This is a genomic window from Clostridium sp. AM58-1XD (assembly GCF_003464085.1).
Taxonomy (GTDB): domain Bacteria; phylum Bacillota; class Clostridia; order Lachnospirales; family Lachnospiraceae; genus Lachnoclostridium_A.
Window position 1 is genome coordinate 1 of the sequence record NZ_QSDR01000010.1, and the last position, 57671, is coordinate 57671.

Annotated in this window: 56 protein-coding genes and 6 pseudogenes (1 of these 62 running past the window's edge); 4 read left to right on the forward strand and 58 right to left on the reverse strand. The window is 47.6% G+C overall.

The features are described from left to right. Nucleotides 1–175 precede the first annotated feature (175 nt). From hisIE to DXA13_RS07745, 19 genes and pseudogenes are all read right to left on the reverse strand, one after another. On the reverse strand, nt 176–1483 hold the full coding sequence (gene hisIE / locus DXA13_RS07665; RefSeq protein WP_118243094.1) for a bifunctional phosphoribosyl-AMP cyclohydrolase/phosphoribosyl-ATP diphosphatase HisIE: 1308 nt from the start codon (nt 1481–1483) through the stop codon (nt 176–178). A gap of 38 nt (nt 1484–1521) precedes the next feature. Beyond that, nucleotides 1522–2247 (reverse strand): 1-(5-phosphoribosyl)-5-[(5-phosphoribosylamino)methylideneamino]imidazole-4-carboxamide isomerase, encoded by a 726-nt coding sequence (hisA, locus tag DXA13_RS07670; RefSeq protein ID WP_118243096.1) that lies wholly within the window; start codon nt 2245–2247, stop codon nt 1522–1524. A gap of 67 nt (nt 2248–2314) precedes the next feature. Continuing rightward, on the reverse strand, nt 2315–2596 hold the full coding sequence (locus DXA13_RS07675; protein WP_118243098.1) for a hypothetical protein: 282 nt from the start codon (nt 2594–2596) through the stop codon (nt 2315–2317). Further along, a pseudogene (hisB, locus tag DXA13_RS07680) lies at nt 2597–3186 on the reverse strand (imidazoleglycerol-phosphate dehydratase HisB). It abuts the gene before it with no gap. A gap of 57 nt (nt 3187–3243) precedes the next feature. After that, nucleotides 3244–4542 (reverse strand): histidinol dehydrogenase, encoded by a 1299-nt coding sequence (gene hisD / locus DXA13_RS07685; protein ID WP_118243100.1) that lies wholly within the window; start codon nt 4540–4542, stop codon nt 3244–3246. Continuing rightward, nucleotides 4539–5192: an ATP phosphoribosyltransferase gene (gene hisG / locus DXA13_RS07690; RefSeq protein WP_118243103.1), complete on the reverse strand. Its 654-nt coding sequence runs from the start codon at nt 5190–5192 to the stop codon at nt 4539–4541. The genes hisD and hisG overlap by 4 nt, the downstream gene beginning before the upstream one ends. A 47-nt stretch (nt 5193–5239) precedes the next feature. Beyond that, a complete protein-coding gene (hisZ, locus tag DXA13_RS07695) occupies nt 5240–6502 on the reverse strand; it encodes an ATP phosphoribosyltransferase regulatory subunit (protein WP_118243105.1) in 1263 nt (420 codons plus the stop codon). Nucleotides 6503–6612: 110 nt separating this feature from the next. Beyond that, nucleotides 6613–7146: a Holliday junction resolvase RecU gene (locus DXA13_RS07700; protein WP_118243107.1), complete on the reverse strand. Its 534-nt coding sequence runs from the start codon at nt 7144–7146 to the stop codon at nt 6613–6615. A 1-nt stretch (nt 7147) separates the two neighbouring features. After that, nucleotides 7148–7840 (reverse strand): RNA pseudouridine synthase, encoded by a 693-nt coding sequence (locus DXA13_RS07705; protein ID WP_347559758.1) that lies wholly within the window; start codon nt 7838–7840, stop codon nt 7148–7150. Continuing rightward, on the reverse strand, nt 7789–8142 hold the full coding sequence (locus tag DXA13_RS22915; RefSeq protein ID WP_347559759.1) for a hypothetical protein: 354 nt from the start codon (nt 8140–8142) through the stop codon (nt 7789–7791). The genes DXA13_RS07705 and DXA13_RS22915 overlap by 52 nt, the downstream gene beginning before the upstream one ends. A 21-nt stretch (nt 8143–8163) precedes the next feature. Then, complete coding sequence (locus tag DXA13_RS07710; protein ID WP_118243109.1) at nt 8164–8739, reverse strand: O-linked GlcNAc transferase-like protein; 576 nt, start codon at nt 8737–8739, stop codon at nt 8164–8166. A gap of 59 nt (nt 8740–8798) precedes the next feature. Further along, a complete protein-coding gene (locus tag DXA13_RS07715; protein WP_347559760.1) occupies nt 8799–9563 on the reverse strand; it encodes an SDR family NAD(P)-dependent oxidoreductase in 765 nt (254 codons plus the stop codon). A gap of 23 nt (nt 9564–9586) precedes the next feature. Then, nucleotides 9587–11551, reverse strand: coding sequence for a YgiQ family radical SAM protein (locus DXA13_RS07720; RefSeq protein ID WP_347559761.1), 1965 nt, complete (start codon nt 11549–11551; stop codon nt 9587–9589). Nucleotides 11552–11604: 53 nt separating this feature from the next. Beyond that, nucleotides 11605–12267: an HAD family phosphatase gene (locus DXA13_RS07725; RefSeq protein ID WP_118243111.1), complete on the reverse strand. Its 663-nt coding sequence runs from the start codon at nt 12265–12267 to the stop codon at nt 11605–11607. Further along, the gene (locus DXA13_RS07730; protein WP_118243113.1) at nt 12261–13007 is read right to left on the reverse strand and encodes a pseudouridine synthase; all 747 of its coding nucleotides are present in this window, start codon (nt 13005–13007) and stop codon (nt 12261–12263) included. The genes DXA13_RS07725 and DXA13_RS07730 overlap by 7 nt, the downstream gene beginning before the upstream one ends. Before the next feature lie 10 nt (nt 13008–13017). Beyond that, a complete protein-coding gene (locus tag DXA13_RS22920; RefSeq protein ID WP_347559762.1) occupies nt 13018–13239 on the reverse strand; it encodes a hypothetical protein in 222 nt (73 codons plus the stop codon). Between the two features lie 62 nt (nt 13240–13301). Further along, nucleotides 13302–13949, reverse strand: coding sequence for a hypothetical protein (locus DXA13_RS22925; protein WP_347559763.1), 648 nt, complete (start codon nt 13947–13949; stop codon nt 13302–13304). Further along, on the reverse strand, nt 13946–14383 hold the full coding sequence (locus DXA13_RS22930; protein ID WP_118243115.1) for a hypothetical protein: 438 nt from the start codon (nt 14381–14383) through the stop codon (nt 13946–13948). The genes DXA13_RS22925 and DXA13_RS22930 overlap by 4 nt, the downstream gene beginning before the upstream one ends. 159 nt (nt 14384–14542) lie before the next feature. Further along, the gene (locus tag DXA13_RS07745) at nt 14543–15346 is read right to left on the reverse strand and encodes a M23 family metallopeptidase (protein ID WP_118243117.1); all 804 of its coding nucleotides are present in this window, start codon (nt 15344–15346) and stop codon (nt 14543–14545) included. Nucleotides 15347–15397: 51 nt separating this feature from the next. On the opposite strand from DXA13_RS07745, the gene DXA13_RS07750 reads away from it, so the two are divergent. Further along, entirely contained in the window at nt 15398–16375 is a 978-nt protein-coding gene (locus tag DXA13_RS07750) for a nucleoside recognition protein (RefSeq protein WP_118243120.1), read from the forward strand. Here the strand turns inward: DXA13_RS07750 and DXA13_RS07755 are convergent. The 3 genes from DXA13_RS07755 to DXA13_RS22935 all read right to left on the reverse strand — a co-directional run bounded on the left by DXA13_RS07755 (nt 16326) and on the right by DXA13_RS22935 (nt 17743). Continuing rightward, nucleotides 16326–16946 (reverse strand): vacuolar family H+-ATPase subunit H, encoded by a 621-nt coding sequence (locus tag DXA13_RS07755; protein WP_118243122.1) that lies wholly within the window; start codon nt 16944–16946, stop codon nt 16326–16328. The genes DXA13_RS07750 and DXA13_RS07755 overlap by 50 nt on opposite strands. A gap of 228 nt (nt 16947–17174) precedes the next feature. Continuing rightward, complete coding sequence (locus DXA13_RS07760; RefSeq protein WP_347559774.1) at nt 17175–17618, reverse strand: RsmD family RNA methyltransferase; 444 nt, start codon at nt 17616–17618, stop codon at nt 17175–17177. Further along, a complete protein-coding gene (locus tag DXA13_RS22935) occupies nt 17573–17743 on the reverse strand; it encodes an RsmD family RNA methyltransferase (RefSeq protein ID WP_347559764.1) in 171 nt (56 codons plus the stop codon). Before DXA13_RS22935 ends, DXA13_RS07760 begins: the two co-directional genes overlap by 46 nt. A gap of 278 nt (nt 17744–18021) precedes the next feature. On the opposite strand from DXA13_RS22935, the gene DXA13_RS07765 reads away from it, so the two are divergent. After that, entirely contained in the window at nt 18022–18507 is a 486-nt protein-coding gene (locus DXA13_RS07765) for a GNAT family N-acetyltransferase (RefSeq protein WP_118243124.1), read from the forward strand. Between the two features lie 104 nt (nt 18508–18611). On the opposite strand, the gene DXA13_RS07770 is transcribed toward DXA13_RS07765, so the two are convergent. The 4 genes and pseudogenes from DXA13_RS07770 to DXA13_RS07785 form a co-directional block, all read right to left on the reverse strand. Further along, the gene (locus tag DXA13_RS07770) at nt 18612–18818 is read right to left on the reverse strand and encodes an alpha/beta-type small acid-soluble spore protein (RefSeq protein ID WP_118243293.1); all 207 of its coding nucleotides are present in this window, start codon (nt 18816–18818) and stop codon (nt 18612–18614) included. 141 nt (nt 18819–18959) lie between these two features. Continuing rightward, a pseudogene (gene recG, locus DXA13_RS07775) lies at nt 18960–21013 on the reverse strand (ATP-dependent DNA helicase RecG). Between the two features lie 134 nt (nt 21014–21147). Further along, a pseudogene (locus DXA13_RS07780) lies at nt 21148–22820 on the reverse strand (DAK2 domain-containing protein). A 14-nt stretch (nt 22821–22834) separates the two neighbouring features. Then, nucleotides 22835–23191, reverse strand: coding sequence for an Asp23/Gls24 family envelope stress response protein (locus DXA13_RS07785; RefSeq protein ID WP_118243126.1), 357 nt, complete (start codon nt 23189–23191; stop codon nt 22835–22837). Between the two features lie 201 nt (nt 23192–23392). Between DXA13_RS07785 and rpmB the strand changes: the two genes are divergently transcribed. Further along, a complete protein-coding gene (rpmB, locus tag DXA13_RS07790) occupies nt 23393–23578 on the forward strand; it encodes a 50S ribosomal protein L28 (protein WP_101875345.1) in 186 nt (61 codons plus the stop codon). Nucleotides 23579–23709: 131 nt separating this feature from the next. Here the strand turns inward: rpmB and DXA13_RS20965 are convergent, their stop codons facing one another. The 10 genes from DXA13_RS20965 to DXA13_RS07835 all read right to left on the reverse strand — a co-directional run bounded on the left by DXA13_RS20965 (nt 23710) and on the right by DXA13_RS07835 (nt 30824). After that, entirely contained in the window at nt 23710–23850 is a 141-nt protein-coding gene (locus DXA13_RS20965; RefSeq protein ID WP_181995568.1) for a hypothetical protein, read from the reverse strand. Between the two features lie 81 nt (nt 23851–23931). After that, nucleotides 23932–24348, reverse strand: a complete 417-nt coding sequence (locus DXA13_RS07795; RefSeq protein ID WP_118243128.1) for a GerW family sporulation protein — start codon at nt 24346–24348, stop codon at nt 23932–23934. 56 nt (nt 24349–24404) lie between these two features. Then, the gene (locus DXA13_RS07800) at nt 24405–25424 is read right to left on the reverse strand and encodes a DUF2953 domain-containing protein (RefSeq protein ID WP_118243130.1); all 1020 of its coding nucleotides are present in this window, start codon (nt 25422–25424) and stop codon (nt 24405–24407) included. Between the two features lie 18 nt (nt 25425–25442). After that, nucleotides 25443–25766, reverse strand: coding sequence for a hypothetical protein (locus tag DXA13_RS07805; RefSeq protein ID WP_118243132.1), 324 nt, complete (start codon nt 25764–25766; stop codon nt 25443–25445). Nucleotides 25767–25786: 20 nt separating this feature from the next. Further along, the gene (locus DXA13_RS07810; protein ID WP_118243134.1) at nt 25787–27037 is read right to left on the reverse strand and encodes a competence/damage-inducible protein A; all 1251 of its coding nucleotides are present in this window, start codon (nt 27035–27037) and stop codon (nt 25787–25789) included. A 2-nt stretch (nt 27038–27039) separates the two neighbouring features. After that, nucleotides 27040–27582, reverse strand: a complete 543-nt coding sequence (gene pgsA / locus DXA13_RS07815) for a CDP-diacylglycerol--glycerol-3-phosphate 3-phosphatidyltransferase (protein WP_118243137.1) — start codon at nt 27580–27582, stop codon at nt 27040–27042. Further along, a complete protein-coding gene (rimO, locus tag DXA13_RS07820) occupies nt 27566–28906 on the reverse strand; it encodes a 30S ribosomal protein S12 methylthiotransferase RimO (RefSeq protein ID WP_118243140.1) in 1341 nt (446 codons plus the stop codon). Before rimO ends, pgsA begins: the two co-directional genes overlap by 17 nt. A 111-nt stretch (nt 28907–29017) precedes the next feature. Continuing rightward, nucleotides 29018–29269: a DNA-directed RNA polymerase subunit omega gene (gene rpoZ / locus DXA13_RS07825; RefSeq protein ID WP_118243142.1), complete on the reverse strand. Its 252-nt coding sequence runs from the start codon at nt 29267–29269 to the stop codon at nt 29018–29020. A 27-nt stretch (nt 29270–29296) separates the two neighbouring features. Continuing rightward, entirely contained in the window at nt 29297–29917 is a 621-nt protein-coding gene (gene gmk, locus DXA13_RS07830) for a guanylate kinase (protein ID WP_118243144.1), read from the reverse strand. Between the two features lie 28 nt (nt 29918–29945). Beyond that, nucleotides 29946–30824 (reverse strand): YicC/YloC family endoribonuclease, encoded by an 879-nt coding sequence (locus DXA13_RS07835; RefSeq protein WP_118243147.1) that lies wholly within the window; start codon nt 30822–30824, stop codon nt 29946–29948. 213 nt (nt 30825–31037) lie between these two features. Between DXA13_RS07835 and DXA13_RS07840 the strand changes: the two genes are divergently transcribed. Continuing rightward, nucleotides 31038–32777: an NFACT RNA binding domain-containing protein gene (locus DXA13_RS07840; RefSeq protein WP_118243149.1), complete on the forward strand. Its 1740-nt coding sequence runs from the start codon at nt 31038–31040 to the stop codon at nt 32775–32777. A gap of 70 nt (nt 32778–32847) precedes the next feature. Here the strand turns inward: DXA13_RS07840 and DXA13_RS07845 are convergent, their stop codons facing one another. The 22 genes and pseudogenes from DXA13_RS07845 to DXA13_RS07945 all read right to left on the reverse strand — a co-directional run. Continuing rightward, complete coding sequence (locus DXA13_RS07845; protein ID WP_118243151.1) at nt 32848–33357, reverse strand: hypothetical protein; 510 nt, start codon at nt 33355–33357, stop codon at nt 32848–32850. A 297-nt stretch (nt 33358–33654) separates the two neighbouring features. Continuing rightward, nucleotides 33655–34020, reverse strand: coding sequence for a VOC family protein (locus DXA13_RS07850; protein ID WP_118243154.1), 366 nt, complete (start codon nt 34018–34020; stop codon nt 33655–33657). 59 nt (nt 34021–34079) lie between these two features. Further along, complete coding sequence (locus tag DXA13_RS07855) at nt 34080–34769, reverse strand: aspartate/glutamate racemase family protein (RefSeq protein ID WP_118243156.1); 690 nt, start codon at nt 34767–34769, stop codon at nt 34080–34082. Between the two features lie 169 nt (nt 34770–34938). Next, entirely contained in the window at nt 34939–36783 is a 1845-nt protein-coding gene (locus tag DXA13_RS07860; protein ID WP_147348004.1) for a hypothetical protein, read from the reverse strand. A 14-nt stretch (nt 36784–36797) separates the two neighbouring features. Beyond that, nucleotides 36798–38077: pseudogene (gene serS, locus DXA13_RS07865) on the reverse strand (serine--tRNA ligase). Between the two features lie 171 nt (nt 38078–38248). Further along, nucleotides 38249–38842, reverse strand: a complete 594-nt coding sequence (locus DXA13_RS07870; RefSeq protein WP_118243160.1) for an ECF transporter S component — start codon at nt 38840–38842, stop codon at nt 38249–38251. Between the two features lie 95 nt (nt 38843–38937). Beyond that, entirely contained in the window at nt 38938–39588 is a 651-nt protein-coding gene (locus DXA13_RS07875; RefSeq protein WP_118243162.1) for a thiamine diphosphokinase, read from the reverse strand. Next, a complete protein-coding gene (gene rpe, locus DXA13_RS07880) occupies nt 39585–40247 on the reverse strand; it encodes a ribulose-phosphate 3-epimerase (RefSeq protein WP_118243164.1) in 663 nt (220 codons plus the stop codon). Before rpe ends, DXA13_RS07875 begins: the two co-directional genes overlap by 4 nt. A gap of 2 nt (nt 40248–40249) precedes the next feature. After that, nucleotides 40250–41128 carry a ribosome small subunit-dependent GTPase A gene (gene rsgA, locus DXA13_RS07885; RefSeq protein WP_118243166.1) on the reverse strand — a complete coding sequence of 293 codons (879 nt, stop codon included), beginning with the start codon at nt 41126–41128 and terminating at the stop codon, nt 40250–40252. A gap of 5 nt (nt 41129–41133) precedes the next feature. Then, nucleotides 41134–43377 carry a Stk1 family PASTA domain-containing Ser/Thr kinase gene (pknB, locus tag DXA13_RS07890; RefSeq protein WP_118243169.1) on the reverse strand — a complete coding sequence of 748 codons (2244 nt, stop codon included), beginning with the start codon at nt 43375–43377 and terminating at the stop codon, nt 41134–41136. Further along, nucleotides 43371–44117: a Stp1/IreP family PP2C-type Ser/Thr phosphatase gene (locus DXA13_RS07895; RefSeq protein ID WP_118243171.1), complete on the reverse strand. Its 747-nt coding sequence runs from the start codon at nt 44115–44117 to the stop codon at nt 43371–43373. Before DXA13_RS07895 ends, pknB begins: the two co-directional genes overlap by 7 nt. Before the next feature lie 4 nt (nt 44118–44121). Next, nucleotides 44122–45180, reverse strand: a complete 1059-nt coding sequence (gene rlmN, locus DXA13_RS07900) for a 23S rRNA (adenine(2503)-C(2))-methyltransferase RlmN (RefSeq protein WP_118243174.1) — start codon at nt 45178–45180, stop codon at nt 44122–44124. Between the two features lies 1 nt (nt 45181). After that, nucleotides 45182–45718, reverse strand: a complete 537-nt coding sequence (locus DXA13_RS22940) for a hypothetical protein (RefSeq protein ID WP_347559765.1) — start codon at nt 45716–45718, stop codon at nt 45182–45184. After that, nucleotides 45688–46599: a transcription antitermination factor NusB gene (locus DXA13_RS22945; RefSeq protein ID WP_347559766.1), complete on the reverse strand. Its 912-nt coding sequence runs from the start codon at nt 46597–46599 to the stop codon at nt 45688–45690. The genes DXA13_RS22940 and DXA13_RS22945 overlap by 31 nt, the downstream gene beginning before the upstream one ends. Nucleotides 46600–46614: 15 nt before the next feature. Continuing rightward, nucleotides 46615–47352, reverse strand: coding sequence for a zinc metallopeptidase (locus tag DXA13_RS07910; RefSeq protein ID WP_243009022.1), 738 nt, complete (start codon nt 47350–47352; stop codon nt 46615–46617). Then, a pseudogene (gene fmt / locus DXA13_RS07915) lies at nt 47353–48293 on the reverse strand (methionyl-tRNA formyltransferase). A 1-nt stretch (nt 48294) separates the two neighbouring features. Further along, nucleotides 48295–48775: pseudogene (gene def / locus DXA13_RS07920) on the reverse strand (peptide deformylase). 104 nt (nt 48776–48879) lie between these two features. Next, nucleotides 48880–51120, reverse strand: a complete 2241-nt coding sequence (priA, locus tag DXA13_RS07925; RefSeq protein ID WP_118243176.1) for a primosomal protein N' — start codon at nt 51118–51120, stop codon at nt 48880–48882. Next, nucleotides 51121–52560 carry a UDP-N-acetylmuramoyl-tripeptide--D-alanyl-D-alanine ligase gene (gene murF / locus DXA13_RS07930; RefSeq protein ID WP_118243179.1) on the reverse strand — a complete coding sequence of 480 codons (1440 nt, stop codon included), beginning with the start codon at nt 52558–52560 and terminating at the stop codon, nt 51121–51123. Nucleotides 52561–52582: 22 nt separating this feature from the next. Continuing rightward, nucleotides 52583–54043 carry a UDP-N-acetylmuramoyl-L-alanyl-D-glutamate--2,6-diaminopimelate ligase gene (locus tag DXA13_RS07935; protein WP_118243181.1) on the reverse strand — a complete coding sequence of 487 codons (1461 nt, stop codon included), beginning with the start codon at nt 54041–54043 and terminating at the stop codon, nt 52583–52585. Nucleotides 54044–54219: 176 nt separating this feature from the next. Further along, nucleotides 54220–55890 (reverse strand): formate--tetrahydrofolate ligase, encoded by a 1671-nt coding sequence (locus DXA13_RS07940; protein WP_118243184.1) that lies wholly within the window; start codon nt 55888–55890, stop codon nt 54220–54222. Between the two features lie 71 nt (nt 55891–55961). Continuing rightward, nucleotides 55962–57671, reverse strand: the 3' portion of a protein-coding gene (locus DXA13_RS07945) for a DNA translocase FtsK (protein WP_118243186.1). 1230 nt of this gene lie beyond the right edge of the window; only the last 1710 of its 2940 coding nucleotides appear in the window; its start codon lies beyond the right edge, outside the window — the gene reads right to left on this strand; it ends in the stop codon at nt 55962–55964.

Here is a 57671-nt window from a genome sequence, read left to right on the forward strand (position 1 = left end):
AATGACCGCTTTGCGGTCATTATACCATACCGGCTGCGCCGATATGGCGCTTCCGGCAGAATTTAGCGCGCGGATTTCTGCGGTGTTACGCAGAAACCGATATGCGCAGGTATAATGCCCGCTTTGCGGTCATTATACCATATCCCTCTTTTTCTTTAAAGGCTTTCTGATTAAATCAACGATTTGCCAGTTCTTCGGTGATATCTTCCCATCGAAGTCCTTTTTCTGCCATCAGAACCATCATATGATAGAGGAAGTCTGACATTTCATACTTCACTTCTTCCGAATTCGGATTCTTGGCCGCAATGATGATCTCCGAAGCTTCTTCTCCTACTTTTTTCAGTATTTTATCGATCCCTTTATCAAAAAGATAGTTCGTATAGGACCCTTCTTTGGGATGAATTTTTCTGTCCTGTATAATTGCATATACCTCTTCAAATACCTTCAGAGGATTCGTTTCTCTGTACTCTTTCTCTGCAAGTGTCTGGAAGAAGCAGGTACGGGATCCTGTATGGCAGGCTGCGCCGATCTGGTTTACTTTCGCAAGGATCGTATCATTGTCACAATCCAGTTTTAATGATTTTACATACTGAAAATGGCCGGAGGTTTCCCCCTTCAGCCACAGCTGACGGCGGCTCCTGCTGTAATATGTCATCCGGCCTGTTTTCAGCGTCTGTTCATATGCTTCTTTATTCATGTAAGCCATCATCAGCACCTCTGATGACTTATAATCCTGTACGATGACAGGAATAAGGCCGTCTGAATTCAGCTTAAACGCGCTCCATTCCACGGATGATTCAAAGATATCGACAGGAATTCCTCTGGCTTTCAGTTCCTGCTTTGTATTCATGCAGTTGCCTTCCTTTTCTTCCGGAACAGACAGCAGAACGCCTGATACGGACGGAATCTTCAAATAGGATGTGAGCGCTCCAGGTTTGTCTTCATCACAGAAAACAATCAGCGGATGGCTGGAATCAGCCAGCCTCTGCAGATCCTCAGCTACAGGTTCATCTCCCAGTTCGTCCGTGTCAAGAATCATCACGGATGCCCCCAGCTGACCATATTCCTCTATATTGGAGAGATATTTCATCTCCGGAAGATAGGCATAGATTTTTTCGCTGCCGAAACGGTCTGCCGCTTCCTTCATCAAATCCACATTTTCGTCGATGCTGACATCGAGGAACGCCGCTCTGGCTCCGGCATAAAGATATTTTTTCACATCTTCCAGCCGTTTTACGCGGCCGCCTGCGATCAGCGGACTGTCCACATTCCGTGCGATTTCTTTCATAATGCCGATTGTGTTTTCATGGTCTTCCTCTGTCTCAGATGCATCATAAATAAAAATCTCATCTGCACCATTGTCACTGTAATATCTGCAAAGAGTCAGAATATCATCACTGTAATATACCTGACCTTCGTCGTAAATTATGGCCTGCCCTTCTTTGCAGGAAAATCCCGGAATTAATTTTTTGTAATTATCCATATTCGTCTCTCCTGTTCCGCCCAAGATATCTCTGTCTCTTATTTCAGCTTTTCAAAAAGACGGACAGCCTCCCGCAGGTCAATCCGCTTTTCATACAGGGCCTTACCAATTATGGCTCCTCTGATTCCAGCCAGAGATAAGGCGCTTAAGTCCTCCATGGAGGATACACCGCCGGATGCGATAATGTCAAGTCCCGTTTTTTCTGTCAGCATTCTTGTCGCTTCCACATTTGGTCCTGTCAGCATCCCATCTCTTGATATATCCGTGTAAACGATGTGTTCCACGCCGAAGTCTTTCATTTTCAGGCAGAGATCAACCGCAGAAATGGTACTGATTTTTTCCCATCCTTCAATTGCGACCATTCCGTTTCTGGCATCGACTCCGGCCACAATTCTGTCCGGACCGAACTCTTCTGTCAGCTCTTTCATAAATTCCGGCCGTTCAACCGCCCTGGTTCCGATAATCACGCGGAAAACACCTAATTCAAGCATATTTTTCACCGCATCTCTGGTACGGATTCCACCTCCGATTTCCACCGGAAGTCCCGTACTCTCCACGATCCCTCTGATTACTTCCTCATTGACTGAACGGCCGGCCAGTGCGCCGTCCAGATCTACCAGATGAAGAAAAGAAGCTCCCTGCTCCTTCCACAGGTTTGCCATATCGGACGGATTGTCGGAATAAACCGTTACATTATCAAATAATCCCTGGGTAAGCCTGACGCATTTCCCGTTTTTAATATCTATTGCCGGATATAACTGCATTCGTACATCTCTCCTGTTCTTTTTTTCTGTATGTCTGGCCTGTGTCTGGCCTGTCTCATGACTTTTCCTATGACGGTCCGCTCTCGTTTTTAATTAAAAATCTGGCTTTTTCTGCATCACTTCTTTTTACGGTAACTTCGTATCGCTTCGCCCTGCCAAGATCCAGACCGGCACTCCCCATTCCTCTCGTCGTACCCCTTCCCGGCCCCAGAAAACGGGCTGTAGGATCACTCACATCGTATTGATATGGAATATGGTTCTGCTCCAGGATTCTGCGGATGCGTTCCATCTCTTCAGCAGACTGACCTATGTAGACCGTATCACGGCCAATACCGAATAAACCGGCCATCTACAGTGCCCCCTTTGTAGAAAGTACATCTGTAATTCTGGAATCGTATTTCGTTGCCTCATCGAGGGCTTTGGAAAACGCCTTAAAAGCGCCTTCAATGATGTGATGGTTATTGCTGCCGTCCATCTGCTTTATGTGCAGGTTCATCGCGGCGCCGTATGATACGGCATAAAAGAATTCCCGGATCATTTCTGTCTCCAGATCCCCCACAAATTCCCGATCCAGCTTCAGATCGTATACGAGATAAGGACGGCCGCAGAGATCGAGGGCGCACAGGATCAGGCTTCATCCATAGGCAGAATTTTGGACCCGTAACGGACAATTCCCTTTTTATCGCCTGCAGCCTGCCGGATTGCTTCTCCAAGAACGATACCTGTATCCTCAATGGTATGATGGGTATCCACTTCCAGATCTCCCGTAACTTCAATTGTCAGATCAAACAGGCCGTGACGCGCAAAATTGTTCAGCATATGGTCAAAAAATCCTATTCCCGTCTGAATATCCGCCTTTCCGCTTCCGTCCAGGTTAAGGCGCAGCTGTATTTGAGTTTCTTTCGTATTTCGTACGATTTCGGCAATCCTCTCTGTCATAAAAACCTCCTGATTCTCAATCCGCATTCCATTTTTCGTTCTATGGGCATTTCCCGTTTATTCCTCGTTTTCAAAGCGGACCCGGATGGAATTAGCGTGAGCCGTCAGATGCTCCGCCTTGGCAAATGCAATAATATCCTTATGAGCCGCTTTCAGCGCTTCTCTGGAATAGTAGATCACACTCGATTTCTTTATAAAATCGTCTACTCCGAGAGGGGAAAAGAATTTCGCCGTTCCATTCGTCGGCAGCACATGATTCGGGCCTGCAAAATAATCGCCCAGGGGTTCGGAGCTGTATTCTCCGAGGAAAATCGCCCCCGCATTCTGAATTTTCGTCATGATTTCAAACGGGTTAGCGGTTAAAATTTCCAAATGCTCCGGCGCAATGGCGTTGACGGTTTCAATGGCGTCGTCCAGTTTGTCGGCCACGAGGATATATCCATAATTCTCCAATGATTTTTCCAGGATTTCTTTTCTGGACAGAGACTGTACAAATTTGTCTACTTCTTCAGAAACTTTTTCCGCCAGTTCCATGCTGGTTGTAACGAGAATCGCGGAGGCCAGTTCGTCGTGCTCTGCCTGTGATAAAAGGTCGGCCGCCACGTAACGCGGATTAGCCGTTTCATCAGCCAGTACGGTGACCTCGCTGGGCCCCGCGATACTGTCGATACTCACATGACCATACACTGCCTTTTTAGCCAGAGCCACGAAAATATTGCCCGGGCCTACGATCTTATTGACCCTTGGTATGGATTCTGTACCGAATGCCAGTGCCGCTACTGCCTGGGCGCCTCCGATGCGGTAAACTTCCGTAGCGCCTGCCAAATGGGCGGCCGTCAGGGTTACAGGATTGACTTTTCCGTCCCTACCGGGAGGCGTCACCATAACAATCCGCTTCACGCCGGCTGCTCTGGCCGGGATAATGTTCATCAGGACGGAAGACGGATACGCCGCTTTTCCCCCCGGCACATAGACGCCTACGCTTTCCAGGGCCGTAATCTTCTGTCCCAGAATCGTTCCGTCCGGCTTGGAATCGAACCAGCTTCTTCTGATCTGCATCTCATGGTATTCTTTGATGTTCGCCATGGATTTCTTCATGACTTCTATGAGGTCTGCATCCACTTCCTTCATGGCCTCTTCGATTTCAGCCTCTGTTACTCTTATGGTGGAAGCATCGATATGCGCCTTGTCGAATTGTTCTGTATACGCAAACAGCGCTTCGTCCTTTTTTTCTTTTACCTGATCTACGATTTCCTGTACGGTATCCGCATATGCCGAGTAATTATTGGGATCTCTCTTGAGCAGATCCGCTAAAATATTCTGTCTGGATGTTTCATCGAGTGTAACGATTCTCATAACTGCTGCTCCTTTCCGATTTCTGCTCTCAAATCATTCAAAAGCTTTGTAATCCGCTCATTTTCCCGCTTCATACTGACCTGGTTTACAACGATCCGCGCGGAGAGACCGCAGACCTCCTCCAGTACGGAGAGGCCGTTCTCCTTCAGCGTGGAGCCCGTCTCAACGATATCCACGATGACCTCAGAAAGGCCGACGATCGGGGCCAGCTCGATGGAACCGTTCAGCTTGATAATTTCTACTGTCTGATGCTTTTTATTATAAAAATAGTCCTTTGCTATATTCGGATACTTCGTCGCTACGCGGATCAGCTCGTGGTGCTTCAAAAGCTCCCTGGCAGATTCCGGACCGCAGACGCACATCCTGCACTTTCCATATCCCAGATCGACCACTTCATATAACTTTCGTCCCTCTTCCAGAATCGTATCCTTGCCTACGACGCCGATATCGGCTGCTCCATATTCCACATAAGTGGGAACATCCGTGGCTTTTGCCAGGAAAAAGCGAATTCCCAGCTCTTCATTTACAAAAATCAGTTTCCGGGAACTTTTATCCTTCATCTCATCACAGCGGATTCCTATTTTTTCAAAAAGCTCCATCGTTCTGTTGGCCAGCCGTCCCTTGGCAAGGGCAATCGTTAAATACCTCATCGTTTCAGTTCTCCTGTTCTATGTTCAATTCGTGACCGTCCGTACGGTTACATCATGTATTCGGCAAAAGGGATATCGTGAGATTTCCCGTCTCTAACGCCGATAAAATGGACAGTTTCACCCTTTTCATCCAGAAAAAGCAGGTTTCTTACCGGCCCTTCTGCAAGAGATTTCCTGTAAACCTCCGTTGCTTTAGACTCTTCCCTGCGGATCATCTGCACGGCCATCTGGTTCTCCCGCAGATGGCATGCAAGTCGGACGGCATTTTCCCAGGCGGATGGATCATAGAGAATTGCCGTGCTGACAGGAGAGGTTTCGATTTCGATCTTCTGTCTGGACAGAGCCTGCAGAAGGCGGTCCACCACGATGACAAAGCCGACTGCAGGACGGTCCTTTCCAAACTGCAGAAGCAGCTTATCGTAACGGCCGCCCGTCACGATATAGTCTCCCGTTCCATATGTATATGCCTTGAAAATAATTCCCGTATAGTATTTGTATTTGCTCAGCATACCAAGGTCATAGGACACGTATTCCGCCATTCCATATGCCTCCAGAATCGTCTGAACACGCTCCAGGCGTTCAATTGCCTTCAGCGCCCTTTTATTATCCGTCATGCTGCGAAGCCTGCTGATTTCGTTCAAAGGGCCGAACAGCTGCGGAAGCTTCAGGAAGACTTCCTTCATACTCTCTTTAACAGGTCGTTCACTGATCAGTTCCTCTACGCCAAAATAATTTTTATTCTCAATCAGTTCCCGAAGCTCTTCCTGCGTCTCCTCATCCATACCGGCTTCATCCGCCAGCCCCCGGAAAAATTCCACCTGTCCCAGTTCTACCTGAAACTCTTTCAGGCCGGCTGATTTTAAACAGGTAATTACCATGGCAATCATCTCAGCATCTGCCTCAGGGCTGTCCTCTCCGATCATTTCCGCGCCTGTATGGGTCGTCTCCTTCAGCCTTCCCTGATAGCTGGAGTTGTTGATAAACGTTCTGGCCAGGTAACAGAGCCTGAGCGGCGCTTCCGAATCCATAAAATATTTCACAACGCAGCGGGCAATTGCCGGCGTCACGTCGGGACGGAGTACCAGGGTGTTGTTGTCCCTGTCGAAGAATTTAAACATTTCCTGATTGGAAACGCTTCCGCGCTCCTTATTAAAAATATCGAAGAATTCGTATGTAGGCGTTTCTATATCTTCATAACCGTAGAGACGGAATACTTCATGAACTCCATCCTGAACAGCCAGTTTTTTCTGACATTCATCCCTGTAGATATCCCGGACTCCGTCCGGCGTGTGTAATAATTGATTGTCCATAACGATAATCCCTTTCTTTCCGGATCAGCTCATTCACTTTAATGTGGTAACGTGATAATTTGCTAATTTAATAAATAATGTGTCCATTATATGAGAAAATCAGAAAACTGTCAATCTCTTTCATCCAAATCTTTCTGTACCATCTCCAGATAGTGGATAAACATATCTTTCTTTGAAAAGATCCTCCAGGATTTATCCACTTCTTCATATGTAAAGCTCTTTCTGCCCCCGTCCACCATCCGGTTCCAGAACGCAAATATATGGGAAAAAGGAACGTAATAGATTTCATCCAGTGAGGTAAACGAAAGAATAATAAAGGAGATTCCTCCCTGTTCCTCAAACTCCTTCATAAATTCGATCTGATGAGGGTGAATGTTCTGAAGTGGAAATGTCTTTACGGCACATTCCTTTGCGTCAAAACAGACGGGAATTCCCTGTACCGCCCCAATATAATCTACGGTACTCTTTTTATCAAAATACGCCAGTGTAATGTGGCGGCTTTCCTTTGCGATCTCGATCGGCGTAATCGGAGTGGGGATTTTCTGAATTAAGGCCAGTTTCTTTTCCCGGTAGCTGTCGTTCGTATGGTTGATCAGTTCTTCCAGCGTAGATCCCCGCAGCCCCCTCGTATTCCAAGTTCCCATATTACTCTCCTGACCCGCCTTTCTGTTCGACCACAAGGCCCTCTCCTTTCAGAGCCCTTCTGAAGTCATCCGGAACAGGGGCTGTAAAGCATTTTCCGGACAGGCCTGAAAGCGGTTCCCGAAGTTCAGGAAGAACCATCTGCCACGAATGGAGAAGCTGAGAATTCAGACGGTATTTTTTCTTCCATTCCTCATTCATTCTCCTATCCCCATATTTTGGATCGCCCGCAATCGGGTGGCCGATGGAGGCCAGGTGCGCACGAATCTGATGAGACCGCCCTGTAATCAGAGCGACCTTCAGAAGCGTGCATGATTCGTTTCCATCGAGAGGAATGTATTCTGTCTCAATCGGAAGGCTGCCTTCCATTTCTTCACTGTATACGGATACCTGATTCGTCCGCTCATCCTTTATGAGAAATCCTGAAATTTTCTGCTGTTTCAAAATGCTTCCTTTAACAAGGCAGAGGTAGTACTTGTGAATGCTCCTGTTCTTGAATATCTCTCCCATAATCTGAAGTCCGGCCAGGGTCTTTCCGGCTGCCACAAGGCCGCTGGTATTTCGGTCCAGACGGTTGCAGACGGCCGGTTTAAAGCTGCGCAGTCCTTCTTTGCCGATCTGACCAGTTGAGAGGAGGTAATCCGTCACATATTCCACCAGAGACTCATCGGAATCCTTTGCTTTCTGAGACAGCATGCCGGATGGCTTATTGATAAAAAGAACGTGTTCATCTTCATAAATAATATCCAGTTTTTTCTTCTGTACCTTCTGAATCCGCACCTCTGAAAATTTGTCAATTGTTCTTCCGCAAGAAACAGTTTGACTTCATCGCCCTCTGCCAGCTTTTCTGAGCCGTCACACTTCTTACCGTTGAGAACGATATTCTTCTTGCGCATCATTTTATATAAAAAGCTTTTTCCGGCCAGGTTCAGATATTTGGAAAGCATCTTGTCCAGCCGCTGTCCAGCTTCATTTTTCGTAATTTTAATCGCACGCATCCTGCTATTCTCCTTCCGGCATCACATGGAGAGCTGCTTTAATAATTCGGCTGCATATTCCACGCTTCCGTCGTCATCATATTCGGAGGCCGGTTTCAGGCTTTCAAGCCTCTGAAAAAATATCTTTTCATCTTTGATTATTTTGCTGTCCGGGTCCAGACGGTGAGCAGTAAGCATCCCGTTAAGGTACTCCTCACCCTTTTTTGCATCGGCCCGTTCTGACGTACAGTAACAGTAAATACCGGTCGGATGGACAATAACAGCATCCATCGGCATCATCGCTTCTTTCGACGTAATAATCAGTTCATACAGGATCATAAAATGTTCTTCATATGCATGCACCCTGCTGTAAAACGCTTCCGGCGGCGTCTTGTATCTCCATGCCGCAAGAAGCGGAGACGCCACATTAGCTGTGGGCAGTACGGAAAGCACAGCCATGACCGTCAGTATATTCTTCACGGACGAATTGTCCGTAAATCCCCGGGCGCCCAGCTGGATCAGGATCATAACCGCTCCAAATGCTACCATACACAGCTGCATTTTCCTGTGGCTGGTCCGATACCCGTATTCTCCTTTATTTTTTCCGTGATTTTTCATCTTTTTGTCTCTCCATTTTCGTCTCTTCTGGTTCGTTCACTCTTCCCTTATATATTCACTCACATCATTCCCATAATCTTCAAAAGCATCCTGTGGGGTACGACTTTGCACAGGAGGAAAAACAGCTTCATCAGGATTCCGTATATGGATATGCTCTTTCCTACGCAGCTGTCCATCAGCGCTTTCCTAGCCACCTTTTTGGGATCTGCCATGGCAAGCTTTTTGTAAAGAGGAATCTTTCCGTTTGTTTCGGCTATGTCAAAGAACTCCGTCTTTACCGGTCCCGGGCATACTGCTGTAACACAGATTTTCCGATCCCTCAGCTCTTCATTCAAAGCCCGGCTGTAGCTCAGGACAAAGGCCTTTGTGGCAGCATAGACGGCAAATTTCGGCTGAGGCAAAAATGCCGCCGCAGACGCAAACTGAATGATTCTGCTGTGCTCTGACATATAGGGCAGCACGACATGGGTGACGGCAACGAGCGCTTCACAGTTCAGTGCAGCCATTCCCGTCTCTTCTTCCAGAGGCACTTCCCCAACCAGCCCGATCTTTCCATATCCGGCCGCATTAACAAGAAACTTAACGTCCGGTTTTTCTTCTGCCAGAGCCTGTTTCAGAATGGTTAAAGCCTGTTTATCTGTAATATCGATAGGAAACGTCCGGAGCACTGCCGGTACCTGTCCGTTCAGCTCATCCAGCCGTTCCTTCCGCCTGGCTATCACCCATATCTCCTCAACGGTACGGAAACGGTCAGCCAGCTGGAATATCATCTCTCTTCCCATTCCGGATGAAGCACCTGTAATGACTGCGATCTTTTTCATCATATTTCTGCCTCCTGCTCACTGTTCTATTTTTTTGCCTTCCTGTGTACGTTTCGGATCGTCTTTTTCCGGACCGTCTGTTTTCTGTCCGGTCTACTGCCCTCTGTTCTGCCGTCCCCGGTCCGGGCCATGGGTTTCCCTCCGACGCTCCGTTCTTTGGCCGCCTTGGTCACAGCCGCTTTGGCCGCTCCCCGCGGCCGTATCAGGCACCTGCCGTCAAAGCCGATTAAATCAGTTCTTCCCGCCTTTTTCAGCGCCTCTGCGACCAGCTCGTAGTTGTCTGGATTCCTGTACTGGATCAGCGCACGCTGCATGGCTTTTTCATGAGGATTAACTGGCACATACACCTGATCCATCGTCCTTGGATCCAGCCCTGTATAATACATACAGGTGGAGATTGTAGATGGGGTCGGATAGAAATCCTGCACCTGTTCCGGCATGTAGCCAAGATCACGCAGATATTCCGCCAGCTTCACAGCCTCCTTCAGGGTTGAACCTGGATGGGAGGACATGAGGTACGGAACGAGATACTGCTTCAGCCCCAATTTTTCATTCATTTTCTTATACTCTTTCACAAATTCCAGATAGACGGAATGCTCCGGTTTTCCCATGCTCCTTAATACGGGATCAGAGACGTGCTCTGGAGCTACTTTGAGCTGGCCGCTGACATGATAGGTACACAGTTCTTTTAAGAAATCCCGTTTTTTATCTGCCAGCAGATAGTCGAAACGGATTCCTGAACGGATAAATACCTTTTTCACCTTTGGAAGGCTGCGGAGCTTTCTGAGCAGCTGGATATAATCCGTATGATCTGCCTCTAAATTTCCACATGGCTTGGGGAACAGGCACTGTCGGTCCGGACATGCCCCTTTTGTCATCTGTTTTCTGCAGGCCGGAAACCGGAAGTTCGCCGTAGGGCCGCCTACGTCATGAATATATCCCTTGAAATCCCTTTCCTCTGTCAGCAGTTTTGCTTCCTCCAGAAGGGACTCATGGCTTCTGGCCTGGATAATTCTCCCCTGGTGAAAGGTCAAGGCGCAGAAACTGCAGGCGCCAAAGCACCCCCTGTTGCTGATCAGGCTGAACTTCACCTCGTCCACTGCCGGAATCCCTCCTTTTTTTTCATAGGAAGGATGATAATTTCTCATATAAGGCAGACTGTACACATCATCCATCTCCGCCGTTGTAAGCGGCCTGGACGGCGGATTCTGCACGACGTAAAGATGATCGCTTTCATAAGGTTCAACGAGGCGCCTGCCTGTAAACGGATCCGTATTGCAGTACTGCCTGTAAAAGCTCTTTGCATATTCCCGCTTATCGTCCCTCACTCGTCCGAAGTCGGGAAGAAGTTCGTAATCGTAAACCGTTTCTATGGTTTTCGTCCTGTAAACCGTTCCATCTATGAACGTAATATCCCGGACTGCCAGCCCTCCGTCCAGAGCATCTGCAATTTCTACAATCGAGCGCTCTCCCATGCCGTAGGAAATCAAATCCGCCTGGGAATCCAGAAGAAGCGAACGCTTCACTTTATTGGACCAGTAATCGTAATGTGCCAGCCTGCGAAGGCTGGCCTCTATTCCCCCCACAATAATCGGAACTTTTTTATAAACAGACCGGATCAGATTGCTGTATACGACGGCTGCATAATCAGGCCTGTGACCCATCTCGCCTCCCGGCGTATAAGAATCACGGCTCCGCCGCTTTTTTGATACCGTATAGTGATTGACCATGGAATCCATATTTCCTGCCGATACGAGAAAACCAAGCCTGGGTTCACCAAGAACCTGTATGCTTTCCGGATCTTTCCAATCCGGCTGCGGAATAATTCCCACCTTATAGCCGTGAGCTTCCAGAATGCGGCTTATAATCGCATGTCCAAACGACGGATGATCCACATATGCATCACCTGTAACATACACAAAATCGCATTGTTTCCAGCCACGTTTTTTCATATCTTCCATGGAAACCGGCAAATAGTCCCTGATTATCATATTTCCTCCTGTATACATTTCATACTGAACTCGTACAAGACCTGGCTAAGAGCTCATCGTATGCCCAACAACTCGTAGTAATCGTGAATGTAGTAATCGGACATCTTTATCTTTTCTTCCTTCATTGGAAGGGAAAACTCATCTTCTACGGCAAAAACGGTCATGCCTGCTTTTTTTCCTGCTTCAATTCCTGCAGGAACGTCTTCAAATACGGCGCAGCTTTCGGGATTGACTCCCAGGTCTCCCGCCACTTTCAGATATATGTCCGGAGCCGGCTTTCCGGCAGCCACTTCGCATGCTGTTGTCACCTGGCCGAAATATCCGGCTATTCCAAGAGAATCCAGGCAGGCGTCCACCATATCTCTGCCGTTGCTCGTAGCGATTCCCATAGCCATTTTGCGCTGCCCGGCCCACTTCAGAAATTCCAGGGCCCCAGGCTTTAACGTCACTTCGTGTTTATATTTATCCAATGACATTAGGGTCCAGTCCTGTTTAATCTTCTCAAGAGAGTCCGAAATCTGAAACCGTTCTTTAAAATAGATAGCCGTCTCCGTAAAACTCATCCCCTCAATGACCTTCTGAAGATCAGACGGGCAGGACAGCCCAAAGCGGCCCAGATACTCAATGTCGATTTCTTTCCACATCCACATGGAATCCACCAGCGTTCCGTCCAAATCAAAAATAACTGCTTTTTTATCCTTCAAAACATTTAACATATCTGCAACTGCTCCAATTCTTTCTCTGTCAATCTCCTGTATTCACCTGGTTTTAAGCCTTCATCCAGTTCAATCGGCCCCATGGAAAGGCGTTTCAGATAGATCACGCTGCAGCCCACGGCTTCAAACATCCTCTTGACCTGGTGAAACTTCCCCTCGTGAATCGTAAGACGGATTTCGCTGTAGTCCTCTTCGCTCTCTCCTGCCCTACATCCGATATTTATAATCTCTAAACCTGCAGGCTGCGTCTCTGTTCCATCCAGCAGCGTGATTCCCCTCTCAAACAGCTCTTGCGCATGGTCAGGCAGCCTGCCTTCCACTCTGGCATAGTAAACCTTATCTACATGCTTTTTCGGAGCCAGCAGACGGTGCGCAAGCCCCCCGTCGTTTGTAATCAGCAGAAGGCCTTCCGTATCAATGTCGAGGCGCCCTACGGGAAACAGGTCTTTTCTTATCTTCGTATCAATCAGATCCAAAACGGTAGCATGGAGATGATCTTCTGTTGCCGAAACGACACCCTGGGGTTTATTGAGCATATAGTATTCATATTCTGCATAACGGATTTCCTGTCCATCCACCACAACGTGGTCCGTACCGGGGATGATCTTTCTATCCGTCTTCTTTTCCGTTTCTCCGTTTACCAGGATCCGTCCCTTTCTGGCCGCCTCCTTCGCCTGGCTGCGGCTCAGTACGTTCATTTCTGTCAGAAATTTATCCAGTCTCATTCGATTGTCTGCCATATCTTCTCTCCTATTGCCATCGCCAGCCGGGATAGTATTTATTCTTCAAACTTCCGCCGGCGGACTTTCCCCATCCTAAAGGGAATCCCTCCACACAGATCAGGCACCAGCCCTTTTTTCTCTGTTCATCTTCCAAAAGGGAGATCGTCTCCCCCTTCAAATACCGGATCACTCTTTCGTCATCTCTTGCAAAGGAAATCATATGGGGAAACTCGCCTGTTTTCAATGCCATCGCCAGTGCCTGAGATGGCTCAAATCTGTTCTTTTTCAGTGTTCCAAGGAGCAGGCCTGTCCTCAGAAAACGCAGTTTATATAGTCTGGAAACTCAGACGGAAGCAGATAAACAGAATCGTTTATCACCCGGATATGGCCGTTCTCCATAAATGAAGCTTTAATTCCGCTTAAAAAATCAGCCGCTTCCTCCGGGAGCCTGTCGTTCTTATCATTTATATGCTTCCCATTTTTCGGCGCTTCTTTCCCATCACCGCCCCTTTTCCTGAGAAGAGCAATAAAATGGCCTTCTCCTCTGATTTTATGGGGAAACAGACGGATACAGCCATCCAGACCGATTCCATTTTCCGCGCCCTCCCATCTGGGCAGGCGGATCAGCTCCAGCTCCGGATGGCGTGCCAGAAGGCCGTTTATGACCGCTTCATCTTCTGCCACGGAAAAGGTACATGTAGAATAGAGCATATGGCCTCCCGGCCGCAGCATGGATACGGCCTCTTCCGCAATCTCTGCCTGTATGGGCGCATAATAAGAAGGTCCCTTCTCCATCCAATCCTTCACCATTCCATCGTCTTTACGGAACATTCCCTCCCCGGAACATGGGGCGTCTATTAAAATGGCATCAAAAAACTCCGGGAGCAGGGCTGCAAGTTTTTTTGGCGCTTCACTCGTCACGCAGATATTCGGAATGCCGAAAAGCTCCAGATTTTTCAAAAGGGCCTTTGCCCTTGAATTGCTGATATCATTAGAAAAAAGAGGCCTTCCCCTTTCAGCCGGGCCCCCAGCTCTGTACTCTTTCCTCCAGGGGCAGCACACAGGTCCAGCACCCTGTCTCCCGGCCGTACCGGAAGAAGAGCAGCAGGAGCCATGGCGCTCGGTTCCTGAAGGTAATAAAGTCCTGCGTAATAAAAAGGATTCCTGGACGGGCGGTCTTCCTCTTCGTAATAAAAGCCGTTATCAGTCCACGGAACGGCCGACATATGAAAAGGAAGCTGCTCTTCCAGAAATTCTGGTTCTGTTTTCCATGTATTCACACGCAGCCCAAAAATCCTGCCCGCCTCAAAGCTGGCTGCATATTCTTCATAATCCCCGCCTAAAAGCGCTTTCATTTCGTCTCTGAAAGACTGGGGAAGTTCTTCAAATTTCAATCTCTGTACTCCTTATCTCACTGACTTTCTCCGGCTGTACGCCCGCTTAAAAGCGTTCCATGGGTTTCCCTTCCGGCACTCAGTTACTCTAGTTTACCATATTTTCACCGGGTATGCCACAACAATGGTCAGCCTGACGGCATTTCGCAAATGAACAAGTCAGTAAAACGCTTTTAACCGTTTCTTTTCCATGTATTTCAGCACCCAGTAAGGATTGATTCCCATTTCCTCATAATGGTCCGTTTTCAGGTAGATTCCCAGGTGGAGGTGAACTGGAAAATTGCCTGTTGTTCCCTCTACGGTACTATATCCCGTATCTCCCATAAAGCCCAGAAGTTCGCCTGCCCGGACGTGGTCGCCTTCTTTCCATTCCCTGCTGTATCCGTACAGATGGGCGTAGTAAATGTATGCCCCGCCGGGAGCCCGGATGCCGATTCTCCAGCCGCCCTTTTCCAGCCATCCGACACGTTCTACCGTGCCGTCGCTCATGCTGACGACCGGATAATATCCGCGTTCCTTCTCCATCCCCATTATATCACAGCCCTCGTGTTTCCTTTCGCCGCCATATGTACGCTCATCTCCCCAGCTGTCTTCAAATGTAATATCCGGCGTTTCCGGATTTTCACTGGCCGGAATCGGAAAATATCTCAGGTCTGAAAATACCGTCTCATATGCCTTTTTCAGCTTCTGATACTCAACCGGCTTCCGCTTGATGAGGCTGTCGCTGTCATAGCTGCCGTCTTCCATTTCCAGCAGGTTGTAGTCATTTTCCACCATCAGGGACGTGAGCATATCGTAGTCAATAGTACCCCCTCCTGCAATCAGCTCTCCCAGCTTCATGGACCGGAATTCCTCGCTTTCCCATGTATATGCATCCAGCTGGTAATAGTCCGGGTTATTGGCCAGATAATCGACCATAGTGACCTGAAAAACCGCAAGAAGCAGGATCAAAACGAAAATCATATCCCCCTCATCCCCACATATATTGTATCAATAAACTATATTCTGGTGGATATGAAAAAATCCTTTTTCCCCTTCATTCCCATCGTTATTCTTCTCTTTCTTCTGGCCAGACCACAGCTTTCACTGGCTGGAGCCAGAAACGGACTGACTCTGTGGGCTGATGTGGTGCTTCCGACTCTTCTTCCATTTATGATCTGTTCCAGCACGATTGTTGCTCTGGGCGGCGTCCCGTATCTCGTCCGGCCATTCCGCTTTCTGCTGGACAAAGTCTTCCAATTCAGCGAGGCCGGCAGCTTTGTCTTTCTTTCAGGCCTTCTCTGCGGCTATCCGATGGGTGCAAAAACATGCAGCGAATTTCTGGAATACGGCATGATCTCCCCGGAAGAAAGCAAGTATCTGCTGGCCGTCAGCAATCATCCAAGTCCCATGTTCCTGCTGGGGTATGTGATGGCTGCCTGGAACCAGAACGGGCTGCCTCTCCTGCTTCTTTCTGTATATCTGCCGCTTATCCCTCTTTCTGCCGCTGCCAGAAAGTTTTATGGCTGCAGCCGCCAGAGCCGTCAACAGTCCGGATTTTCTTCCGAAAATATCTATGCCGGATTTTCCTTTGACAAAAGTATGATGAATTCCTTTGAAACCATGGTTAAAATCGGAGGCTACATCATGCTGTTTTCCATTGCTGCAGAATTTATCCGCGCCCTGTCCCCCTTTTCCCCACAGACCAATGCTGTCCTTCTGGGAATTACGGAAATCACCACGGGAATTCATGCGGTCGCATCGTCCATGACAGGTGCTTCCATGCAGCTCGCCATTACATGTGTTACGGTCTTTGGCGGCATCTCCGGGATCTTTCAGACTAACAGCGTAATTATAAAAAGTTCAGTCAAAGATTCTTCCTGCAACTCAAAAAAGGCCGGATTATCCATCCGGCACTATGTGATCTGGAAATTAATACATACAGGCCTTTCCTGCCTGGTCTTTATTCTGCTGAATCTTGCTCAAGCTCTTCCTGCGGCTCTTCATCCCTGACGATCGCTCCGGAAAGCTCGTCCCGGTTTGAAGATACGATATCATAACTCGACTGAAGGGAAGACATATAAGAATTATACTTGCTCTGAGCTTCATCCATCGAATGATTGATAATTTTCTGCAGAGTTCCCAGCATATCATCCGTATATCTGACAGCAGCTTCCCGCATGCCGTCTGCCTCTGCATAAGCGCTTTCTACGATTGCCTGCGCCTCTGCCTGCGCCTGTTCAACGACTTCGTCTGCCTGTGCGAAGGCTCTCTGCATAATCTCGTGTTCATTAACGAGATCATTCGTCTGGGCCTTTGCACTCTCAAGCATCGTATCGGCCTGAGAACGTGCTTCCGCCAGCATGGAATCCGCCTGTGTGCGGGCATCCGAAAGAATCGCGTCCTGATTGCTGATTATCTTCTGATATTTTTTAATCTCATCCGGTATGCGCATGCGCAGTTCCATGAGAAGCTCTTCTATTTCTTCTTTATTTACTACGATATCTGAATTCGAAAATGCCTTTGGCTTACAGCTGTCTATGTATTCTTCAATTTCGCTTATTAACTGTTCGATTCTACTCATGATCCACACTTCTCCTTAACTTTTTCACTTATTATCGGCCAGGTGCCTGAACTCTTTTATGTTCTGATTCCGTAAATTTCAATTCATCAAATTCTATTTTCAGTATTTTTTAATAATCTTTCATTTTATCAATTTTATCTGTATTCTTTAACATCTTAGCACGTTCTTTGCAAGAAAACAACGGAGAATTCATTTTTTTATGAAACAGAGGATTTTTCGCATAATCTCTTATTCAGCCGCTTCACCCTCAAACGTAAAAAATACGTGTTTATTCGTCTTATACTCTTTTACCCTGCTCACCCGAAAGCCCAAAGTCTCCACATCATCGTATTTCGTCTCCAGAGAAGCTTCTGTAATGATGATGGAATCTTTGCTGACCATCCCGGATTCGCCCAGCTTTTTCAAGGCTTCCAGCTCCAGTCCGTGATGATAGGGCGGATCCATGAAAACGATATCAAACTGCCGGCCTTTTCCCTCCAGCCTGGAGAGCGCTGTAATCACATCACAGGCCATCACCATCGCCCGGTCTTCCATCTTTGTAGTTTTCAAATTCTCACGTATACAATCGACGGCTTTCCCATTGTTTTCAACGAGAACGGCTGATTCCGCTCCGCGGCTCAGCGCTTCTATGGCAATTGCACCGCTCCTGAAAAAAGGTCTAAAAAAGAACAGCCCGGCACATCATACTGGAGCATGTTAAAAAGCGTCTCCTTAATCCGGTCTGTCGTGGGCCTGGTATCCTGGCCTTCTATTGTTTTTAAAAGCAGCCTTCTGGCGCTTCCGGCTATTACTCTCATTTATTCGGACTCCTTTTAGGGGTTTTGTGTCATAAATACATCTGTTCAGAACGGCCTGCTTTCCAGCATAATCAGCCTTCCTGGATAATTACGTATAATTATAATATGAATAAAGAAGATATACAAGGGATTTAAGAGAAATTTAAAAGTCTGTGAGGTAATTTCCTCACACTTCTATAACGTGATTTTTTATGGTATAATGACTGCGAATACCGGTTTCTGCGTTTACCGCAGAAATACAGGCAGCGCAGACATTATACTTAAAAAGGAGACTACATATGAAAATCAGAAAAGCAACGGAACGGGATTTGGAACGGTTGCTGGAAATTTACGAAGAGGCCAGAATCTTTATGGCAGAAAACGGCAATCCAAATCAGTGGGGAACTTCTTATCCCGAAAAATCTCTCCTGATTCATGACCTGGAGGAAGGCTGCAGTTATGTATGCACAGGAGATGACGGGCAGATTCTTGGAACCTTTTATTTCCGAATTGGAGATGAGCCGAACTATCATATGATTTACGATGGAAAATGGCTGAACGATAATCCATATGCCGTTGTTCACAGAATTGCATCTGCTGCAAGGGCAAAAGGTGCCGCCAGCTTTTGTCTGGAATGGTGCTTTAGTCAATATAACAATATCCGTATCGATACACACCGGCAGAACCTTCCCATGCAGCACATGCTGGAAAAGAACGGCTTTACCTTGTGTGGCACCGTATTCGTAGAAGACGGTTCGGAACGGATCGCATACCAGAAAAACTGAATATTCAACATACGTCTGAATGGGAAAAGGCTCCCGGGCCGGTCTGCAACCCGCCTGGAAGCCTTTTCTTGTCATTCGTTGCTTATTATTTCATTCAGCAGTATTTATTTGCCTGCCATCTGTCTTTCCTGAGCTTCGATCATCTTCTTAACCATATATCCGCCTACAGAACCGTTCTGTGCAGAAGTTAAGTTACCATTGTATCCGTTTGTTAACGGTACTCCCAGCTCGCTTGCTACTTCCATTTTGAACTTATCCAGTGCTTCTCTTGCCTCAGGTACGTTTGTAGAATTAGAAGAATTGTTTGACATAATAATACGCCTCCTTGTTTTCTGATTTGCCATGACCGTTTTTGTTTTTTTCATGGCTTGTTTTTTGTTACACTCCTATTATGTGTGAATGAAAAAATAATACACTAGAAGGTTTTACGAAAAATGTCAGAAAACGGTAATTTACAAATTCAGCTTTTCATAGCTTTTTTCGAGGTAATTATCCAGGCGTTTTTTCAGTTCCTCCTCCTCCGGAAGCACAAGCTCCGGATCTTTGGAAAGCAGACGGTTCACTTCATCCGAGACGGTTTTCAGTATGGAAGCGTCCGTAAAGATATCGGCCAGCCTGAATTCCATGTCTCCGCTCTGTCTCAGTCCGAATATGTCTCCCGGACCGCGCAGCTTCAGATCTTCCGAAGCGATATAAAATCCATCGTTCGACCGGTTGAGAATGTCGAGACGTTCACTCGTTCCATCGTCATCTCCGCAGTTGACCATGATACAGTAAGACTGATGTTTGCCCCGTCCTACGCGGCCGCGCAGCTGATGGAGCTGAGCCAGGCCGAAACGCTCTGCATTTTCTATCATCATGACCGTTGCGTTCGGCACATTGACGCCGACCTCGATGACCGTTGTGGATACCAGCACCTGAATTTCATTTGATGCAAACCGTTCCATAATTTTGTTTTTTTCTTTTCCCTTCATCTTCCCATGAAGGTATTCTACCGTTATGGAAGGCGGAAGCTTGCTCTTTAATGTCTTTGTATAGTCCAGCACATTTTCAGCTTCTATCATTTCACTTTCTTCCACCATGGGACAGATGACATATGCCTGCCTGCCGGCAGCGATCTCTTTTACTATGAACTCGTATGCCTTCGGACGGTAAGACGGATTTACAACGCAATTTTTGATAGGAAGACGGTTGGAAGGCAGCTCGTCAATGACGGAAATGTCCAGATCGCCATATATAATAATCGCCAGCGTTCTGGGAATCGGAGTGGCGCTCATGACGAGCACGTGCGGTTCTTCTCCCTTGCTGCCCAGCGCCTCTCTCTGCCCCACTCCGAATCTGTGCTGTTCGTCTGTAATAACGAGAGCCAGCCTATCATAGATCACCTTCTCCTGAATCAGCGCATGGGTGCCGATAATCAGATCGCTTCATGAGAAGCGATTTTTTCATACGCAAGGCGCTTCTCTTTTGCCGTCATGGAGCCGGTTATAAGGATCGGCTGTTTATCAATCCCGTTTTCTTCAAACAGGCTGCAGATGGATTCAAAGTGCTGCTTTGCCAGCACTTCCGTAGGCGCCATGAGCGCTCCCTGATATCCGTTGTATGCAGCCTGCAAAAGGGCCAGTACGGCGATGATCGTCTTTCCTGAACCGACGTCACCCTGAATCAGACGGTTCATCACAAGACCGCCGGACAGGTCGCTGTATATCTCCTGAAGCGCCCGTTCTTGGGCGCCTGTCAGTTCATATGGAAGGCTGTCTTTTAAAGCCTGTACCTGACTTGACAGTTTCATAACAAATTGGCTTCTTTTATCGCTTCGTCTCTCCTTCAGCCTTCTGACTGCCAGGAGAAAAAAGAAAAACTCATCAAAAACCATCCTCTTCCGTGCAAAGAGAAATTCCTGACGGTTGGATGGAAAGTGAATATGTTCAAGAGCGAAATTATACTCGGCCAGTTCATTGCGTATGCGGATATCAGACGGCAGATACTCCCGCTCCATCCGGCGGTTTTCCATGGCCTGTGACACGGCTCTCACGATCGCCTTGTTGCCCAGTCCTTTTGTCTGCCCGTAAATCGGCTGCATGGATTCCATAATTTGGCCATAGGAATCCAGTGAAAAAATCTCCGGCTGCTCCATCGTCAGCCTTCCGCTCTTTTTCACAATCCTGCCTCTGAAAACAAAACGGCAGCCTGCTTTCAGGGTTGTCCTGAGAAACGGCATATTATACCACGTCAGCTGCAGCTTGTCCTTCCCGTCGCTCAGGAATGCCAATGTAACCTGAATGTGGGAAAAGCGCCGTACTTCCGCGTCTTTCATAAGAACGCCTTCCACCGCCGCAGTCATGTCCTGCTTCAGGCTTCCCACCAGCACCGGCTTTTCATATGTTTCATATCCTCTGGGATAATATTCCAGTAGGTCCTGTACCGTAAAAACACCCAGTTTTTCAAAAAGTTTTCCTGTTTTTTCTCCAATCCCTTTCAGAGAAGTGACCGGTTCCTGATTCATACTTCCTCCTGCTGTTCCATTCTGCTGCTTATGAAATTGAAAAGCAATGCCCCCGACACCAGCTACAGCGGCCAAGCCGCCGCATAGAAACGCAATCTGGTATCAAGGGCATATCTGATTTGTGCCGCGTATTGTTATTCCACGGATATGAGATAATAGTAAACCGGCTGTCCGCCCTCATGGAGCTCCATTTCACACTGAGGAAATTTTCCCTTGCCCGTTCCAGGAGGCGGTCTGCGTCCTCTTCCGTGATCTCCTCTCCGTAATAAACGGTAACCAGTTCAGAATCGTCATCAATCATTTCATTTAAAACTTCCAGGGCAGTTCCCTCGATTGTTTTTCCGACCGCGAGAATACCGTTATCTCCCAGCCCCATGATATCGCCTTCAGCAATCTCTCTTCCATCAATCGATGTGTTTCGCACGGCATATGTGATCTGTGCCGTTTTTACTCTGGACATTTCATTCATCATGTTGTCTACGTTTTCTTCTACGGACAGGTCCGGCATAAAATTAATAATCGCCGTAATTCCCTGCGGGACTGTTTTAGACGGAATCACGATGATATTTTTATCTTCTGCCAGGCTTTTTGCCTGTTCTGCAGCCAGAATAATGTTTTTGTTGTTGGGAAAAACAAAAATCGTATCTGCATTTACATGATCGATTGCATTCAGCACATCTTCCGTACTGGGATTCATGGTCTGTCCGCCTTCAATCAGGTAATCTGCTCCAATCCCCTTAAAGATCTCACCCAGGCCGTCTCCAATGGATACCGCTATAAAGCCAAATTTTTTTCTGGGCTCTTCCTGCCTGGCCTCAGCAGCAGCCCTGATGTCAGCCTCTTTAATCAGCTTCTCCTGATGCTCTTCTCTCATATTGTCAATCTTCATCCTGGAGAGAGAACCGTAGGTCAGGGCCCTTTCAAAAGCCAGCCCCGGATGGTTCGTGTGGACATGTACCTTGACGATGTCGTCATCCGAAACGACGACTATGGAATCACCTATGGATTCCAGATAGGATTTCAGTTCCCTTTCCCTGCTCTCGTCATAAGAATGTTCCAGATTGATGATGAACTCCGTGCAGTATCCGAAATGAATATCGAATTCCGCCGTATTGGATGCAGAATTACCGGAAGCTGATCTGGAAGTACTTTCCGTCTCTGAAAATGACGGCACTTCGACAGATACTTCTTTTCCGAGAAGGCCGTCTCTCGCCCCCTTCATCACCTGCATGAGTCCCTGCCCTCCGGAATCCACAACTCCCGCCTGCTTCAGCACCGGAAGCATCTCCGGCGTCTGGCTCAGTACATAATCACCGTATTCGATCACACGGTCTGCAAATTCAATGATATCCTCTGTCTCAGAAACAAGCTCTACGGCTTTATCTGCCATTCCCTTCGCAACCGTCAGGATCGTTCCCTCTTTCGGCTTCATGACAGCCTTATAAGCCGTCTCCGCAGCCCTTACGAAGGCATTTGCGAGAGTCGTCGTCGTAATAGATTCCGCCGTCTTTATCTCTTTTGTAAAGCCGCGGAAAAGCTGGGAAAGGATTACGCCGGAATTTCCTCTTGCGCCTCTCAAAGAACCGGAAGCAATCGCCTTTGCAAGCTGTTCCATCGTCGGATCCTTCAGGGCAGCCACCTCTTTTGCAGCCGCCAAAATCGTCAGAGACATATTCGTACCCGTATCTCCGTCAGGAACCGGAAATACATTCAGTTCATTAATCCACTCCTTTTTCGCCTCAAGCCCCTTTGCTGCCGCCAGAAAAGCCTTCTGGACCATCCTGGCATCTATCGACCTCATACCCACGGGTATCTTCCTCCTTAATCTATCACTTTTACACCTTCCACGAAGATATTGATTCTGTCAACTTCCATTCCGGTGAATTCTTCCACTTTATATTTTACCGTTTCAATCAGATTATCGGAAACGGCGCTGATGCTCACTCCGTAAGAAACAATGACATGAAAATCAAGGCCAATATGGTTGTCCTCAATTGTGACATTGATTCCTCTTGTCAGGCTTTCCTTCTTTAAAAGTTTTACAAGGCCGTCCTTCATGCTGATGGCAGCCATGCCTACAATCCCGAAACACTCCACCGCGATTGTACCGGCATATAATGCGATTACTTCAGGATTGATCCGGACTTCTCCGAACTCGTTGTTTAAGCGTCCTTTCATTAAACATGCCTCCATTCTTGTCAAAGCAGACTGATATCAGCTGCCCTGCTGTTTAAGCTGTGTATATTATACATGATATTATCAAAAAAAGAAACAAATTTTTATTTTTCACTTGCAAATTGGGAAGACATCTGGTATCATACAATATGTTGTGGATTCTAATACTCAGGAATCCAAGTAGCGTTTAAGGAGGTGCGAATCATGGCTAAATGTGCAATTTGTGAAAAGGCTGCTCACTTCGGCAATAACGTGAGCCATTCCCATAGAAGAAGCAATAAAATGTGGAAAGCAAACGTAAAGTCTGTTAAGGTAAAAGTTAACGGCGGCGCTAAGAAGATGTATGTATGTACTTCTTGCTTACGTTCTGGTCTGGTAGAAAGAGCGTAATTTTTTAGATCATTCGAATTTTAAAAGCTCCGGGGCTTCAGCCCGGAGCTTTTTTCGTTGAATGCGATGCTCTTACGCAAAACGTCCCGGTCACCGCTATATGCTCATTCAGAAGGGCAGTTCCTTCCCGACTAACATCCGCAGAACAGGTTATATCCCACCACCAGACAGCCAATGATGAAAATAAGCGTAGAAAACGTCTGCGGTATCAGAAGAAGCACAGTCATTCCTACACCGAAACAAAATAACATCAGTCCGCAAATCCGCTTCATTTCTGTCCCCCGGTTTTTCCAGCTATGGTATATCATATGCAGAACCGGAAAAACTATGACAGCCTTTTATAATCTCGAATCTCAGGATTCTTCTTTTTCCGCCTTCTGTGCGGCAGCCAGATCCTCAGCGGCCTTCTCCGCTTCATCGGACACAACGCCCTGATTCTTTCCGGATACAAAACGGTTGACAAAGTCGGGAACCATGTCCAGAACCTTTGTCATGGCGTCCTGATTCTTTATGCTGACCAGCTTTGTCACGCCGTTCTGTATAATCAGTACGGCACTGGGACTCATCTTTGCGCTCATACCGCCGCCGCCGTTTCTTTTGGCATTCTCTGCAAACGAGCCTGCCGCCATCCCGCAGCTCACGTCTACGAACGGAAGGATAATGGCATCGTCCACCTTTACTGCATCCCCTACAACCGTTTTTGTTGTAACAAAATGGTCCATTCCCTGAAATAATGCTTCGACGGTCGAAGCGAAATGATTGTCAGCCATACGCTAAATCCTCCTTATGCGGGCCGCATATGATATGCAGCCGTTTCATCGCAGTTTTATCTCATCCACTTTCTCAAAAGCAAGCGGAATCTCTTATTTAAAAACAGCCGGCCGGCGATTACTGTCAGTGTGAACAGCCGGATTCGTCCTGAAAACGACAGCTCCCCTTCCAGAATCTGCTCTTCAAAAGACGGGCAGACCTGTATGGAATCCCTGTAAAAGGGATACAGAAGGCCGGCTGCAGCCAAAGCCTGTCCGGTCATATAGGGATCGTCAAATCCAAGTCTGACCTTTCCTCTTATCTTCCGCGGAAGTACATGCTTAAAAAGTACCCTGATCTGCTTAAGCAGTAGTTTAAAAAGCTCCTGATTTTTCTTGTCATTGATAAACTGCTTTATCCGCTCTACCTTTTTCTCCAGGGACTTCCACTTATCCCACATGGAACAAAAAGCTGCCTTCAGGTTCTTAAAAATGCGCAAAAACCGGTCTTTCAACCGTTTTGGCCATCCCGGCCGGCCAAAGCCGCCTCTGCTTTTTCTTTCTTTTCCAGAAGTTTTTTTACCTTCTTCCCGAACCGGCTCCCGGTGACGGCCGTCTTCCGAATCCGCCGTCACCTCTTTTTTCACTGCTTCGTCCTGCGCGTTCCTCTCCCCGCCCTGATATACAAAATCCTCTTCTGAATCCTCTATGGATGCGATGTGGACATCAGGTACAGGAGCGCCGGGGCTGCCGGCGTCTTCTTTATCTTCCTCATCGGAAAGCTCTTCGGATATTTTTTCCCAGAATTCATCCTCACTGATCTCTTTTTCCGCTTCTTCCTTCGCTTTTCTGCCCAAAGGAAAGCCCAAAATACGTATGGTCACGTCCAGATTTTCTTCATAGACAGCAGTCAATGAAATCATATGGAGAAGCCAGGTTGCCTTCAACCTTCCCTTCCATGCGCCATAACAGGATCCTTCTCCCCTGTACCGGACCGGTACAAAAAGCAGGATGCCGGCAGCCAGCAGGATGAAACCAAGAACAGCCAGCAGAATCCATCCGATAATTTTTAATATGAATAAAACAATATGAATCACGTTTGCCTCCGTGGCCCTTTATCTCTCACTTTCTGCTGCCGCCAGAAATTCGTCGATGTCAGGTCTTCCGATCCTCTTATACATATCGACAACGATCCTTCCCGCCACTTCCAGCGCTTCATCGTAATCTGCCGCAATGCCGAGAACCAGCAGATCGCTCTTTCTATAACAGGGCAGAAGCAGGATATTCGACGGATAGATATCAAGGACATTATTCCCGTTTGAAGGCGGAGTAATCACATAGCTCCCCTTCTGAAATTTCCTTCCGCGGATTCTCTGAATGATTGAATACCGCTTTTCCTTCGCTTTTTCTCCTTCATACAGATGATGATACCACCGCATCGGCAAGTCTCCAATCGATTTTATTTCCGATAGTTATCCAGTATGGAGCGGCGCAGGAGGTCCAGTGCCTTAACAACTGCCTGTTCCCTGATCTTGTTGCGGTCACCCTTAAACTGGTACGCTTCCACCCATACTTTTTCATTCATGTAGCAGGCAATGTATACGAGACCCACCGGTTTTTCTTCCGTGGCTCCTCCGGGGCCTGCAAGCCCTGTAATCGCGATACAGACGTCGGAATCCGTAGCAAATACGCCTCCCATAGCCATTTCTTTTGCTGTCTGCTCACTGACAGCACCGTACTTTTTAAGGGTGCTTTTATTGACGTCCAGGATCTTCCTTTTCGCTTTATTAGAATATGTGATGAATCCCTCGCGAAATACATCGGATACTCCCGGAACATTGACAAGACGTCCTGCGAGCATTCCGCCTGTACAGGATTCTGCCGTAGTCACTGTCAGCTCATATTTCTTCAGCAGCTCTACAACCGCCTCTTCCAACGTTTCTTCCTCATCTGTCGTATATACGTAATCTCCAAACCGGTTTTTAATTTCCTTGACCACAGGCTTAATCAGTTTTTTAGCAGCCTCCTCATCGGCAGCCTTCGCCGTTATACGCAGATGAACTTCTCCTGTCTTCGCATATGTGGCGATCGTCGGATTCGTCTGTTTATCGATCATATCCAGAACCTTCGTCTCGACCTGGCTTTCTCCGATACCGCAGATTTTCACCATCTTGGACAGAATAATTTCTGGCTGAAGGTGCTGCAAATAGGGATAGACCTGTTTCATAAAGAGCGGATACAGCTCGTTCGGAGGGCCTGGAAGCAGGATTGCGGCTTTCCCGAACTTCTCCATAATCAGGCCTGGCGCCGTGCCGTTGCTGTTGTCCAGCACCTTGGCGCCATCCGGTACAAGCGCCTGCTTCCAGGTATTCTCAGGTATGTCTTTGTAAATGCCGTTTTTAAAATATTCTTCCATATGCTTCTTCGTATGAGCATCCTCCACAAGTGGGAATCCCATCACCTCTGCGCATACTTCCTTTGTCAGATCGTCCTCCGTCGGTCCGAGGCCTCCTGTCAGAATAATGATATCCGAACGCTTAAGTGCCACACGGATTACTTCGGAAAGCCTCTCCCTGTTGTCTCCCACTACGGACTGGTTGTAGATGGAGAGCCCCAGCAGGGCACATTTTTCTGCGAGGAACTGGGCATTCGTATTTACGATATTGCCGAGCAGCAGTTCCGTACCGACGGAAATTAATTCTACTGTCATTGCTACATACTCCCTTCTGTAAGAATCTTATGGTTTTTCGCAATATAGTCAACCAGGGATACAACAGTCAGAATCAGAGCGATCCAGATCATGACGGTTGTAACAGGCTGCAGCGCTTCGATGTTAAAAATCATAAGAACTACAGCGATCATCTGGAATGTGGTCTTAAATTTTCCCCAGTAGCTGGCCGCGATCACAATGCCGTTGTCCGATGCCACAAGGCGGAAACCGCTGATAATGAATTCCCGGCTGATAATGATAATGACCATCCACGCAGGGATCTGTCCCAGCTCAATCAGGCAGATCAGTGCGGAACAGACAAGTAGCTTATCCGCAAGAGGATCCATAAATTTCCCAAAATTAGTGACAAGATTATACTTTCTTGCAATCTTTCCGTCCAACATATCAGTCAGGCTGGCTACGATAAAGATTCCGGCCGATACGATTCGCAGCGTTTCATTTTCTCCGCCGTCCCACAGGAGGGCGACTACAAAAAACGGAATCAATATCACTCTCAAAACAGTCAGCTTATTTGGCAGATTCATCGTATACCTCCCCGATCAGATCGTATTCCAGAGCTCCTGTCACCTGAACTTTTACAAAATCCCCGGACATGAGTTCTGCCTCCGAGTTTACAAAAATTAGCCCGTCTACATTTGGAGCATCCATATAGGTCCTGCCTACATAGACATTTTCGTCGGCAACCTTTCCCTCAATCATGACTTCCAGAAACACGCCTACATTGTCTTCACATTTGGCAAATGCGATATCCTGCTGAAGCTCCATAATCTCGTCGCGCCGCTTTTCCTTGATTTCCTGCGGCACCTGATCCTCAAAAGAGGCGGCAGGCGTATCTTCTTCTGCTGAATAGGCAAATACCCCCAGCCTTTCAAATTCCATCTCGTCCACGAAATGCAGAAGCTCCTCATGGTCCTCTTCCGTCTCGCCGGGGAATCCCGAAATCAGCGTTGTCCTGAGAACGATATCAGGGATTCGTTCCCTCAGCTTTCCGATAATCTCTCTCAGCTGGGCCTGATTCGTTCTGCGCCCCATCCGTTTTAAGATTCTATCATTGATATGCTGGATCGGCATGTCCAGATAATGGCAGATTTTTTCCTCTTCCCCGATTACCTGGATGAGCTCATCCGTTATTTCTTCTGGATAGCAGTACTGGATTCGGATCCACTGAATCCCCGGTATCCTGCAGAGCTTCCTGAGCAGTTCGGGCAGCTTCTTTTCACCGTACAGATCCTTTCCGTATACCGTGGTCTCCTGGGCTACAAGGATCAGTTCTTTCACCCCTCTGGCCGCCAGCTTTTCAGCTTCGTCTTCCAGCTGCTCCATCGGTACGCTGCGGTAAGCTCCACGCAGGCTTGGAATGATACAGTACGTACAGTGTTTATCACAGCCTTCTGCAATTTTCAAAAATGCGTAATGGCCTCCCGTGGTGACAATCCGCTCTGACTTCACCTCAGGCAGGGCATTCAGATCATGAAAGCACTGGACGTGGCCGCCTCCGCCGATGACTTTTTTCATTACTGTGGATATTTCATCATACGTGGATGTGCCCAGTACGGCGTCCACTTCCGGAATTTCGTCCATAATCTCTTTTTTATATCTCTGAGCCATACAGCCGGTTACGATCAGTATGCGGCAGGATCCTGACTTTTTGTACTCTGCCATTTCCAGAATCGTATTAACGCTTTCTTCCTTGGCATCGTTGATAAAGCAGCATGTATTGATGACGATGGCCTCAGCCTCCGTCTCCTCGTCTGTAAAGGTATGGCCGTCATCACGCAGCAGTCCCAGCATTTTTTCGCTGTCTACCAGATTTTTATCACAGCCCAGGGAAACAAATAATATTCTCATATAAAACTCCTCGTATCGTGTTGCGCCAAACTATAAAAGCCATCTCCTTAGCTCTGAGACGGCTTAAATAATCAGCAATCGGTAAATGTGAAATGAAAACCGCCGTGACGGCTACACTTCGTTGCTGTTCACTTCATCATCGCCGACAATTTTAACTTTTGATTTGTATAATTCTTCAATCGCCACGGATAAAGGCTTCTTGCCTCCGGCAGGTACCATGGCGTCCTCGCCTGCGATCAGCTGTCTTGCTCTCCTTGAAGTCGCTATAACGATGGAATAACGGCTCTGTACCACCGGCTGTTCGCCTGGCTCTACGTCGCTGTTTACTACGTTGATTAAATCTGTGTAAGATGGATGTAACATATTTTTTCTTCCTTTCTATATACAACTTTAAAGCTGATTTAATTCATATTTCATCTGCTGAATGAACTCCAGATTGTGGCTTACTCTGTGATGCTGCGCCTGAATCAGCCGGTGCATCTCTTCCACACATTCGTCGATTCTGTCATTCACCAGTATGTAATCGTAATTCTCCATGCCTTCTGCCTCTGCAGAGGCCCGTTTCAGCCTCGCGTCAATCACTTCCAGCGTCTCCGTACCGCGGCCGATCAGACGGTTTCTGAGTTCAGCTGCGCTGGGGGGCATAACGAAAAGAAGAAGCGTCTCCGGATACTTTTCCTTTACCTTGAGGGCACCCTGGATTTCAATTTCCAGAATTACATCCTTTCCCTCGTCCATTTTCTTCATGACATATTCTTTCGGCGTCCCATAATAATGATTGACATACTGAGCGTATTCAATCAGTTCGTCCGCCTCAATCTTCTTTTTAAACTCCTCTTCGCTGATAAAGAAATACTCTCTGCCGTTCTCTTCTCCCTCTCGCGGGCTTCTTGTTGTAGCGGAGATGGACAGCGCATAATTCTCATATTTCTCCATTAGCGCCTTCATAAGCGTTCCCTTTCCGGCTCCTGAGAAACCGGAAACGACGACTAAAATTCCTTTATTACTCATGTCAGATGCTCCGTTCCGTCGTAATCTATCATTCAATATTCTGAATCTGTTCCCGCACCTTTTCAATCTCCGTCTTCAGGGCAATCGCCTTATCGGAAACAGCCAGGTCCGTGGATTTGGACAGCGTCGTGTTCGCTTCCCTGTTCATCTCCTGAGCGATGAAATCCAGTTCCCTTCCGATCGTACCTCCGGAAAGCAGCTTCGTTTTCATTGTCTCAATATGGCTGCGCAGGCGGACCATCTCTTCATCCACGCAGATCTTGTCGGCAAAAATCGTAACTTCCGCCGCTATTCTGCTTTCGTCAATGGAAGCCGTCTCAAGCAGCTCCTTCACCTTATCTTCCAGTTTCTGCCTGTATTCAGAAAGGATCTGCGGCTCTCTCTCTCCGATGAAGTCTACCAGCTCCCTCATATAATCCAGCTTTCCTACTAGATCTTCCCTCAGATGCTCGCCTTCCGTAATCCGAGTCCCGACAAAGCGCTTCGCTGCCTCTTCTACAGCCCCAGACAGGACCTTCCACAGATGTTCCTCATCTTCCGGCACCTCTTCCATTGTAAGGACTTCCGGACATTTTGCCAAAACAGACGCCTTCATGTCATTCTGGATTCCGAACTGTTCGGACATCTTCTTAAAATACTCCACGTACTCGGCAGCCAGACCGCTGTTGTACTTCAGGCACATATTGCCTTCCGTATAGTCCTCGTAGCTGATATATACGTCTACCTTGCCCCTCTGAACATAACTTTTCAGAAGCGTACGGATGCCTGCTTCGAAATAGTTGAATTTCTTCGGCATCTTGATGCTTAAATCCAGATATCTGTGATTGACGGCTTTCATTTCGACAGAAATCTTATATTCATCTGTCACGACTTCATATCTTCCGAAGCCGGTCATACTCTTTAACATCGGACTGCCCTCACTTTCACATAGATACTGTTTATTATAATTCATATAGAAAAGCAAGTCAACAATACTTTTTCACTTAATTCACGTATCCATTCAGCCGGGCAGCCGATTCAATGGAAAACCCTTTTCCCTGCCTATAATTTGTGATATACTTCTAAAATATGAAGATCAGGCCTGTTTTTGCCTGACTAACCGGTATTGGAGGTAACACAAATGGCTTTTGACGGAATTGTAATTGCAAACCTGGTCCGCGATATGAAGGCTGCTTTAGAGGGCGGCAAAGTAGCGAAAATCGCCCAGCCGGAAAAGGATGAACTGCTTTTTACTATAAAAAACCAGAAGGAGACTCACCGCCTGCTGATCTCTGCAAGCGCCAGCCTTCCTCTGATCTATTTTACGGATACCAATAAACAGGGGCCTATGACGGCTCCTAATTTCTGCATGCTTTTGCGTAAGCACATCGGCAACGCCAGAATCATTACCATATCCCAGCCCGGCCTTGAGCGCGTAATCGAAATGGAATTTGAACATCTGGATGAGCTGGGCGATTTATGCCGCAAGAGGCTGATGATCGAAATGATGGGAAAACACAGCAACATCATTTTCTGCAAAGAGGACGGAACGATTCTGGACGGTATCAAACATGTTTCCGTTCAGATGAGTTCTGTCAGGGAGGTTCTGCCCGGCAGACAGTATTTCATCCCTCAGACGGTGGAAAAAGAAAATCCCCTGGCCGTTCAGGAAGACCGCTTTATAGAAATCATGAAGGGAACGCCTGCTCCGCTTCAGAAGGCGCTGTATCAGAAGTTTACAGGCATCAGCCCCGTGATCGGAACGGAGCTTGCCCATCTGGCTTCCATCGACGGAGATATACCTGCCAATGAACTGTCCGAACTGGAGCTGATCCATCTTTATCACACGTTCGCCCTCATGATGGACGATATTAAAGGTGGACGGTTCTGCCCCAATATCATCTGTCAGAACGGAGAACCTGTGGAGTTTTCCTCCCTTCCTCTTACGTGCTTTGACGGCGGTGCGTTTACATCAATGCCGTATTCTTCTGTCAGCGAGCTGTTGGACGATTACTATTCTTCCAGAAATACGATTACCCGTATCAAACAGAAATCCTCTGATTTGCGGAAAATCGTACAGACGCTGTTGGAGCGCAGCTATAAAAAATACGACCTCCAGCTGAAACAGCTGAAGGATACGGAAAAACGGGATAAATACAAGGTATACGGAGAACTGATCAATACTTACGGCTATGAGCTTTCCGGCGGCGAAAAGGAACTGCGCTGTTTAAACTACTACACAAACGAAGAAATTAAAATTCCTCTGGATCCGCAGCTGTCTCCCAAGGAAAACGCCCAGAAGCATTTCGACAAATACAACAAGCTGAAGCGTACCTTTGAAGCGCTTACCGACCAGACGAGAGAGACAAAACAGGAGATCGACCATCTGGAATCCATCAGCACGGCCCTCGATATTGCACTGAAAGAAGACGACCTCGTTCAGATCAAAGAGGAACTGATGGAATATGGCTATGTGAAAAAGAGACCATACGGAAGTAAGCGGCCCAAAATAACGAGCCGGCCATACCATTATATTTCAACTGACGGCTTCCACATCTATGTAGGGAAAAATAATTATCAGAATGAGGAAGTTACCTTTAAGCTGGCTTCCGGCAACGACTGGTGGTTCCATGCAAAGGGAATTCCCGGATCCCATGTGATCGTAAAATCGGAGGGAAAGGAACTGCCTGACCGCGTCTTTGAAGAGGCGGGAGCCATCGCTGCCTACTACTCGAAAGGGCGCAGCAATGACAAGGTGGAGATCGATTATGTCCAGAGAAAATCAGTAAAGAAGGTGACGGGTGGCGCTCCGGGATTCGTCATCTATCACACAAATTATTCTCTCGTGGCCTCTCCTTCCTGTAATTTTAAAGAAGTGTAAGATATAAAATATTGCCCCATGTACAGGATTCAGTTTCAAGGCGTAACTAAATCAGCCGATCAACGGGAAGTTAGTGCCCTTCTATATTGCCTATAAATGGGGCTGATGTATTTATATAGAACAAATAATACCCATCATCTGTATTTTTCACATAGCAATTCCATTCATTGAATGTATAGAATTCAGACATTGAATCTTCTATTTCAGACTTTTGCAGCTGTGTTGAAAATGTTATGGAAGATAGACAGTCAACGTGATTCCCCGTTCCTGATGTATTCCCGGTTTCGGAATATATATCCACAATCTGAATGTCCGGAATCGTATTCTCCAAATTCGCCTGCAACTGCTCTGTCTGTCTCTTGGTGGCAATATGATTTACTCCCATGCCAAAGATTTCATAGAGTACCCAAATTGCTATTAATATAATGGGTGAAAATAAAAGTACTATCGAAAATGTATGTATAAAGTTTTTTTTCCTCTTATGTTTCGCTGAAAATAAAGCCCGAATAAAAGCGGCCGGCAGGCATACAAGTAAACACAAAATGAGAATACGTAAAACGATAGAGATGCCATTTTGCACGATACAATCCTCCTTTAAGCAGAGCGGTTCTTTTGTGGTAAAGTAAGCATACTTAGGTTTTCCAAGCTCGTTGAATACTTCAGCAAAAGTAGCTAGAGGCATAATAAAAATCGGATTATGCTGTTATGCTGTTTCCCCGCTCCTTAAAAGTTACGAAAAGAGGGTGTTGCAAAAAGTCGAATTAGTTGTGCCACGGCAATGCTTTATTCCTTTTTGCAACACCCTCAGCAATATTTCCTCGCTTTTCCGGGGCTTCACTATTTTTTCTGTCCTACTTCAGGTTTGGGGAATATCCGTTTATTTCCTCGGAATGATCTCAATCCAATAACCATCCGGATCGGAGATAAAGTAAATTCCCATTTTTTCATTTACAAAACACACGCATCCCATCTCCTGATGCTTTTTGAAAAGCTCATCATAGTCATCTACGTGGAATGCCAGATGAAATTCACACTCACCCAGGTTGTATGGTTCCGTTCTGTCGCGGAGCCATGTGAGCTCCAGGTTAAAATCCGTCTGTCCGTCACCCAAAAATACGAGTTTAAAGGAACCGTCTTCTGCATTTTTTTCGCGGACCGGTTCAAGCCCGAGGGCTTCCTTATAAAACGCCAGGCTCTTTTCCAGATTCAGTACATTAAAATTAAAGTGATTGAATGTAATCATAGGGCATTTCTCCTTTTTATATATTTTATATCCTTCACAGGCCGCCAGGTTTCTGCCTATTATCGGATTGCCGCCATGGCGGCCTTTTCCGCATGTATCTGCGTTGTATCAAAAACAGGAAGGGACGATTCTTTCTGTTGAATTAAAAGGCCGATTTCCGTACAGCCCAGAATTACTCCCTGAGCGCCCCGAGCTTTCAGCTTCTCGATGATCCGGAGATATTTTTCTTTTGATTCTTCTGAAATGATTCCAAGACACAGTTCGTTATAGATTACATCGTTCACAAGTTCGATGTCCTGCCCTTCAGGAACCAGCACCGTGATTCCTGCATCTTCCAGCTTTTTTCTGTAAAACTCCTGTGTCATGGTATATTTTGTTCCAAGCAGAGCCACCTTCCTTATGCAGTTCGCTTCCAGCGCTTCTGCCGCAGCTTCTGCAATGTGGATAATCGGAATGTGAATACGGCTCTGTATCTGTGGAGCTACTTTATGCATCGTATTCGTACAGATAACGATGAAATCGGCTCCCGCTTTTTCCAGGCTCTGGGCGGCTTTTGCCAGAATATCCGCGCTTTTGTCCCAGTCTCCCGCCGCCTGACATGTTTCAATTTCCGAAAAATCCACGCTGTACAGCAGAACTTTTGCAGAATGCAGCCCGCCCAGCTCCCTTTTTACTACTTCGTTAATCACCTGGTAATACGTAACCGTACTCTCCCAGCTCATCCCACCTAACAAACCAATCGTCTTCATATGCCCATCCCCCTTATATATTCATACATTGGCAGCTCAAATATCTATACCAGCTTTTCAACTCCGCCGCCATCTGACAGCAGTTTCCGCGCCAAATTTTGCGGCTTGGCAACTACTGCCTGGAACAACATTTGGCGTCAGAAACTGTACGGGAAACGCAAACTCCGCTTTACTCCGCCGTAAAAATCACAATCATACTCATCGGGGTATCGCCTCTCGGCTCCTCTTCCGCGTCTTCCACATAGAAATTCATGGAGAATTCCAGCGGTACATACTGCTGCTTCGGTGCCGGGATTGTAAAGATCGGCCACTGATCCGTAAGCTCAAAGGTGGTCAGAACCTCTCCTTCAGATGAGACGGTAATCGTCTCTCCTCCCTTTAAAGGCCTTGGGTAATAACAGTCGAAGCGGATTTCCCCGCTGGTTCCGGTGAATATATCTACAGCCGCCTTTTGGTCCATCCAGCTGTCTTCATAATATCCATATATCGTCTTGAATTTTTCCACCTCTACAAGAGGAGTTATATCGATATAGCGCTGCCGGATCTTGTCCTCCTTCAGAACGAACACATGATCCTTATCCGTAACCGGGCCTAACTCTTCCAGGTCCTTCAGAAAAGTTACCCTTGGAGTCTCCAGGGATTTATCTTTCCTGTAAGGCTTCCAGAAGGTATCGATAATATAGTCGTCCAGCTTAAAATGATTGCCGATAATCTTAATCTCTGATCCGAAAATCTGATCCCCATACGTTCCGTATGTCACCTCAGCCAGAGAATTCGCCCGCAGCTGTGTGGGCCAGTAATACAGATTTCCGTAATTGCTCCTGTAGAACAGTTCGACAGGAACCAGCAGCAGAAAATATCCAAAAAGCAGGATCCGTCCGGCAAGAGCCGTTCTTTTTCCGCCTTCCATATCCAGGATCCGACAGAGGAAAATCAGAAAGAACAGCGCTCCGGCATACGTGACGTAAACCCATCGCATCTCCACGCGGATCGTAGAGCTGGCTGCTCCAATGCACATCGCCAGGAACGTCAGGATCATGATTGCGTTACATAGATATTCCACTCGGTTCTTCTTTTTCCATGCAGCACATATGGCCAGAGCGACAATGCCCAGCAGCGCTGCATCCATCAGATATACAATCAGCTTGATCTTCATCGGCACGTTGATCCACTCGACGCCGCACAGGTGAATATATCCTGCATTGATTCCAAATACATATAAAACATTGCTGACTGCGAATTTAAGGGCCTGCGTTACGGAAAATGTCTCTGTTACATTTGTTCCCCCTGTTCCGGCGGGCGTAAAACTTCCCATCGCCAGAAACCGGAGTCCTGCTACAACAAGAAATGCGGCCAGAGCCGTGAGAATCATCCGATACTCCCTTTTTCCTTCCGGTGAGCGCCTGAGCACGGCCTGTTTCAGGATGACTGCCACCACCATCACAACAGTCAGTACCATAAAGCGTTCATGCGTTAGACATGTAATCACATATATGATATCTGCCAGCAGGAATTCCCTGTGGCCGTCTTCCTTTTGCATATACTGATATAAGAGAAACAGGATCGCAAAAGAGCCCCATAAAGCGACCGTCTCCATCAGGCCATATGCCTGGGAAATCTGATAATAGGAAAAATGGGAAAGCAGATATGCCAGTCCGGCAAACAAGCTCGGCATCGTCCGTTTTCCAATCACCTTTGTGCAGTGGAAAATCGTAAGGGCTACGAAACAGTTCAGTACGATATTGACTGCCACGGTAAATCGGATATTTGGTCCCAGAAGCCAGAGTTCCAAATAGCTTAAAATATTAAATACAAGGCGGAATTTCGTCCCTCCCAAAGGACAAATATACTTTAAAAAAGGCTCCTGGTCATAACAGTACCAAAGATAAAGATCATCCAGGCAGTATCCGTCCGTACGGATTCCAGCATTGACCAGAAAGCCAAAGAGAAGGAATACCGCCAGGGCAAGCAGGTATTCCATTCTCTGTAATCGTCTCTCTTTTAATTCCATCATATAATCCCCAACATCTACCGGATTTCTTTCATTCCGCCCATATAAGGCTGAAGTACTTCAGGAATCCGAACACTGCCGTCTGCCTGAAGGTTATTCTCCAAAAATGCGATCAGCATTCTCGGCGGAGCTACTACGGTATTATTCAGCGTATGGGCAAAATATTTCGTTCCGTCCTCTCCGTTTACACGGATTTTCAGGCGGCGGGCCTGCGCATCACCCAGGTTGGAGCAGCTTCCAACCTCAAAATATTTCTGCTGTCTTGGAGACCATGCTTCTACGTCTACGGACTTCACCTTCAGATCTGCAAGATCGCCGGAGCAGCACTCCAGTGTGCGAACCGGAATATCCATAGAGCGGAACAGGTCAACTGTATTCTGCCACAGCTTTTCATACCACATCTTGCTGTCTTCCGGTTTGCAGACAACGATCATCTCCTGCTTCTCAAACTGATGAATCCGGTAAACGCCTCTTTCTTCAAGGCCGTGTGCTCCTTTTTCCTTACGGAAGCATGGTGAATAGCTTGTCAGAGTCTGCGGAAGCTTTTCCTCCGGAAGAATCGTATCAATAAACTTGCCGATCATGGAATGCTCGCTGGTACCAATCAGATAGAGATCTTCACCTTCAATCTTGTACATCATGGCATCCATTTCCGCAAAGCTCATTACGCCTGTCACCACGTTGCTTCGAATCATGAAAGGCGGAATACAGTAAGTAAATCCCCGGTTAATCATGAAATCGCGCGCATAGGAAATCACAGCTGAATGCAGCCTTGCGATATCTCCCATGAGGTAGTAGAATCCGTTACCTGCCACTTTTCTGGCACTGTCTAAATCAATTCCGTTGAATTTTTCCATGATCTCCGTATGGTAGGGAATCTCAAAATCAGGTACAACCGGCTCGCCGTATCTCTGAACTTCAACGTTCTCGCTGTCGTCCTTTCCGATCGGACACTTGGATCGATGATATTCGGTATGGTCATCATGATCTTTGTGATTCTTTCTTCCAGCTCTTTTTCAGCCGCTTCCAGCTCTGCAAGACGTTTTGCGCCTTCGCTTACCTGCAGTTTTACTGCTTCAGCCTCTTCTTTCTTACCCTGACCCATCAAAGCGCCGATCTGTTTGGACAGCTTATTGCGGCTGGCACGGAGATTGTCTGCCTCTGCCTTAGTTGAACGGTTTTCTGTGTCCAGTTCAATCACTTCATCAACTAAAGGGAGCTTGCTGTCCTGGAACTTATTTTTAATGTTCTGTTTTACGATGTCAGGATTTTCTCTGACAAATTTTAAATCTAACATAATTTTCCTCCTGGAATTTTTTCTTCTTTTTTCGCCGTATGTTCGCTGCAAAGCATATTTTCAATCATAGGCAATGTCCTCAATGACTGAAAAAAGCGCAAATTCTTATGAATCTGCGCATGATTATACTACAATTTGGAAGGAAAGAAAAGCCCTTTTCCGGTTTTTCCCCTATTTCACCTGCAAAAACAGGTTCATCTTTTTCAGGATCGGCCTGACTGCCATATAAACGGCAACAACCACGGCTGTTCCCGCGACTGCATTGATAAATGTGACTCCTGCCGCCCACGTAGACATAATCTTTGCAGCGGATGATTCTACGCCGAGAAAATAATTTTTGTAAAAATAGCCGACGATCGGGTCCATAATCACATTAAAGCCCAGACCGGCTACAGCAGATATCAGCGTCCATTTAAAAATATAGCTGTGGCTGTGATCCCTTGTAATGTGGGCGATCCGGTGAGCCACAAATCCGCTCACAAGCCCGATAAACAGTTTCAGAATGAATGTCTTCGGTGCGCTCGTCACATAAGCCGGATCAAACAGGTCCGCAATCGTCATTCCGATCGCCCCTGCAGCACCTCCATAACCTCCGCCCAGCAGAATGGCGGCCAGCACACAAAAAGCGTTTCCTATATGAAGAGCCACCATATCTCCGCCGAATGTCGGAATCGGAATTTTAAGAAACATGAAGCACACATAGCATAATGCGGCCATCAGTCCAGTCAGTACGATCTTATATACTTTTTCACTACTCTCTTTCATCTTTTCCACTCCTTGCTATTCACGATGTTCCTTATCATACACAAAAAGTGGAATGTTATAAACAGCCAGTTACATATTTTTCAACCAGTCCAGTATCAATCTCTCGATTCTACACAGATCAGGACACCTTCTGTGAACTCCAGCAAGGCTTCTTCTTCTTCGATTTCATTGCTGATGCACAGAGAAGGTCCGATGACAATATCCTTTTTATAAAGGGGATACTTAAATCCGGTCAGGGTAATGCCCTTTACCTCGTAAGTCAGGGGAAGGAACGATATATATTTTCCCCACTGGCTGTCTTTTTTAAATGCTCTGCCTTTGTTCAGAACAGAAACCCTGTTTTTTTCGTCCACCATACACGCTGCCATTCCATGCTCCAGGCAATAATACAACAGATGAAGGTTTCCTATGGTATGATCCAGACGTCCCCCCATCGCTCCCAGCATGACAATTTCCTCACAGCCTGATTTCAGAGCCGTATATATGGCAAGTTCCGTATCTGTTTCATCCTTTTCCGGTTTGTGGATGTCCCATTCAATGCCGTTTTTCTTTCTGTAATTCTCCAGGGTATCTTGATCCAGAGAATCAAAATCGCCCACTGCCGCGTGAACGGCCAGGCCCAGATCATGAGCCTTCGCCAGACCTGCATCTACCGCAATTATTTTATGGAATGTACGGCCCCCGATATATTTTTGTGCGAATTCCATGTCCAGGCTTCCGCCTGTAAGAATCAGACATGTTCTCATTTGTCATACTCTCCGAAAATCCTCAGGAATTCCTTAGTATTTGCTGCGGCATCTCCTTTGTACACAGCAGAACCGGCTACAAAAACATTTGCGCCTGCTTCGATCAGCTCCCTGACGTTTGCAGGGCTGACGCCGCCGTCCACCTGAATATCTGTTTTAAGTCCCCGCTCCCTTATCATGGCGCGCAGCTGTTTGATTTTTTCCGTCACATACGGAATGTACTTCTGTCCTCCGAAACCGGGATTTACCGACATTAAAAGCACCATATCGACGCTGTCCAGAACATATTCCAGTACATTCAGCGGAGTCGCTGGATTTAACGCTACGCCTGCCTTAAGCCCGGCTTCTTTAATCTGCTGAACCGTACGGTCCAGATGACAGCATGCTTCTGCATGAACACAGATCAGATCCGCGCCTGCCTGTTTCATGTCATCAATATAACGGCCAGGTTCTTCCACCATCATGTGTACATCGAAAATTTTATCCGTACACTCCCGCACGCTGGCAATAACCGGCATGCCAAATGAAATGCTTGGAACAAATGCCCCGTCCATTACATCTATGTGAATATATTCGGCTCCGGCTTCTGCCACCGTTCTGATTTGATCTCCCAGAATTTTAAAGTCTGCCGCAAGCAGCGACGGTGCTAAAATAAGCATACTCAATACCTCCTCTTATCTTTTAACTCCTGATACATCAGGCAGTAATTCTCATACCGGCTGCGGCTGATTTTCCCCTCTTCCACAGCCTCTTTAATCCCACATACTCTTTCACCGATATGGACGCAGCCCAAAAATCTGCACGCCTCCTCATACGCAGCAAATTCCGGAAAATAGTCTTTCAAGTCCTTTTCTTCCATTTCCTCCACATACATGGAGCTGAAGCCGGGCGTATCCATCATATACGTTTCATCTCCCAGAAAAAACAGTTCCGTATGCCTGGTCGTATGCTTTCCCCGCTTGATTTTCTCACTGATCGAACCGGTCTCCATGGCCGCTTCCGGGTACAGACGGTTTGTCATGGACGATTTTCCAACGCCGGACGGACCGGCTAAGGCTGTAGTCTTTCCTGTAATCAGTTTTTTCACTTCTTCTAAGCCTGACTTTTCGTATGTGCTGGTAAAGATCACGCGGTATCCCGCAGACTCATAAATTTTTCTGTAGGTTTCTTCGTCTTCTTTTGCCGTCAGATCCGTCTTATTAAAGCAGATAACAACAGGAATCTCCTGATACTCCATCATAACCAGGAACCGGTCCAGCAGATTCAGATTCGGTTCTGGATTCGTAATGGAAAATACTACCAGTGCCTGATCGATATTTGCTACTGCCGGACGGACCAGAGAATTCTTCCTCGGCAGAATTTCAGTGATATTTCCCTCCCCGTCTCCTTCGTCCAGAACGTCAAACTGTACGTCGTCTCCCACGAGAGGCTTTATCTTCCTGTTGCGGAAAATCCCCTTCGCCTTACACTCATATACTCTGCTGATCCCATCGTGAACATAATAAAAACCAGCAATGCCTTTAATAATTTTTCCTTTCATTCCGACTACTCCTGCGGGAAAAACGTGAGCGGATATGTTTTTATTACCGCCCCTGTATCCACATTGATAATTTCCAGTTCTCCTGTCTGTACGCCAGGTGCTCCCTCAATATTTGAGAAGCTGATCGGCAGAAGAGTGGAACCTGTGATTTCCGTAGCAGGCATAAGCGGGGTATACTCAGGCGCCCCATTTACAATCTGTTTCAGCCTGATCGTCACTTCCAAGCTGACACTTCCCGAACCCGGACCTACAAGCGTACTCAAATCATATGTTTCATTAATAGCTGCCACGTAACGCACCCTGTTTTCCGTCGGTCCGCTGCTGACCACATAGCCGATGGCACTTCCTCTTGCGATAGCCGTACCTGCCGGGGCCTCCTGATTCATGACAGAGCCCTTCGGAACGGTATTGCTGGTGTCTACATTGGTGGTGCCTGGAACGAGTCCGGCTTCAGCGAGAAGTGCAATTGCTTCTTCCTCTGTTTCACCAACAAGATTCGGAACCGTGGTCATGGCATTCTCCGAACCGTTGCTGACGACCAGCACGACGCTTTCTCCCTCCGCCGCTTTCTCCGGAGAAAACCGGATTACTTTTCCCTGTTCAATGCTTTCGCTGTTCTCCCGCTCGATGGTAACCGCCAGCTTCTTATCTGTGAGGAGCTGGGCCGCCTCAGCTTCGTCCATTTTTTCCAGTCCCAGCTCCATCAGATTGATCTTGCCGGAACCTTTGCTTACTATGACATAGACGGTGGAGTATTTTTCCACGCTGCTTCCTGCTGCTTTTTCCTGTGATATGACGATGCCTTCGTCAATTTCTTCCGATTCCTGATATTCTCTGACCTTCATGACGAGATTTTTCTCTTTTAACTTCGCTTCCGCTTCATCAATCGTAAGTCCCTCAACAGGGGGCATCTCGGTCTTTGTATCGTCCATAGCCTCAGATGTCTCCTCCACCGCCACGGTCGTCTTGTCGTCCTTCGTGAATCCCATTTTAAACAGGCCTCCAACTTTGGCAAACAGAAAGATAAGACCTGCCACGAATAAAATGGCTACAAAAATCCCCAAACCTGTCAGAATCTTCTCGATCTGTGGATTGACATCTTCTTCATCATCCACTTTCCGCTTTCGCTTTGAATTCTGTTTTTTCTTTGTTCCTCTGACCGGTTCCTCACGATATGCCCTGGCCGGCTCATCCTCAAACGGAAGTTTGATTTCCGGTTCTGCAGCAGGGGCCTGGTCAGGCTGATGCTTTTGTCTCTCCTCAGTATGCGCCGGACCTTCCGTCCTGGTGACCTCTGAAACATAAGGTACCGCAGCTTCCCCATCCTTTTTCCCGCTGCCCTGACGAATCTGTGCAAGTTCTTTTTCACTGATCGTAACGGTTGCGGCCGTCGTATCGATTCCCGGTACCATTTTAACAAAATCCACATCTGGCTCAATCAGGGCATGGCGCAGGTCATTAATCACTTCGACCGCCGTGTTATAGCGAAATTCCGGCTTCTTCTCCGTACTTTTGAGAATTATCTTTTCCAGACTGACCGGAATTTTAGAATTATACGTTCCCGGAGGCGTAATCGGTTCTTCCAGGTGAGCCAGAGCCACGGTTACCGTATTATCGCCTTCAAAAGGCACGCGCCCCGTAATCATCTCATACATGGTAATTCCCAGGGAATAGATATCGCTTCTCGCGTCGCTGTATCCGCCTCTCGCCTGTTCGGGAGAAATATAATGCACGGAACCGATCGCAGTTGTGCTCATCGTCTGGGAAGAGACAGCCTTAGCTATGCCAAAATCAGTGACCTTCACCTTTCCGTCTCGTGATATAATAATATTCTGCGGCTTTATATCCCTGTGAATGATATTCTGGTCATGAGCCGCAGCAATTCCCTGAGCGACCTGAATTGCAATTCCAATCGTCTCCTGGACGTCCAGATGGCCTTTTTTAGCGATATAATTCTTAAGAGTGATCCCTTCTACCAGTTCCATCACAATGTAGTGCAGGACGCCTTCATCAACAACGTCGTATACACTGACAATATTCGGATGGGCAAGTCTTGCAGCAGACTGGGCCTCCATTTTAAATTTACTTATAAATCCCTCATCGGAACAGAATTCTTCCTTTAAAACCTTGACAGCGACCATTCGGTTCAGCTTGTGGCATTTCGCTTTATAAACGTCAGACATGCCGCCGGAACCAATCCGCTCCAGGATTTCATATCTGTCCTGAAGGAATACTCCAGCTCTCAGCATATGTTCACCTCGCTTATCCGGGGCTCGATCAGAATGACTGCGATATTATCCCGTCCCCCTTTTTCATTGGCTGTCCCGATCAGCTTCTCCGTCTTTTCCTTAAGACTCCTGTCCGACGATACGATCTGCTCGATTTCCGAATCGTCCAGCATATTTGTAAGGCCGTCGGAACACATCAGAAGGCAGTCATGCTCCTCCAGGGTAATTTCAAAAAAATCCGCCTCTACGTGCGCCTGAGTCCCCACCGCTCTCGTAATAATATTTTTCTTTCTCTGGTAATCCTCACTGCCGCGCTTCATCCTGCCAAGCAGAACCATCTCTTCTACATAAGAGTGATCCCTCGTAATCTGGTTCGCTCTTCCGTCACGGATCAGGTACATTCTGCTGTCCCCGACGTTGGCTACGTTTAAATTGCTGCCTTCTATGGAAGCCGCTACCAGTGTGGTTCCCATTCCGCTTAAATCTTCATTTTTCAAAGCCTCTTGGTAAAGTTTTCCGTTGACTGTACGGATTCCTTCTTTCAGAATTGTTATCTCATTCTCACCCTCGGCCTCTTTTACGTAGTTTACCAGATTCTCCACGAGAAACCTGGAAGCATAATCGCCAGCCTTGTGACCGCCCATTCCATCTGCAACTATGTAAAGATTTTTGAGCTTTCCCACAGGCTCCGGTGAAGAAAAGATATAGTCCTGGTTGATCTTTCTGACCTTTCCCACATCTGTCATGGCACAAGCCTTCATTTCCTCACCCCTCCTTTTTCTCAATATAACTTTTTCTTAGCTGGCCGCAGGCACCATTGATGTCACGGCCCATTTCCCTTCTAATGGTAACATTTATCCCGTTTTTTTCAAGGTAATTTTTAAATTCCTCAATCGCTTCTCTACCGGACTGCACGTAGTCCCTCTCTTTGATCGGATTGACCGGAATCAGGTTTACATGGCCGTTCTGATGCCGGATCAGCTTAACAAGCGCCTTCGCCTCATTCAGATTGTCATTGACCCCTTTCACCAGGCTGTACTCAAAAGTCAGCCTCCGGCCCGTCTTTTCAAAATATTCGCTGCACGCTTCCATGACCTTTGACAACGGATAGCTGTTAGCGACAGGCATGAGCGTTTTTCTCACTTCATCATTCGGAGCATGCAGGGATAAAGCCAGGGTTATTGCCAGGCCCTCTTCCGCCAGACGGCGGATTCCGGGAACGATTCCGCAGGTTGATACTGTAATGTTTCTCTGGCTGATATTCAGACCGCCTTCCGATGTCAGCAGGCGGATAAAACGGATCAGATGATCATAATTATCCATTGGCTCACCGGATCCCATCACCACCACATTCGAGACTCTTTCTCCCGTGTCCTTCTGTATCTGGTAAATCTGGTCCAGCATCTCAGATGGGAGAAGATTTCGTTCCAGACCATCCAGGGTAGAAGCACAAAAACGGCACCCCATCCTGCATCCTACCTGAGAGGATATGCAGACAGAGTTGCCATGTTTATATTTCATCCATACGCTTTCAATTACATTGCCGTCAGAAAGGCGGAACAGGTATTTTCTCGTCCCGTCTATGGCTGATACCTTTACCTCCACCTTTTTCAGTGCGGTGATAAAATAATTCTCCTTTAGCTTTTCCCTGAGTCCTTTGGAAAGATTTGTCATCTCGTCAAAATCATCCGCCAGTTTTTCATGCATCCACTGATAGATCTGTGTTCCGCGGAAAGGCTTGTCGTGGAGAGCTTCTTCCACCTCGCGTTTCAGTTCCTCTATGGTAAATGATTTAATATCTTTCTTTTCGTTTCCACTCATCATTTTATGTATCCTGACTTTCTTTTTTCCGGAACAGGGAAATGAAAAAACCGTCGCAGAGATTTTTGTCGGGAAGCAGCTGTACAAATCCATCTTTGGCCGTCTCTTCCTCCACAGCGGCTCCCAGCCTTCCGGTCAGATCCACCGGATCAAAAGGATAACTCTCTGCAAACCATCTGGCATTCTCTTCGTTTTCCATGGTATTGACCGTACAGGTTGAATATACCAGAAGCCCGCCTGGTTTTACATATTCCTGAACCACGGAAAGCATCTGCCGCTGGAGCCCGGCCAGTTCCCTGATTCCTTCCAGAGAAGCATGGTATTTGATCTCCGGTTTTCTGCCGATAATCCCAAGTCCGGAGCACGGCAGATCAGCGATCACGATATCTGCCTTACCGATGGAATTCTCGTCACGTTCTAGGGCATCCCATACTTTTGTTTTCACATTTTTAAAGCCTGCCCGCTCGATATTCTCTTCAATCATCGCAACCTTCTGATCAGAGATATCCCTTACATCCACGGTTCCCGTGCCTGCCAGCATATCGGCAGATGGAGGCTCTTGCCTCCCGGTGCCCCGCAAACGTCAATGATATAATCCCCTTTTTTTGGTGAAGCCGCCAGGCCTACCAGGGAAGAACTCATATCCTGGACCTGAATCAGCCCTTTTTCAAAAGCCTCCAGACTCTCCAGATAATCGTATTTCTTGAGATAGATCAGATTATCATAACCTTCCGGGCACTCCGTCACAACATCCTGACTGTGCAGAGACATAAGGATTTCCTCTCTGGATGCCTTATTTAAGTTGCAACGGACCGTCGTCGATTTTTCTTCAAAGAAGGATTTGACGATGCTCTCTGTCCGTTTCGGACCATATTCTGCCGTCCACATGTCCAGAATCCATTGCGGCATGGAGTACCGCACGGAAAGGTCAGGCCATACGAATGTTCCCTTCTCTCTCGCTACCGTACGTAAAACACCGTTTACAAAGCCTTTCAGGCCAGCAAATTTTCTTTTAACCGCCAGTTTAACCGCCTCGTTGCAGACAGCCGAATCCGGCACCCTGTCCATATACAGAATCTGATATACGGACATCCGCAGAAGCGTTCGTATCAGCGGCTTCATTTTATTCACCTTTGTCTTGGAACAGGAATCCAGGACATAATCGATCTGTATCCTGTTTTCCAGCGTTCCTTCTACCGTCCTCGTTATAAAGGACCTTTCCTGCTTTGTCATATACTGATATTTATTCAAAGCCTGGTTCAAAACTACATGGCTGAACGCTCCCTTTTCGAGAATCTCCATCAGGATATCTAGTGCGATCTCTCTCTCGTTTTCCGTCTTCATGTCTCTTGCCGACTTTCCTGCAGGCTTCCCGTACCTATTTACAGCCGCTCTATTCTTTACTGCCGTTCTATTTTCCATTATTATTAAGCCTTCCTAATCCCTGTTTCGGTTTCCGAACAGAATGACAAGCCTCAGCAGCTGAAGAATACTTGCCGCCGCCGCTGCTACGTATGTCAGAGCCGCCGCCCCCAGAACTTTTCTCGTCCCGTCCACTTCTTCCCCTCTCAAAATCCCCTGTGAATCCAGAAGGGCAACGGCGCGACGGGATGCATTGAATTCCACCGGCAGTGTAATGAGCTGAAACAGTACCGCCAGAACAAACATCCAGATTCCGAGTTCCAGCAGGAAAGGAATGCTGACAAGCAGCCCGATTAAAATCAGAGGCCATGAAAGCCGGCTGCCCAGACTGGCTACCGGTACGAAAGCCGACCTTATGCGCAGAGGGGAATACCCCTGATTGTCCTGCATGGCATGACCGCACTCATGAGCTGCAACACCAATAGCCGCAACGGATGAGGAACTGTATACATCTTCTGACAGATTGACGGTCTTTGACCTGGGATCATAGTGATCAGTCAGTTTGCCTCTGACGGAGCGGACGGTCACATCGTAAATCCCCTGTGAATGAAGCAGTCTTTCTGCCGCCTGGGCCCCTGTCATTCCGGTCATGCTTCTCATTCTGGAATACTTTGCAAATGTCGTATTCACCCTGGAAGATGCCCAAAAGGACAGTACTGCCCCGATCAGAACCAGAATCATCGTCGGATCAAAATAAAATCCATACCCCATTCCATATCCCCCATAGTATCCCATTGCCGCAGTAAAACTCATTTATGACGATCTCCTTTCAAGTACAGTGCCCTTTTCTACTGAGTATCCCCTGAGAAAGGACATAATATCCATCCGTTTCTTTCCTTCCAGCTGAAGTTCCCTGATCGACAGAGAACCCCTGCCCGTCTGTACGATGAGCGCTGTTCCCGTTGCCTCTGCAATTGTGCCTGCCGGAACACCGTATTCTTTATCCATTACATCTGCCGACCAGATTTTCATCGTTTTTCCGCCAAGGCATGTATATGCGCTGGGCCACGGATTCAGACCGCGGATCAGGCGCTCAATAGCGGGCGCATCCATCGACCAGTCGATGTCGCCCAATGATTTTTTCAGCATTTTCGCATAGCACGTTCCCTCATCGGATTGAGGTGTGCCCTTAAGTTCACCCTTTTCCAGCTTTTCCAGCGTAGAAAGAATCAGTTCTCCCCCAATGGCAGACAGCTTATCATGAAGCTTCCACCCGTCTCCTGATCATCGATGGGAACTACGGTACGTTCCAGCATATCACCGGTATCCAGTCCCTCGTTCATATACATGGTAGTAATTCCCGTCTCTTTCTCTCCGTCGATGATTACCCACTGAATCGGAGCTGCGCCGCGGTATTTCGGCAGCAGAGAAGCATGTATATTGATGCATCCATATTTCGGAATCTCCAGAACCGATTTCGGCAGAATCTGGCCAAAAGCCACTACCACAATCACATCCGGTTTGATTTCTTTTAAAATCTCCAAAAATTCCAAAGCCCTGACCTTTTCCGGCTGATAGACTGGAATTCCAAGTTCTATGGCCTTTTCTTTCACCGGCGTCATCAGGACGGCCTTCCCTCTTCCTTTCGGCTTATCCGGCTGAGTTACGACGGCGGCCACCTCGTGACCTGCTTCCGTCAGCCTTACAAGTGCCGGTACGCTGAAATCCGGTGTTCCCATAAATACAATACGCATACTATTCTTCATCCTCTCCTGCTGGATCCACATCCTCTAATTCGCCCTCAACGAGTTCCACATAGAGCTGTCCTTCCAGATGGGCACACTCGTGCATATGGCTCTTGCCAGAAGTCCTTCGCCCTCCAGCTCATATGGCTGCATCTGCTCGTCAAACGCCTTTACCTTTACGTAATTCGGCCTCGTCACGATGCCGGATTTGCCCGGCACGCTCAGACAGCTTCATGACCGGTCTGGCTTCCGCTCGTTTCAACAATCTCCGGATTGATAAGTACGTACTGATTGCCGTCCTCCACATCAATCGTCACGACACGGCGCAGGATCCCGACCTGTGAAGCGGCAAGTCCGACTCCGTTCTGTTCATACATCGTTTCGAACATGTCATTGATCAGCTCCGTAATACGGGGCGTTATTTCTTTCACTTCTTTGCATTTTTTTGTTAAAATTTCATCTCCGATTGTTCTGATCTGTCTGATAGCCATAATTGTCTTACCTTCAATCCTTTCCCTGTCTTTCTCACTGCCGGGCTCCATGTAAAATCCAGCGCAGTTTCTTATAAGCCTTCTGGTTCTTACCTGAATCACCCTCATGAAATATCATACTGGACCTGAACATATGGTTCCCATGACGTTCCCTTTCCATGCTCATCCAGATAATTTCTGATTTTTATTAGTATATCATAATTTTCATGCTTAATATATAAAATTTTTCTGTATATATCATTAACTTTGTATACAGGAGCCTCTGCCGGCCCTGTAATTTCAGGCGTTTCCCCTGTGTCCGCCGCCCATTTCTCCACAGCCTTTACAGCAGAATCCATTCCCTGGTTCAGGGTACGTTCTGAAGAAGAAGCCATGAATACCGTGAAAAGGCCTGTAAACGGAGGATATTTCAAAAGCCTCCTGTATGCCTCCTCCTGCCTGTAGAATGTCTCGTAATCCTGAACGGCAGCAGCTGTAATGCTGTAATGTTCCGGCTGATAGGTCTGTATAACCACACGGCCCGCTTCCCTTCCCCGGCCTGCTCTTCCTGCCGCCTGAGTAAGCAGCTGAAACGTCCTTTCACACGCCCTGTAGTCCGGCATATAAAGGGACAGGTCGGCGGCCATGACTCCAACCAGCGTAACATTTGGAAAATCGTGACCTTTTACGATCATCTGGGTGCCGATCAGAATATCCGCCTCTCCGGCCGCAAAAGAAGTGAGTATTTCTTCATGACCGCCCTTTTTCGAGGTGGTATCCATATCCATTCTCAGCACGCGGGCGGCAGGAAACATTTTCCTTGTCATCTCTTCCAGCTTCTGGGTGCCGGTTCCAAATCCTGCGATATAAGGAGAACCGCAGGAAGGGCACTTATCAGGCATGGAAACCCGGTAGCCGCAGTAATGGCAGACCAGACTTCCCTTTCCCCTTCCGGAGTGAAACGTCATGGAAACGTCGCAGTGAGGGCATTTGACCGCCTCTCCGCAAGATCTGCAGGAAACAAAGCTGGAGTATCCCCGCCGGTTGATAAACAGCATAGCCTGCTCCCCTTTTGCCAGCCTGTCCTCCATCAACGTCTGAAGCCGGCGGCTGAAAATTGACCTGTTCCCTTCCCTCAGTTCTTCCCGCAGATCGACCACCTCGACCTCCGCCAGGCGGCTTTCTTCCTTCGCACGCTCTGTAAGCGTCAAAAGCTTATATTCCCCTGACAATGCTTTTTGATATGCTTCCACGGAAGGGGTGGCCGACCCCAGAACAACGCTTGCTTTATTCATGGCCGCCCTCTTTACCGCCGTTTCCCTTGCATGATATCTGGGGGAAATCTCGCTCTTGTATGCCCCTTCCTGTTCTTCGTCGATCACGATGAGCCCCAGGCTGCGGAAAGGCGTAAACAATGCTGATCTGGGGCCGATCATAATGCTGATCTCACCGTTTTTTGCCCGTTCAAACTGATCGTACCGTTCTCCCGCCGACAGCCTGGAATTGATGATCGAGACCCGGTTTCCAAACCTGCGGTAAAACCGCATGACGGTCTGATACGTAAGGGCGATTTCGGGGATCAGCACAATAACCTCTTTTCCCTGATCCAGAATTTCTTCCATCATGGCCATATATACTTCTGTTTTTCCGCTTCCTGTGATTCCATGAAGCAGATACGTCCCCCTGATCCCCTTCCTGTAATCGTCCAGAAATGTATGGACTGCCGCCTGCTGCTGTCCATTCAGCTCTGTGCGGACTTTCTGCCTGCCCCAGTCCTCTACCGGATTGCGGTAAACGGTTTCCCGTACGATTTCAATGATTCCCCGGTCTTCCAGCGGTTTCAACGTGGCCGGAGAAAGACTCATCTGGCGCAAGGCCAGGTCATATGGAATCTCATCCATATCTTTGAAAGCTTCCAGAAGACGTGTTCTGGCCCTGTAATGCTTCCTCTCCGCCTCCTGCTTCTCTTTTTCCAAATCTGTATAACTTAAAAGGCAGCGGATCGTTTTCTTCTCCGCTGCTTTTGTTTTCTGTTTTACCGGCAGAACGGTTTTCAGCGCCTGGTTCATAGTAGAACCGTACCGTTCCTTCATCCACCATGCCAGCTCAATCAGCTGTGATTCTGCTGTTACGCTTCCCGATACGATTCCCTCAATCTCTTTTATTTTATTCCTGTCATATTCTGCCCTGTCCGTCACCTCGACCACATACCCGGTGCGGAGATGATTTCCTGCGCCAAACGGTATGGATACCCTGGTCCCCGACTGAATCTGTCCTCTTAATGAATCCGGAATTCTGTACTGAAAGGGACGGTCTACTTTTTCATGAGATATATCGATAATGACATTGGCAAATTCTCCTGTCATTTAAATCACCTGATTCTTCTTTCCTGCAAACTGAGCAGCAATCGTCCCCAATTTCATGGAGTTCGAGCCTTTCAAGAGTACGCAGTCTCCCGCTGTCAAAAAGCCTTCCAAAAAGGCCGTCATAGTTTCTCTTTCATTTTCGGAGAAACGGCGGATGACGAGGCGTCCGTTTTCGCCTGCCTCCATTGCCGCACCTTCCGCAATCTCCCCTGCCAGCTCTCCATATGTAATCAGCACATCGACCGGCTGTTCTGCCAAATAAGCGCCTACTTCTCTATGAAACTGCACTGTATCTTCTCCCAGTTCTTTCATATCAGCCAGAACAGCGATCTTACGCCGTCCCTCTTTCAGAGCACACAGTACGTTGATTCCGGCTTTCATGGATACCGGGCTTGCATTATACGTATCGTCTATCACTGTAATTCCATGATTTCTGTATATCTGCTGACGGTTTTTAAAACCGGTAAAACAGCCCACGCTCTCTGCCGCCGCCTCCATTGAAAGCCCGGCTTCGCAGGCTGCAGCGATCGCAGCCATAGCGTTCAGCACGTTATGGCTTCCAAGGACCTGCAGCTGTACTGGCACTTTTTTATCCTTATAAACAGCCAGAAAAGAAGGACAGCCGCCCTCTTCGTTGATATTCTCAGCGCGGTAATCACAGTTTTTTCCTGTTCCGTAATATATGGTTCTATAGCCGTCACGCGCCTTCGTCACCTTCAGTAAATCATCATCTCCGTTCAGGAGGAGAATCCCGCCTGCCTCCAGCCCGTCCTGTATGGTCAGCTTTTCTCTGTATATATTTTCTCTGGAACCGAGCTGTTCAATATGAGTGATCCCGATGTTTGTGATCAGAGCCATCGTCGGCCTTGCAATCCTGGCAATTTTCGTCAGCTCTCCAGGCTCGCTCATTCCAAGCTCAATTACCGCAGCTTCATCTGAAGAGCAGATCTCCGACATCGTAATCGGCACACCTACCTGGCTGTTGGAATTTCCAGGAGTCTTAAAGACCTGAAATCCCGCCGAAAGCGCCGCCGCAACCATTTCCCGCGTCGTTGTTTTTCCAACGCTTCCCGTAATTCCTATGACCGGAATGGAAAGACGCGCCCTGCAGTAAGAACCGACTGCCTGAAGTGCTTCCCGTGTATCGGGAACGCCGATCCATGCCGTTTTACAGCTGCCTTCCCCATTCAGCTTTACCATGGCCTTTTCGGCCTCTTCTCCTGTATGTTCACTTGTAAAAACAGCACCTGCTCCGCTTCGAATCACCTGTTCTAAAAAGCGGTGGGCGTCTACCTTTTCACCGATGATGGGAACGAACAGATCGCCTTCCTCCACCTGCCTGGAATCCAGCTTAATGCGGGACAGAAGCGTTTCTTCTTCCCCGAAAAGGAGTTTTCCCCCTGTCGCTTTCAATATGTCTTTCACTCTTATCTGTTCCATGGCATCCGTCACCTCAAAATCGTTATAATTTTTTTACTGTTTCTTCAATTACTTCCCGGTCGAGGAAATGAGTTCTCACGCCGTTCATTTCCTGATAGTCCTCATGGCCTTTCCCAATAATCGCGATCATATCTCCCGGCTCTGCATGGAAAATGCTGTACTCAATCGCCTCTCTCCTGTCGGGAATTTCGATAAATGATCCTCCTGTAGGTTCCAGTGCACTCCTGATATCCGCAATGATATCCTCAGTCTTCTCGAATCTGGAATTATCTGCCGTAATAATGCACAAATCCGCCATCCGTCCGCCGATCTCGCCCATGGAATATCTCCTATCCTTAGCGCGGTTTCCGCCGCAGCCAAAGACGCAGACGAGGCGTTTCGGATGATAGGCACGGAGCGTCGTCAGCAGACTTTCCATGCTGACCGCATTATGGGCGTAATCAACGATCACCGTACATAACGCAGAACTGTAAACCGTCTCCATACGGCCGTTGACCGTAACGGTCTGAAGCGCTGATTTGACCGCCTCATCACCGACCTCCATAAGCGCTGCCATGGCGACGGCAGCCAGAGCATTGTGCACATTAAACATACCCGGCATTCCCAGTTTCACATCCAGCGCCTTTTCTTTTATCTTTACATCGAATTCCATTCCTACAAAACCAGGCTCCGCTACGTGGCGGACATCAGAGGCGGCAAAGTCTGCCTCAGCTTCCACCCCGAAGGACCACAGGGGACATGCGGCTTCTCTGATGATGTCGGCGGCATGTTCGTCGTCCTTATTGTAAATTCCCTTCCTGCACATGTGGAATATTCGTGATTTGTAGTACAGGTACTCATTAAAATCAGCGTGTTCATCCGGCCCGATGTGATCCGGGGAAATGTTGGTAAACACACCGTAGTCAAAGACGATTCCATCCGTCCTGTGCATCTTGATCCCCTGAGAGGATACCTCCATAATCACATAATCACAGCCGGCCTCTGCCATTTTATAAAAATACTCCTGAAGCTCGTATGACTCCGGCGTTGTATTCCTGGTAGGGAACACCTCTTCTCCGATCACCGCTCCCGTCGTACCGATCATACCCACTTTTTTCCCCGCGGCTTCAAGTACGGCCTTCATCATGTGGGTCGTCGTCGTCTTTCCCTTCGTACCCGTTACACCGACGGACACCATCTTCTTCAACGGGTATCCAAAACGCGCTGCTGAAAGAAGAGCAAGGGCGTTTCTGGAATTCTCTACCCGAATTGCAGTGATTCCCTCCGGAACCGGTACATCTTCCTCTACCACGAGCACCTTCGTCCCTGCGGCCGCCACATCCGGTATAAAAGTATGAGAATCTGTTTTTGTTCCCTTCATACAGACGAACACACATCCAGGACCAGCCTTTCTGGAATCATAGATAACATCCGTCACCTCCTGTTCCAGATCTCCCTGGATCATTTCGTATGTAAGTTCATTAAGCCAATCGCTAAATTTCATTCTTTCCTCCATTCAACACAGGACGCCGTTTCCTGATCACGTTTCCCTTAAGTCAAAAAACCAGTCAGGAGCATTTCAACCGGCTCCCAACTGGAATCTTGCTTATATTATTACGGACAAAGAGTCCGGCCATACCGGACTCTTGCCCCGGAGCATGGGCGCCTCCGCGGCCATACCTAAAATAATCCGGTAATTACTCCGTCTTCATTGACATCAATATTATATGCAGCAGGAGCTTTTGGAAGTCCTGGCATAGTCATAATTGCTCCTGTCAGAACGACCACAAAACCGGCTCCGGCCGATACATAAACATCGCGGACGTTGATATCAAATCCTGTCGGACGTCCCAGCTTTGCCTGGTCGTCAGACAGGGAATACTGCGTCTTTGCCATACAGACCGGAAGGTTTCCAAATCCCATATCCGTCACTTTCTTTAACGCACGTTCTGCAGCAGGCGTATAGGTTACGCCGTCTGCTCCATAAATCTCAACAGCTACTGTATTGATTTTGTCTTTCAGGCTCATCTCATCCGGATAAATCGGTTTAAATTTGCTCTCCTTCGTCTCGAGGGTATGAAGCACCTTTTCTGCCAGGGCAACTCCGCCCTCTCCGCCTTTTGCCCATACTTCAGACAAAGCGAACTCACAGCCTCTGTCCTCGCAGAATTTCTTGATAAAAGCGTATTCTGCCTCCGTGTCGGTGATAAAGGAATTCAGGGTCACTACGACAGGAACCCCGTATTTCTGAATGTTTTCAATATGCTTTTCAAGGTTTACGATTCCCTTTCGAAGGGCCTCCAGATTTTCATTCTGAAGCTCTGTTTTAGGAACGCCGCCGTTGTATTTCAGCGCTCTGACCGTAGCAACGAGCACGACTGCGTCCGGTTTTAAGCCGGCCATTCTGCACTTGATGTCCAGAAATTTCTCTGCTCCCAGGTCTGCGCCGAAACCGGCTTCCGTAACGGTGATATCCGCCAGCTTAAGCGCCATTCTCGTCGCGCGTACACTGTTGCAGCCATGAGCGATATTTGCGAACGGTCCGCCGTGAACGAGCGCTCCAGTATGTTCCAGCGTCTGAATCAGATTCGGCTTGATCGCGTCCTTTAAGAGAGCCGCCATTGCGCCGACCGCATTCAGGTCTTTTGCCGTAACAGGTTCCCCTGCAAAATTATAAGCTACGATAATCCTGCCAAGGCGCTCTTTCAAATCTTTCATGTCATCTGCCAGACAAAGAATTGCCATGATTTCAGAAGCCACAGTGATTACGAAATGATCCTCTCTCACCATTCCGTCAGCCTTGGCTCCAAGGCCTACAACCACGTTTCTCAAAGCCCTGTCGTTCATATCCAGACAGCGTTTCCAAAGAATCTGCCTTGGATCGATCCCCAGCACATTTCCCTGCTGGATGTGATTGTCCAGAAGAGCCGCCAGAAGGTTGTTCGCAGATGTTATCGCATGGAAATCTCCCGTGAAATGGAGGTTTAAGTCTTCCATAGGAACAACCTGTGCATATCCTCCGCCGGCCGCTCCGCCTTTGATGCCGAAGCATGGTCCGAGTGACGGCTCCCTGAGAGCGATAATCGCCTTTTTGTTCAGCTTTGCAAAGGCCTGTCCCAGTCCGACACTCGTTGTGGTCTTTCCCTCTCCTGCCGGAGTCGGATTAATTGCCGTTACAAGAACGAGCTTGCCGTCCTTTCTGTCTTTAATCTTGTTCCACAGTTCCTCCGTGACCTTAGCTTTGTATTTTCCATAAAGCTCCAGATCGTCCTCGGTAATACCATAAGCTGCTGCTACATCCCTAATCGGCAGCATCTTTGCTTCCTGAGCAATTTCAATATCTGTCTTCATTTGTCTGGCCTCCTTGAATTTATTTATAACTGTCCAGGACGGCCTGAGCAGTTACGTTTGACCTACGGTCATTATAAACCATTCTGAATCATTTCGTCAAATTCTTCCATCGTCATCAGCACCTTTCTCGGTTTCGTGCCCTCTTCTTCACCGACAACGCCGGCTTCTGCCAGCTGGTCCATAATACGGGCAGCACGATTAAAGCCGATTTTGTACATTCTCTGAAGCATGCCGATGGATGCCTTTTCTTTTTCAATAATAAATTTTCCCGCCTGAACGAAATATTCATCTCTGTTTCCAGCTTTCTCCGGTCCGGGAACGCCAGGGGCGGCTATACTGCTCTCCACTTCACTGCTGTACTCTGCAGTCATTCCCTGATCCTTCAGGAAATCGACTACGTTCTGAACCTCGGAATCTGATACGAATGCCCCCTGTACACGCTGAGGCTTGGGATAACCGGACGGATAGAACAGCATATCGCCCTTTCCAAGAAGCTTTTCGGCTCCGTTCATATCGATAATGGTTCTGGAATCCACGCCGGAAGAAACGGCAAATGCGATTCGGGACGGCACATTGGCCTTAATCAGTCCCGTAATGACGTTGACGGACGGCCTCTGAGTTGCAATTACGAGATGAATTCCGGCCGCACGTGCCAGCTGGGCCAGACGGCAGATGGAATCTTCCACTTCACCGGGAGCAACCATCATGAGGTCGGCAAGCTCGTCTATAATAATGATAATCTGAGGAAGTTTCTTCGGCTTGTTTTCATCATCGATATCTTCGATGTTTTTAATCTTATCATTATAGCCCTTCAAATCCCGGACATTGTAATCCGCAAATTTCTTATAGCGGTCCGTCATCTCCGCCACCGCCCAGTTTAAGGCGCCGGAAGCCTTCTTCGGATCAGTAACGACCGGTATGAGAAGGTGCGGAATCCCGTTATAAACGCTTAATTCCACTACCTTGGGATCAATCATAATCAGCTTCACATCTTCCGGTTTAGACTTGAAAATAATGCTCATAATCAGTGTATTGATGCACACGGACTTACCGGATCCTGTCGCACCGGCAATCAGCAGATGAGGCATTTTTGCAATGTCTGTAACCACTACCTGGCCGCCGATGTCTTTTCCCACTGCAAAGGCCAGACGGGACGGATGCTTCTTAAAGTTGTCCGACTCCAGCAGGTCTCTGAGGAGCACGATGCTGTTTTCTTTATTGGGCACTTCAATGCCCACGGCAGCCTTGCCCGGAATCGGCGCTTCAATCCGGATATCCGCAGCAGCCAGGCTCAGCTTGATATCGTCGGTCAGACCTACAATTTTGCTCACCTTTACGCCTTGCTCAGGATGGAGCTCATACCGCGTTACGGACGGGCCGCAGCTGATATTTGTCACGGTGACGCCTACGCCGAAATTCTTAAGGGTCTGCTGAAGCTTAATCGCCGTTTCCTTGTACTCCCGGTCTGAAAATGCGCTGTTTCTACTTCCTTTTTTCAGCAGATCCAGCGTTGGGAATATATACTCCTTTTTTTCGATTTCCTTTACTTTATCTGCAATCTGATGTTCCACGCTTTCCCGGTCTTCCTCGGCAGCTGTTTCCCGTTTCTTTTCTACCTTCTTGCGGAGCATCTCCGTATCCGTCTCAATTATCTTGCCGCCTGCCGTCACAACTCGTCTTGTTCCTTCTTCAGCCGTAAATTCCTTCGTTTCATTCAGGCCCTTTTCCGGCGGCTCTGCCGGTATGGAACGGATAGACAAAAGTTCGTCCGGAGATATCAT

What these genes read in the sequence shown, in the direction of transcription:
- hisIE (WP_118243094.1), bottom strand. Translation starts at nt 1,483, where the DNA reads ATGGATAATTACAAAAAATTAATTCCGGGATTTTCCTGCAAAGAAGGG.
- DXA13_RS07895 (WP_118243171.1), bottom strand. Translation starts at nt 44,117, where the DNA reads ATGAAGGCTTGTGCCATGACAGATGTGGGAAAGGTCAGAAAGATCAAC.
- DXA13_RS07785 (WP_118243126.1), bottom strand. Translation starts at nt 23,191, where the DNA reads ATGAAAGGACGCTTAAACAACGAGTTCGGAGAAGTCCGGATCAATCCT.
- gmk (WP_118243144.1), bottom strand. Translation starts at nt 29,917, where the DNA reads ATGAGTAATAAAGGAATTTTAGTCGTCGTTTCCGGTTTCTCAGGAGCC.
- DXA13_RS07810 (WP_118243134.1), bottom strand. Translation starts at nt 27,037, where the DNA reads ATGACAGTAGAATTAATTTCCGTCGGTACGGAACTGCTGCTCGGCAAT.
- DXA13_RS07795 (WP_118243128.1), bottom strand. Translation starts at nt 24,348, where the DNA reads ATGGCTGACAATCATTTCGCTTCGACCGTCGAAGCATTATTTCAGGGA.
- DXA13_RS07675 (WP_118243098.1), bottom strand. Translation starts at nt 2,596, where the DNA reads ATGGCCGGTTTATTCGGTATTGGCCGTGATACGGTCTACATAGGTCAG.
- DXA13_RS22945 (WP_347559766.1), bottom strand. Translation starts at nt 46,599, where the DNA reads ATGGAAAATAGAACGGCAGTAAAGAATAGAGCGGCTGTAAATAGGTAC.
- DXA13_RS20965 (WP_181995568.1), bottom strand. Translation starts at nt 23,850, where the DNA reads ATGAAGCGGATTTGCGGACTGATGTTATTTTGTTTCGGTGTAGGAATG.
- rpoZ (WP_118243142.1), bottom strand. Translation starts at nt 29,269, where the DNA reads ATGTTACATCCATCTTACACAGATTTAATCAACGTAGTAAACAGCGAC.
- hisG (WP_118243103.1), bottom strand. Translation starts at nt 5,192, where the DNA reads ATGAGGTATTTAACGATTGCCCTTGCCAAGGGACGGCTGGCCAACAGA.
- murF (WP_118243179.1), bottom strand. Translation starts at nt 52,560, where the DNA reads ATGGAACAGATAAGAGTGAAAGACATATTGAAAGCGACAGGGGGAAAA.
- rimO (WP_118243140.1), bottom strand. Translation starts at nt 28,906, where the DNA reads ATGAGAATATTATTTGTTTCCCTGGGCTGTGATAAAAATCTGGTAGAC.
- DXA13_RS07805 (WP_118243132.1), bottom strand. Translation starts at nt 25,766, where the DNA reads ATGCGGTGGTATCATCATCTGTATGAAGGAGAAAAAGCGAAGGAAAAG.
- rsgA (WP_118243166.1), bottom strand. Translation starts at nt 41,128, where the DNA reads ATGAAAGGAAAAATTATTAAAGGCATTGCTGGTTTTTATTATGTTCAC.
- hisZ (WP_118243105.1), bottom strand. Translation starts at nt 6,502, where the DNA reads ATGGACAATCAATTATTACACACGCCGGACGGAGTCCGGGATATCTAC.
- DXA13_RS07860 (WP_147348004.1), bottom strand. Translation starts at nt 36,783, where the DNA reads ATGATGGAATTAAAAGAGAGACGATTACAGAGAATGGAATACCTGCTT.
- DXA13_RS07710 (WP_118243109.1), bottom strand. Translation starts at nt 8,739, where the DNA reads ATGAAAAATCACGGAAAAAATAAAGGAGAATACGGGTATCGGACCAGC.
- rlmN (WP_118243174.1), bottom strand. Translation starts at nt 45,180, where the DNA reads ATGATGAGTGGAAACGAAAAGAAAGATATTAAATCATTTACCATAGAG.
- DXA13_RS07765 (WP_118243124.1), top strand. Translation starts at nt 18,022, where the DNA reads ATGAAAATCAGAAAAGCAACGGAACGGGATTTGGAACGGTTGCTGGAA.
- priA (WP_118243176.1), bottom strand. Translation starts at nt 51,120, where the DNA reads ATGACAGGAGAATTTGCCAATGTCATTATCGATATATCTCATGAAAAA.
- hisA (WP_118243096.1), bottom strand. Translation starts at nt 2,247, where the DNA reads ATGCAGTTATATCCGGCAATAGATATTAAAAACGGGAAATGCGTCAGG.
- DXA13_RS22940 (WP_347559765.1), bottom strand. Translation starts at nt 45,718, where the DNA reads ATGCTGGCAGGCACGGGAACCGTGGATGTAAGGGATATCTCTGATCAG.
- pknB (WP_118243169.1), bottom strand. Translation starts at nt 43,377, where the DNA reads ATGCTGAGAGCTGGAGTATTCCTTCAGGACAGATATGAAATCCTGGAG.
- DXA13_RS07840 (WP_118243149.1), top strand. Translation starts at nt 31,038, where the DNA reads ATGGCTTTTGACGGAATTGTAATTGCAAACCTGGTCCGCGATATGAAG.
- rpe (WP_118243164.1), bottom strand. Translation starts at nt 40,247, where the DNA reads ATGCTTATTTTAGCACCGTCGCTGCTTGCGGCAGACTTTAAAATTCTG.
- DXA13_RS07725 (WP_118243111.1), bottom strand. Translation starts at nt 12,267, where the DNA reads ATGTTAAATGTTTTGAAGGATAAAAAAGCAGTTATTTTTGATTTGGAC.
- DXA13_RS07720 (WP_347559761.1), bottom strand. Translation starts at nt 11,551, where the DNA reads ATGATAATCAGGGACTATTTGCCGGTTTCCATGGAAGATATGAAAAAA.
- DXA13_RS07855 (WP_118243156.1), bottom strand. Translation starts at nt 34,769, where the DNA reads ATGAAGACGATTGGTTTGTTAGGTGGGATGAGCTGGGAGAGTACGGTT.
- DXA13_RS07940 (WP_118243184.1), bottom strand. Translation starts at nt 55,890, where the DNA reads ATGAAGACAGATATTGAAATTGCTCAGGAAGCAAAGATGCTGCCGATT.
- DXA13_RS07715 (WP_347559760.1), bottom strand. Translation starts at nt 9,563, where the DNA reads ATGATGAAAAAGATCGCAGTCATTACAGGTGCTTCATCCGGAATGGGA.
- DXA13_RS07730 (WP_118243113.1), bottom strand. Translation starts at nt 13,007, where the DNA reads ATGGCAGACAATCGAATGAGACTGGATAAATTTCTGACAGAAATGAAC.
- DXA13_RS22920 (WP_347559762.1), bottom strand. Translation starts at nt 13,239, where the DNA reads ATGGCATTGAAAACAGGCGAGTTTCCCCATATGATTTCCTTTGCAAGA.
- DXA13_RS07870 (WP_118243160.1), bottom strand. Translation starts at nt 38,842, where the DNA reads ATGAAAGAGAGTAGTGAAAAAGTATATAAGATCGTACTGACTGGACTG.
- DXA13_RS07875 (WP_118243162.1), bottom strand. Translation starts at nt 39,588, where the DNA reads ATGAGAACATGTCTGATTCTTACAGGCGGAAGCCTGGACATGGAATTC.
- DXA13_RS07700 (WP_118243107.1), bottom strand. Translation starts at nt 7,146, where the DNA reads ATGGGAACTTGGAATACGAGGGGGCTGCGGGGATCTACGCTGGAAGAA.
- DXA13_RS22915 (WP_347559759.1), bottom strand. Translation starts at nt 8,142, where the DNA reads ATGCGTGCGATTAAAATTACGAAAAATGAAGCTGGACAGCGGCTGGAC.
- DXA13_RS07750 (WP_118243120.1), top strand. Translation starts at nt 15,398, where the DNA reads ATGAAAAAATCCTTTTTCCCCTTCATTCCCATCGTTATTCTTCTCTTT.
- DXA13_RS07835 (WP_118243147.1), bottom strand. Translation starts at nt 30,824, where the DNA reads ATGTTAAAGAGTATGACCGGCTTCGGAAGATATGAAGTCGTGACAGAT.
- DXA13_RS07705 (WP_347559758.1), bottom strand. Translation starts at nt 7,840, where the DNA reads ATGCTGTCTCAGAAAGCAAAGGATTCCGATGAGTCTCTGGTGGAATAT.
- DXA13_RS22935 (WP_347559764.1), bottom strand. Translation starts at nt 17,743, where the DNA reads ATGAGAGTAATAGCCGGAAGCGCCAGAAGGCTGCTTTTAAAAACAATA.
- DXA13_RS07745 (WP_118243117.1), bottom strand. Translation starts at nt 15,346, where the DNA reads ATGATTTTCGTTTTGATCCTGCTTCTTGCGGTTTTTCAGGTCACTATG.
- DXA13_RS07770 (WP_118243293.1), bottom strand. Translation starts at nt 18,818, where the DNA reads ATGTCAAACAATTCTTCTAATTCTACAAACGTACCTGAGGCAAGAGAA.
- DXA13_RS07755 (WP_118243122.1), bottom strand. Translation starts at nt 16,946, where the DNA reads ATGAGTAGAATCGAACAGTTAATAAGCGAAATTGAAGAATACATAGAC.
- DXA13_RS07850 (WP_118243154.1), bottom strand. Translation starts at nt 34,020, where the DNA reads ATGATTACATTCAATCACTTTAATTTTAATGTACTGAATCTGGAAAAG.
- DXA13_RS07910 (WP_243009022.1), bottom strand. Translation starts at nt 47,352, where the DNA reads ATGAGTTTTACTGCGGCAATGGGATACTATGGGGGATATGGAATGGGG.
- hisD (WP_118243100.1), bottom strand. Translation starts at nt 4,542, where the DNA reads ATGAGAATCGTTACACTCGATGAAACATCCAGACAGAATATTTTAGCG.
- rpmB (WP_101875345.1), top strand. Translation starts at nt 23,393, where the DNA reads ATGGCTAAATGTGCAATTTGTGAAAAGGCTGCTCACTTCGGCAATAAC.
- pgsA (WP_118243137.1), bottom strand. Translation starts at nt 27,582, where the DNA reads ATGAATCTGCCAAATAAGCTGACTGTTTTGAGAGTGATATTGATTCCG.
- DXA13_RS07935 (WP_118243181.1), bottom strand. Translation starts at nt 54,043, where the DNA reads ATGAAATTTAGCGATTGGCTTAATGAACTTACATACGAAATGATCCAG.